Annotated in this window: 70 protein-coding genes and 2 other annotated features; of the genes, 1 reads left to right on the top strand and 69 read right to left on the bottom strand. The window is 48.0% G+C overall.

From position 1 onward, the window contains the following. Positions 1–252: 252 nt before the first annotated feature. The 3 genes from B3G15_RS06160 to B3G15_RS06170 all read right to left on the bottom strand — a co-directional run bounded on the left by B3G15_RS06160 (position 253) and on the right by B3G15_RS06170 (position 2,684). Positions 253–855: a KinB-signaling pathway activation protein gene (locus B3G15_RS06160; RefSeq protein WP_064300977.1), complete on the bottom strand. Its 603-nt coding sequence runs from the start codon at positions 853–855 to the stop codon at positions 253–255. Positions 856–857: 2 nt separating this feature from the next. Beyond that, a complete protein-coding gene (locus B3G15_RS06165) occupies positions 858–1,889 on the bottom strand; it encodes an Mrp/NBP35 family ATP-binding protein (protein ID WP_023466657.1) in 1,032 nt (343 codons plus the stop codon). A gap of 144 nt (positions 1,890–2,033) precedes the next feature. Next, complete coding sequence (locus tag B3G15_RS06170) at positions 2,034–2,684, bottom strand: M15 family metallopeptidase (protein ID WP_290717157.1); 651 nt, start codon at positions 2,682–2,684, stop codon at positions 2,034–2,036. Positions 2,685–2,780: 96 nt separating this feature from the next. Between B3G15_RS06170 and B3G15_RS06175 the strand changes: the two genes are divergently transcribed. Beyond that, positions 2,781–3,068, top strand: coding sequence for a hypothetical protein (locus B3G15_RS06175; RefSeq protein ID WP_290717159.1), 288 nt, complete (start codon positions 2,781–2,783; stop codon positions 3,066–3,068). Positions 3,069–3,161: 93 nt separating this feature from the next. Here B3G15_RS06175 and rpsI read toward each other — a convergent pair whose 3' ends face one another. From rpsI to B3G15_RS06505, 66 genes are all read right to left on the bottom strand, one after another. Continuing rightward, positions 3,162–3,554, bottom strand: a complete 393-nt coding sequence (rpsI, locus tag B3G15_RS06180; RefSeq protein ID WP_023466655.1) for a 30S ribosomal protein S9 — start codon at positions 3,552–3,554, stop codon at positions 3,162–3,164. 24 nt (positions 3,555–3,578) lie between these two features. Next, a complete protein-coding gene (gene rplM / locus B3G15_RS06185; RefSeq protein WP_023466654.1) occupies positions 3,579–4,016 on the bottom strand; it encodes a 50S ribosomal protein L13 in 438 nt (145 codons plus the stop codon). Positions 4,017–4,184: 168 nt separating this feature from the next. After that, positions 4,185–4,919, bottom strand: a complete 735-nt coding sequence (truA, locus tag B3G15_RS06190; protein WP_290717170.1) for a tRNA pseudouridine(38-40) synthase TruA — start codon at positions 4,917–4,919, stop codon at positions 4,185–4,187. Then, positions 4,919–5,710 (bottom strand): energy-coupling factor transporter transmembrane component T family protein, encoded by a 792-nt coding sequence (locus B3G15_RS06195; protein ID WP_149426607.1) that lies wholly within the window; start codon positions 5,708–5,710, stop codon positions 4,919–4,921. Before B3G15_RS06195 ends, truA begins: the two co-directional genes overlap by 1 nt. Then, positions 5,707–6,561 carry an energy-coupling factor transporter ATPase gene (locus B3G15_RS06200; protein ID WP_290717176.1) on the bottom strand — a complete coding sequence of 285 codons (855 nt, stop codon included), beginning with the start codon at positions 6,559–6,561 and terminating at the stop codon, positions 5,707–5,709. The genes B3G15_RS06195 and B3G15_RS06200 overlap by 4 nt, the downstream gene beginning before the upstream one ends. Next, a complete protein-coding gene (locus tag B3G15_RS06205) occupies positions 6,549–7,379 on the bottom strand; it encodes an energy-coupling factor ABC transporter ATP-binding protein (protein WP_290717180.1) in 831 nt (276 codons plus the stop codon). The genes B3G15_RS06200 and B3G15_RS06205 overlap by 13 nt, the downstream gene beginning before the upstream one ends. Before the next feature lie 98 nt (positions 7,380–7,477). Next, positions 7,478–7,849, bottom strand: a complete 372-nt coding sequence (gene rplQ / locus B3G15_RS06210) for a 50S ribosomal protein L17 (protein WP_023466649.1) — start codon at positions 7,847–7,849, stop codon at positions 7,478–7,480. Positions 7,850–7,882: 33 nt separating this feature from the next. Then, entirely contained in the window at positions 7,883–8,827 is a 945-nt protein-coding gene (locus B3G15_RS06215; RefSeq protein WP_023466648.1) for a DNA-directed RNA polymerase subunit alpha, read from the bottom strand. Positions 8,828–8,964: 137 nt separating this feature from the next. Beyond that, positions 8,965–9,360 (bottom strand): 30S ribosomal protein S11, encoded by a 396-nt coding sequence (gene rpsK, locus B3G15_RS06220; RefSeq protein ID WP_023466647.1) that lies wholly within the window; start codon positions 9,358–9,360, stop codon positions 8,965–8,967. Between the two features lie 16 nt (positions 9,361–9,376). Beyond that, entirely contained in the window at positions 9,377–9,742 is a 366-nt protein-coding gene (gene rpsM / locus B3G15_RS06225; RefSeq protein WP_023466646.1) for a 30S ribosomal protein S13, read from the bottom strand. Positions 9,743–9,762: 20 nt separating this feature from the next. Further along, the gene (rpmJ, locus tag B3G15_RS06230; RefSeq protein WP_003156543.1) at positions 9,763–9,876 is read right to left on the bottom strand and encodes a 50S ribosomal protein L36; all 114 of its coding nucleotides are present in this window, start codon (positions 9,874–9,876) and stop codon (positions 9,763–9,765) included. Between the two features lie 33 nt (positions 9,877–9,909). Continuing rightward, a complete protein-coding gene (gene infA, locus B3G15_RS06235; protein ID WP_012369032.1) occupies positions 9,910–10,128 on the bottom strand; it encodes a translation initiation factor IF-1 in 219 nt (72 codons plus the stop codon). Positions 10,129–10,277: 149 nt separating this feature from the next. After that, on the bottom strand, positions 10,278–11,030 hold the full coding sequence (gene map / locus B3G15_RS06240) for a type I methionyl aminopeptidase (RefSeq protein WP_023466644.1): 753 nt from the start codon (positions 11,028–11,030) through the stop codon (positions 10,278–10,280). Next, on the bottom strand, positions 11,030–11,677 hold the full coding sequence (locus B3G15_RS06245; protein ID WP_023466643.1) for an adenylate kinase: 648 nt from the start codon (positions 11,675–11,677) through the stop codon (positions 11,030–11,032). The genes map and B3G15_RS06245 overlap by 1 nt, the downstream gene beginning before the upstream one ends. A gap of 71 nt (positions 11,678–11,748) precedes the next feature. Then, entirely contained in the window at positions 11,749–13,038 is a 1,290-nt protein-coding gene (gene secY / locus B3G15_RS06250; protein ID WP_023466642.1) for a preprotein translocase subunit SecY, read from the bottom strand. Beyond that, on the bottom strand, positions 13,038–13,478 hold the full coding sequence (gene rplO / locus B3G15_RS06255) for a 50S ribosomal protein L15 (RefSeq protein WP_035399353.1): 441 nt from the start codon (positions 13,476–13,478) through the stop codon (positions 13,038–13,040). Before rplO ends, secY begins: the two co-directional genes overlap by 1 nt. Before the next feature lie 35 nt (positions 13,479–13,513). Next, a complete protein-coding gene (gene rpmD / locus B3G15_RS06260) occupies positions 13,514–13,699 on the bottom strand; it encodes a 50S ribosomal protein L30 (protein ID WP_023466640.1) in 186 nt (61 codons plus the stop codon). An 18-nt stretch (positions 13,700–13,717) separates the two neighbouring features. Then, positions 13,718–14,218 carry a 30S ribosomal protein S5 gene (gene rpsE, locus B3G15_RS06265; RefSeq protein WP_023466639.1) on the bottom strand — a complete coding sequence of 167 codons (501 nt, stop codon included), beginning with the start codon at positions 14,216–14,218 and terminating at the stop codon, positions 13,718–13,720. A 22-nt stretch (positions 14,219–14,240) separates the two neighbouring features. After that, a complete protein-coding gene (rplR, locus tag B3G15_RS06270) occupies positions 14,241–14,591 on the bottom strand; it encodes a 50S ribosomal protein L18 (RefSeq protein WP_023466638.1) in 351 nt (116 codons plus the stop codon). Positions 14,592–14,628: 37 nt separating this feature from the next. Further along, positions 14,629–15,165: a 50S ribosomal protein L6 gene (gene rplF, locus B3G15_RS06275; protein ID WP_023466637.1), complete on the bottom strand. Its 537-nt coding sequence runs from the start codon at positions 15,163–15,165 to the stop codon at positions 14,629–14,631. A gap of 31 nt (positions 15,166–15,196) precedes the next feature. Next, positions 15,197–15,595 (bottom strand): 30S ribosomal protein S8, encoded by a 399-nt coding sequence (gene rpsH, locus B3G15_RS06280; protein ID WP_012369023.1) that lies wholly within the window; start codon positions 15,593–15,595, stop codon positions 15,197–15,199. 31 nt (positions 15,596–15,626) lie between these two features. Beyond that, positions 15,627–15,896, bottom strand: a complete 270-nt coding sequence (gene rpsN, locus B3G15_RS06285; protein ID WP_023466636.1) for a 30S ribosomal protein S14 — start codon at positions 15,894–15,896, stop codon at positions 15,627–15,629. Positions 15,897–15,910: 14 nt separating this feature from the next. Next, a complete protein-coding gene (gene rplE, locus B3G15_RS06290; protein ID WP_023466635.1) occupies positions 15,911–16,450 on the bottom strand; it encodes a 50S ribosomal protein L5 in 540 nt (179 codons plus the stop codon). Positions 16,451–16,481: 31 nt separating this feature from the next. Beyond that, on the bottom strand, positions 16,482–16,793 hold the full coding sequence (gene rplX, locus B3G15_RS06295; protein WP_012369020.1) for a 50S ribosomal protein L24: 312 nt from the start codon (positions 16,791–16,793) through the stop codon (positions 16,482–16,484). 34 nt (positions 16,794–16,827) lie between these two features. Continuing rightward, positions 16,828–17,196 (bottom strand): 50S ribosomal protein L14, encoded by a 369-nt coding sequence (gene rplN / locus B3G15_RS06300; protein WP_012369019.1) that lies wholly within the window; start codon positions 17,194–17,196, stop codon positions 16,828–16,830. A 48-nt stretch (positions 17,197–17,244) separates the two neighbouring features. Then, the gene (rpsQ, locus tag B3G15_RS06305; RefSeq protein ID WP_023466634.1) at positions 17,245–17,508 is read right to left on the bottom strand and encodes a 30S ribosomal protein S17; all 264 of its coding nucleotides are present in this window, start codon (positions 17,506–17,508) and stop codon (positions 17,245–17,247) included. A 31-nt stretch (positions 17,509–17,539) separates the two neighbouring features. After that, complete coding sequence (rpmC, locus tag B3G15_RS06310; RefSeq protein WP_012369017.1) at positions 17,540–17,743, bottom strand: 50S ribosomal protein L29; 204 nt, start codon at positions 17,741–17,743, stop codon at positions 17,540–17,542. Beyond that, positions 17,730–18,167: a 50S ribosomal protein L16 gene (rplP, locus tag B3G15_RS06315; protein WP_012369016.1), complete on the bottom strand. Its 438-nt coding sequence runs from the start codon at positions 18,165–18,167 to the stop codon at positions 17,730–17,732. Before rplP ends, rpmC begins: the two co-directional genes overlap by 14 nt. A gap of 33 nt (positions 18,168–18,200) precedes the next feature. Next, the gene (gene rpsC / locus B3G15_RS06320) at positions 18,201–18,857 is read right to left on the bottom strand and encodes a 30S ribosomal protein S3 (protein ID WP_023466633.1); all 657 of its coding nucleotides are present in this window, start codon (positions 18,855–18,857) and stop codon (positions 18,201–18,203) included. A gap of 12 nt (positions 18,858–18,869) precedes the next feature. After that, positions 18,870–19,202: a 50S ribosomal protein L22 gene (gene rplV, locus B3G15_RS06325; RefSeq protein WP_012369014.1), complete on the bottom strand. Its 333-nt coding sequence runs from the start codon at positions 19,200–19,202 to the stop codon at positions 18,870–18,872. 20 nt (positions 19,203–19,222) lie between these two features. Beyond that, positions 19,223–19,501: a 30S ribosomal protein S19 gene (rpsS, locus tag B3G15_RS06330; RefSeq protein ID WP_012369013.1), complete on the bottom strand. Its 279-nt coding sequence runs from the start codon at positions 19,499–19,501 to the stop codon at positions 19,223–19,225. Positions 19,502–19,564: 63 nt separating this feature from the next. Continuing rightward, a complete protein-coding gene (gene rplB / locus B3G15_RS06335) occupies positions 19,565–20,395 on the bottom strand; it encodes a 50S ribosomal protein L2 (RefSeq protein WP_023466632.1) in 831 nt (276 codons plus the stop codon). A gap of 32 nt (positions 20,396–20,427) precedes the next feature. Next, positions 20,428–20,712 (bottom strand): 50S ribosomal protein L23, encoded by a 285-nt coding sequence (gene rplW, locus B3G15_RS06340; protein ID WP_023466631.1) that lies wholly within the window; start codon positions 20,710–20,712, stop codon positions 20,428–20,430. Next, positions 20,712–21,335, bottom strand: a complete 624-nt coding sequence (gene rplD, locus B3G15_RS06345; protein WP_023466630.1) for a 50S ribosomal protein L4 — start codon at positions 21,333–21,335, stop codon at positions 20,712–20,714. Before rplD ends, rplW begins: the two co-directional genes overlap by 1 nt. Before the next feature lie 29 nt (positions 21,336–21,364). Continuing rightward, a complete protein-coding gene (gene rplC, locus B3G15_RS06350) occupies positions 21,365–21,991 on the bottom strand; it encodes a 50S ribosomal protein L3 (RefSeq protein ID WP_023466629.1) in 627 nt (208 codons plus the stop codon). Between the two features lie 68 nt (positions 21,992–22,059). After that, positions 22,060–22,368 (bottom strand): 30S ribosomal protein S10, encoded by a 309-nt coding sequence (gene rpsJ / locus B3G15_RS06355; RefSeq protein ID WP_029343090.1) that lies wholly within the window; start codon positions 22,366–22,368, stop codon positions 22,060–22,062. A 316-nt stretch (positions 22,369–22,684) separates the two neighbouring features. Next, positions 22,685–23,872: an elongation factor Tu gene (gene tuf / locus B3G15_RS06360; RefSeq protein WP_195866122.1), complete on the bottom strand. Its 1,188-nt coding sequence runs from the start codon at positions 23,870–23,872 to the stop codon at positions 22,685–22,687. A gap of 117 nt (positions 23,873–23,989) precedes the next feature. Continuing rightward, on the bottom strand, positions 23,990–26,068 hold the full coding sequence (gene fusA, locus B3G15_RS06365; RefSeq protein WP_195866121.1) for an elongation factor G: 2,079 nt from the start codon (positions 26,066–26,068) through the stop codon (positions 23,990–23,992). A gap of 124 nt (positions 26,069–26,192) precedes the next feature. Further along, entirely contained in the window at positions 26,193–26,663 is a 471-nt protein-coding gene (rpsG, locus tag B3G15_RS06370; protein ID WP_023466623.1) for a 30S ribosomal protein S7, read from the bottom strand. A 49-nt stretch (positions 26,664–26,712) separates the two neighbouring features. Then, positions 26,713–27,132, bottom strand: a complete 420-nt coding sequence (gene rpsL, locus B3G15_RS06375; RefSeq protein WP_023466621.1) for a 30S ribosomal protein S12 — start codon at positions 27,130–27,132, stop codon at positions 26,713–26,715. 125 nt (positions 27,133–27,257) lie between these two features. Further along, positions 27,258–27,509 carry a ribosomal L7Ae/L30e/S12e/Gadd45 family protein gene (locus tag B3G15_RS06380; protein ID WP_023466620.1) on the bottom strand — a complete coding sequence of 84 codons (252 nt, stop codon included), beginning with the start codon at positions 27,507–27,509 and terminating at the stop codon, positions 27,258–27,260. A gap of 80 nt (positions 27,510–27,589) precedes the next feature. Beyond that, positions 27,590–31,189 carry a DNA-directed RNA polymerase subunit beta' gene (gene rpoC / locus B3G15_RS06385; RefSeq protein ID WP_035413153.1) on the bottom strand — a complete coding sequence of 1,200 codons (3,600 nt, stop codon included), beginning with the start codon at positions 31,187–31,189 and terminating at the stop codon, positions 27,590–27,592. 20 nt (positions 31,190–31,209) lie between these two features. Beyond that, positions 31,210–34,767 carry a DNA-directed RNA polymerase subunit beta gene (gene rpoB, locus B3G15_RS06390; RefSeq protein WP_064300988.1) on the bottom strand — a complete coding sequence of 1,186 codons (3,558 nt, stop codon included), beginning with the start codon at positions 34,765–34,767 and terminating at the stop codon, positions 31,210–31,212. 231 nt (positions 34,768–34,998) lie between these two features. After that, entirely contained in the window at positions 34,999–35,595 is a 597-nt protein-coding gene (locus tag B3G15_RS06395; protein WP_290719243.1) for a class I SAM-dependent methyltransferase, read from the bottom strand. 82 nt (positions 35,596–35,677) lie between these two features. Continuing rightward, on the bottom strand, positions 35,678–36,046 hold the full coding sequence (gene rplL, locus B3G15_RS06400; RefSeq protein ID WP_023466613.1) for a 50S ribosomal protein L7/L12: 369 nt from the start codon (positions 36,044–36,046) through the stop codon (positions 35,678–35,680). 76 nt (positions 36,047–36,122) lie between these two features. After that, entirely contained in the window at positions 36,123–36,629 is a 507-nt protein-coding gene (gene rplJ, locus B3G15_RS06405) for a 50S ribosomal protein L10 (RefSeq protein WP_023466611.1), read from the bottom strand. 50 nt (positions 36,630–36,679) lie between these two features. Continuing rightward, positions 36,680–36,831 (bottom strand) — a sequence feature (ribosomal protein L10 leader region). Between the two features lie 55 nt (positions 36,832–36,886). After that, positions 36,887–37,573 (bottom strand): 50S ribosomal protein L1, encoded by a 687-nt coding sequence (gene rplA / locus B3G15_RS06410; RefSeq protein WP_064300983.1) that lies wholly within the window; start codon positions 37,571–37,573, stop codon positions 36,887–36,889. 117 nt (positions 37,574–37,690) lie between these two features. Continuing rightward, a complete protein-coding gene (gene rplK / locus B3G15_RS06415; RefSeq protein WP_023466609.1) occupies positions 37,691–38,116 on the bottom strand; it encodes a 50S ribosomal protein L11 in 426 nt (141 codons plus the stop codon). Positions 38,117–38,265: 149 nt separating this feature from the next. After that, complete coding sequence (gene nusG / locus B3G15_RS06420; RefSeq protein ID WP_023466607.1) at positions 38,266–38,817, bottom strand: transcription termination/antitermination protein NusG; 552 nt, start codon at positions 38,815–38,817, stop codon at positions 38,266–38,268. 19 nt (positions 38,818–38,836) lie between these two features. Beyond that, entirely contained in the window at positions 38,837–39,007 is a 171-nt protein-coding gene (secE, locus tag B3G15_RS06425) for a preprotein translocase subunit SecE (protein WP_023466605.1), read from the bottom strand. A gap of 44 nt (positions 39,008–39,051) precedes the next feature. Then, positions 39,052–39,198: a 50S ribosomal protein L33 gene (gene rpmG / locus B3G15_RS06430; protein ID WP_023466603.1), complete on the bottom strand. Its 147-nt coding sequence runs from the start codon at positions 39,196–39,198 to the stop codon at positions 39,052–39,054. Positions 39,199–39,353: 155 nt separating this feature from the next. Further along, the gene (sigH, locus tag B3G15_RS06435; protein ID WP_029343084.1) at positions 39,354–39,995 is read right to left on the bottom strand and encodes an RNA polymerase sporulation sigma factor SigH; all 642 of its coding nucleotides are present in this window, start codon (positions 39,993–39,995) and stop codon (positions 39,354–39,356) included. A gap of 187 nt (positions 39,996–40,182) precedes the next feature. Continuing rightward, the gene (locus B3G15_RS06440; protein WP_050677145.1) at positions 40,183–40,713 is read right to left on the bottom strand and encodes an NYN domain-containing protein; all 531 of its coding nucleotides are present in this window, start codon (positions 40,711–40,713) and stop codon (positions 40,183–40,185) included. Next, the gene (rlmB, locus tag B3G15_RS06445) at positions 40,710–41,474 is read right to left on the bottom strand and encodes a 23S rRNA (guanosine(2251)-2'-O)-methyltransferase RlmB (RefSeq protein WP_035399377.1); all 765 of its coding nucleotides are present in this window, start codon (positions 41,472–41,474) and stop codon (positions 40,710–40,712) included. Before rlmB ends, B3G15_RS06440 begins: the two co-directional genes overlap by 4 nt. An 85-nt stretch (positions 41,475–41,559) precedes the next feature. Next, on the bottom strand, positions 41,560–41,964 hold the full coding sequence (locus tag B3G15_RS06450; RefSeq protein WP_047390584.1) for a Mini-ribonuclease 3: 405 nt from the start codon (positions 41,962–41,964) through the stop codon (positions 41,560–41,562). Beyond that, positions 41,961–43,358 carry a cysteine--tRNA ligase gene (gene cysS, locus B3G15_RS06455; RefSeq protein ID WP_058705176.1) on the bottom strand — a complete coding sequence of 466 codons (1,398 nt, stop codon included), beginning with the start codon at positions 43,356–43,358 and terminating at the stop codon, positions 41,961–41,963. Before cysS ends, B3G15_RS06450 begins: the two co-directional genes overlap by 4 nt. Beyond that, positions 43,312–44,031, bottom strand: a complete 720-nt coding sequence (gene epsC / locus B3G15_RS06460; RefSeq protein ID WP_255343794.1) for a serine O-acetyltransferase EpsC — start codon at positions 44,029–44,031, stop codon at positions 43,312–43,314. Before epsC ends, cysS begins: the two co-directional genes overlap by 47 nt. Before the next feature lie 9 nt (positions 44,032–44,040). Then, positions 44,041–44,259: a binding site (T-box leader), on the bottom strand. Further along, positions 44,259–45,707, bottom strand: a complete 1,449-nt coding sequence (gene gltX, locus B3G15_RS06465; RefSeq protein WP_290719252.1) for a glutamate--tRNA ligase — start codon at positions 45,705–45,707, stop codon at positions 44,259–44,261. It overlaps the preceding feature by 1 nt. A 43-nt stretch (positions 45,708–45,750) precedes the next feature. After that, the gene (gene ispF, locus B3G15_RS06470) at positions 45,751–46,233 is read right to left on the bottom strand and encodes a 2-C-methyl-D-erythritol 2,4-cyclodiphosphate synthase (protein WP_029343079.1); all 483 of its coding nucleotides are present in this window, start codon (positions 46,231–46,233) and stop codon (positions 45,751–45,753) included. Positions 46,234–46,235: 2 nt separating this feature from the next. Beyond that, the gene (gene ispD / locus B3G15_RS06475) at positions 46,236–46,919 is read right to left on the bottom strand and encodes a 2-C-methyl-D-erythritol 4-phosphate cytidylyltransferase (protein WP_290719255.1); all 684 of its coding nucleotides are present in this window, start codon (positions 46,917–46,919) and stop codon (positions 46,236–46,238) included. A gap of 132 nt (positions 46,920–47,051) precedes the next feature. After that, complete coding sequence (locus B3G15_RS06480) at positions 47,052–48,137, bottom strand: PIN/TRAM domain-containing protein (protein ID WP_214806293.1); 1,086 nt, start codon at positions 48,135–48,137, stop codon at positions 47,052–47,054. A 127-nt stretch (positions 48,138–48,264) separates the two neighbouring features. Then, positions 48,265–49,641, bottom strand: coding sequence for a DNA repair protein RadA (gene radA, locus B3G15_RS06485; protein ID WP_029343076.1), 1,377 nt, complete (start codon positions 49,639–49,641; stop codon positions 48,265–48,267). A 76-nt stretch (positions 49,642–49,717) separates the two neighbouring features. Beyond that, a complete protein-coding gene (gene clpC / locus B3G15_RS06490) occupies positions 49,718–52,165 on the bottom strand; it encodes an ATP-dependent protease ATP-binding subunit ClpC (RefSeq protein ID WP_023466588.1) in 2,448 nt (815 codons plus the stop codon). Further along, positions 52,165–53,238 (bottom strand): protein arginine kinase, encoded by a 1,074-nt coding sequence (locus tag B3G15_RS06495; RefSeq protein ID WP_290719259.1) that lies wholly within the window; start codon positions 53,236–53,238, stop codon positions 52,165–52,167. The genes clpC and B3G15_RS06495 overlap by 1 nt, the downstream gene beginning before the upstream one ends. Next, on the bottom strand, positions 53,231–53,659 hold the full coding sequence (locus B3G15_RS06500; protein WP_029343073.1) for a hypothetical protein: 429 nt from the start codon (positions 53,657–53,659) through the stop codon (positions 53,231–53,233). The genes B3G15_RS06495 and B3G15_RS06500 overlap by 8 nt, the downstream gene beginning before the upstream one ends. Before the next feature lie 25 nt (positions 53,660–53,684). Next, positions 53,685–54,140, bottom strand: a complete 456-nt coding sequence (locus B3G15_RS06505; RefSeq protein WP_023466578.1) for a CtsR family transcriptional regulator — start codon at positions 54,138–54,140, stop codon at positions 53,685–53,687. Positions 54,141–54,252: the final 112 nt, after the last annotated feature.

Consider the following 54,252-nt stretch of genomic DNA (forward strand, 5'->3'; position numbering starts at 1 on the left):
CTCATCGTTCAGTTTTCAAAGTCCAATATGTCATTTGACGACTTTTAAATCTTACAGTAAAGTAATAAGTGATGTCAATTACTTTTTTGAAGTTTTTTCGTCTGTGACGCTCGCGTTTGGCGTGTGCCTCAGCGACATGTATTAATATATCAACTCTTGTTTTTTTCGTCAACTGTTTTTCTAAAAAAACTTTAGAAAAAAGATAGACCCGCTTGAACCGGTAAAACACTACCCGTTCGCGGGTCTTTTTCGTTACGCCTGTTTTTGCGATTGTCCTTGAGAAGCTGGCTTTTCTTGCAAGCGATGCAGCATTAGAATCTGATACGCATTACAGATTAAAAGTGTCGCAAGCGCCGCCCATAACATCCGCTTATCTTGTGTTGCCTGCAAAGCAGGTACCCATTCGATCAACGTGATGACTGTCATGAGGAACAAAGTCGGAATGAACGCTGTGAAGTTCGTTTCCCGTGCTTTCGTCCGCGCGACTAAGAACGCTATTACAAGCAAGACGACCATCTCACCAATATAAAGACTCGTCTTATCAAAGCCGTATGCTAATCCGCGCAGGTATACACCATCAAATAGTGCAAATGCGATCAAGACGACCTGGACACGGTTCCAAAGCTTTGCACCGCGGAATAAATCGAGTCCGACGCGATGTAAGATCAAGTACGAGAAGAATCCCATCAAACTGATGGCTGTCCACGTACTACTGTAGGAGAGAGCCGTCACATATCCGCTAATCGATTGATTTCGGATATATCCAGGTTCTGCTACCAAGTTAAACACGAAGCCGGCGAGCGTTCCGATTAGGAGCGTCATCCAAAACAGCTTCAAAAATCCTTTAATCTTCATTTTTATCCCTCTACTTTTTCGATGACACGCGTGGCGAGTTCATTATAGTACGTCTCAAATGGATGTTCATCGCGATAGATCGATGGGGCGAAGTCCGCATCATTCGCATATGGTTGTCCAAGTGGAATCTTAGCTAGAATATCGGTTTTTAACGCTTCTGACAACCTCTCTCCGCCACCACTACCAAAGACATATTCTTTTTCGCCTGTCACTTTACTTTCAAAGTACGCCATGTTCTCGACGATTCCGAGGAGACGATGGTTCGTTTTGATTGCCATTGCTCCTGCTCGTGCTGCAACGAAAGCGGCTGTTGCGTGAGGTGTCGTGACGATGACTTCTTGACAACTCGGGAGCATCGAATGAATATCGAGTGCGACATCCCCTGTTCCCGGTGGAAGATCAAGCAACAAGTAATCGAGATCGCCCCATTCGACGTCTGCGAAGAAGTTGTTGAGCATCTTCCCGAGCATTGGTCCCCGCCAGATGACTGGTGCATTATCTTCGACGAAGAAGCCCATTGAGATGACTTTGACGCCAAAGCGTTCTGGTGGAACGATTCGGTCGTTCACGACAGTCGGACGTGTTTCGATTCCCATCATGTCTGGAACACTAAAGCCGTAGATATCGGCATCAATCAAACCGACCTTCTTCCCTGCTCGTGCGAGGGCGACTGCTAAGTTAACGGAAACCGTCGATTTCCCGACGCCCCCTTTACCGGAGGCGATCGCGATGAACGTCGTACCGGATTCTGGTTTAAGGATCGACGGTGTCGTCGCTGCTTGGATCCCGTGATCACCGAGTGCCTCAAAACGGAGTCCCACCGTCTTGAATCCTTTTTCTTTCAGTTCCTTGACGATTTGCTGTTGGAGCACGAGTTGCTCCCCAGAACCGGATTGTGCTAAAGCGATTTTCAGACTGACATAATCACCTTTAATCCGGACGTCACGAATGCCGTTCGTATCTGCAAGCGGGCGGTCAATCGTCGGATCGACGAGCGTTCCGACTACCTCGCGAATTTCTTGTTCATTCAACATAGTGCCTTCCCCCTGAAAACGTTCGATTTAATCCTTATTAGTATAACAAAAATAAGAGAGCGCTTGCACATTTCGACACCGGAAAGGATGACTTTTCCATGTCCAGTGTCAGTTTTCATCATTTTACTCGATCATTCGCTCGTTTTAGAACATTCGGTTCCATGTACGAGGACCCACGACACCATCAACGTCAAGTCCTTGACGTGTTTGATAGGCACGCACCTTCTGAGCCGTCTCTGCATCAAAGCGCCGAGTCACGGTTGCTTTGACTGCACGCTGAATTCGTTCGATATCCCGTGGATTCATATTGGCTGCCCCTTGATACAACGGACGACCTGGATACGGAACGATCGCACGAGAGCGATTCAGCGTTTCGTCAGACACTCCTAGTAATTCAAAGTGTGGATAATCCTTAAAGCTCGTCCAGTCCCCACCCCAAGAAAAGCCACGTCGTTTCATCGCAGCAACAATCTTTTGAAAGCTTTGGTCATTTCGAAATAGCGCTTGTGTACCGTCTTGGGAATATTGAAAGAGGTCGACGGCAATTCCACGGTTATGATTGGATTGTCCCCCGCGTGCATTCGTTACGATTGGTCCCGGTAGTGTCCGTCCCTGTGCGTACAACCGATTCTGTTCTGCGATCGATCGGTACCCTTGTGCGACGCCTACATAAATCCCTTGTGCATGCATCTCCCGAATGACCTCTTGCGTTCGTTTAGCGACTTCTCGTGACAGTCCCGAAGCATTCAACTTCCGATTCGCTCGCTCGAGTAACCAGCTGATCGATAATGCCATCTATGCTCACTCCCTTTGTCTCCTGTTCCCGAAAACAAAATCCGCTATACTTATGGAATGCAGAATGATTTTAACTCATATCAAAAGGAGCATCCTATGAAAAAACGCATCATTTGGACACTTGGCGTCACCTGTCTCTTACATCTTAGCTTCGTCCTGTATCTGACGCTGCAACCGACTGTCGCTACCGAGACGAAGTTACCGGACAATGCAACCGTCTTAAGTGAAGAAACCTCTTTTACGGGACATGTCGGTCAAGCGACGGTACATACACCTACCCAATTCATACAATCTCTCTTTGTTTGGAGCATCCCGCTGACGATCGTCATCCTCTACGTTCTTCTAACGATATTGCACCGATTACGCTCCACTCCGTCGTCTTGACTTGAATCGCTGTTCTGACACTTCGTCAGGAGAGCGGTTTTTTAGTGCACAAAAAAACCTCCCACCACAAGGGTGAGAGGGATTCGAAAAGAATTAACGTTTCGAGAATTGTGGTGCACGACGAGCTGCTTTAAGACCGTATTTTTTACGCTCTTTCATACGAGCATCACGAGTCAAGAAGCCTTTCGCTTTGAGTGCGCCGCGGAATTCTGGATCCGCTTGAAGAAGAGCACGTGAGATACCGTGACGGATAGCGCCTGCTTGACCAGTGAAGCCGCCGCCTTTGACCGTTACGATTACATCGTACTTGCCTTCTGTTTCTGTGATTACGAGTGGTTCTTTTGCAGTCATGATCAATGTCTCATAACCGAAGTATTCGCTGATATCGCGACCGTTAACTGTGACTTTACCGTCTCCAGCAACGAGGAAAACGCGCGCTGCCGCGTGTTTCCGGCGACCAGTGCCGTAGTAACGTACATCTGCCATCGTGTAGTTCCTCCTAAATTCGTATTAACCGCGAAGTTCGTAAACTTCTGGTTGTTGTGCTTCGTGCTTGTGTGCAGCTCCAGCGTAGACGTGGAGTTTGTTGAACATTTGACGACCGAGGCTACCTTTTGGAAGCATCCCTTTGATCGCGAGTTCAAGCATGCGCTCAGGTTTGTTAGCAAGCATATCGCGTGCAACAGTCTGCTTTAAGCCGCCTGGATGACCAGAGTGACGGTAGTAGACTTTTTTGTCGAGTTTGTTACCAGTTAAAACGATTTTCTCAACGTTGATGAGGATAACGTTATCCCCACAGTCAACGTGTGGTGTGAACGTAGGCTTGTGCTTACCACGGAGAAGTGATGAAACTTCGCTCGCAAGGCGACCGAGTGTTTTACCTTCAGCGTCGATAAGGAGCCATTTGCGTTCTACATCAGTAGCTTTCGCCATGAAAGTTGTGCGCATGTAAAATACCTCCTAAGGAATTAAAAGTTCTGTTTTTGATTTTTCATTTATTCACTAGGTGAATCTATCATAATCTTAGGTGTACGGGGCTAAGATTGTGGTTTCATAATAAATGAAATGCCAATAAACATTGTATGTTTTTTAATAGCCAATGTCAATTGCCTTTTTTCACTCCGGATAGAAAACTTCCCATAGATAGAGTCCATGGGGAGGCGCTGTCACGCCTGCGACGTTCCGGTCCTTTTCCAGCAACATTTTTTTAATGTCCTCTGGTGCAAAACGACCGCGTCCGACGTCAAGTAACGTCCCGACCATAATCCGGATTTGATTATAGAGAAACCCACTGCCCTGGAACCGAAAGACGAGTTCGTCACCGACTGTCATCAACTCTGCCTCGTAAATCGTCCGGACCCGGTTATCCGTTTCCGTCTTCGCGACACAGAACGAACTGAAATCGTGTGTGCCGACGAGATGTGCCATCCCTTGACGGATGCGCTCGAGATCGAGCGGATACGGAATATGAACCGATAGATTCCGACGAAACGCATTTTCTTCGCGGCGGACGAAATAGCGGTATTCCTTCCCTACGACATCGTAACGCGCTTCAAAGGTCGGTTCGACCTCCTCGCAGCTCCGGACACGAATATCCGCTGGTAAGAGCGTATTCAGTGCCTTGACGACGTTCTCCGGTGGAATCGCTAGTTCCGTATCAAAATGAATGACTTGTCCGTAGGCATGCACCCTCGCATCCGTCCGTCCCGACCCGATGATCTTGACGGGATGTTTGTGCATCCGCGCAAGTGTCGTTTCAATTACTTCTTGAATCGTCAATCCGTTTGGTTGCACCTGATACCCGGCGTAGCCGGTTCCGTCATACTGAATCGTACATTTTAAACGACGCATTAACCGATCCCTCGCAATCCTACTAAACTGATCGTTAGGAGGACGAGTAGGATGATCAGACCTGTATCCCGCATCGTCCACTTGGATTCCCGTAGGCGTGTCCGTCCCTCTCCTCCACGGTATCCCCGCGCTTCCATTGCTGTCGCAAGATCCTCTGCCCGCTTAAAGGCGGAGATGAACAACGGAATCAATAACGGAATGATCGCCCGTAAACGTTCCTTGATTGGTCCTGCCGATAAATCGACACCACGTGCTTGCTGTGCCTTCATGATTTTCTCCGTCTCCTCCGCTAAGGTTGGTAAGAACCGTAGCGAGATCGATAACATGAGCGCGATCTCATGCGTTGGAACACGGACGACCTTGAACGGCTTTAACAACAACTCAATCGCATCTGTCAATTCGATCGGTGAGGTCGTCAGCGTGACGAGTGTCGTGATCGAGACAAGATAGAAGAAACGTAATGAGACGATGATCGCGAGTCGCAGTCCTTCTTCATAGATCCGAAGCCAGCCGAACTCAAAGAGGACAGCCCCTTCGCGTGTGAAGAACAGCTGGATGACGAACGTAAAGACGATCAGGAAAAGAATCGGTCGCAGTCCTTTTAGAACATACCGAAGTGGTAACCGACTACTCATGAGTGCTAAGAACGTAAAGATGAGTAAAAAGATGTTCGTTGCTGCATTGTTCGCGAGAAAGACGAGCGGAATGAAGCAGAAAGCAAAGATGATCTTAGCGAGTGCTGACGAGCGATGCAAGTACGACTGACCGGGAATATGTTGTCCAACGATCATTCGCTCACCCCCTTCGTCATCAACCACTCGATCAACTCGGTCTCCGTCCGGATGTCCGGTCGTTGCAATCCACGCTGATCAGCGACTTGCCAGGCAAGCGATAAGACGTGCGGGAGATCGAGGTGGAATTGCTCGAGCAATGTCTCTTCTTTAAACAGATCAAGCGGTAACCCGTCAAACGCCACCTGGGCGTCTTCCATGACGATCACACGCTCAGCATACTCAAGCACCTGATCCATGTCGTGCGTGATCAGGAGCAACGTCATACCGGTCTCTGCATGGAGCCGGGCAAACAGACTCAGCATATGCTTGCGCCCTTTCGGATCGAGTCCTGCCGTCGGCTCATCGACGATCAACACGTCTGGTTGACTAGCGAGTACGCCGGCAATTGCAACACGCCTCATTTGCCCACCAGACAGGTCAAACGGCGAACGACTCCAAAAGACTTCATCGAGTCCGACAGTCCGTAATGCCTCTTTCGCTAATTGCTCAGCCATCGCGGCATCATGACCGAAGTTCATCGGACCGAACATGACATCCTTTAAGACCGTCTCTTCGAACAATTGATATTCCGGATATTGAAAAACAAGCCCGACGCGACGTCTTAATGGCTTGAGGTCCTGTTTTTTCTTCGGTTCGACGATGATGTCATCGACTTGTACCTTCCCCGCTGTCGGCTTGAGCAACCCATTGATGTGCTGCACGAGCGTCGATTTCCCGGATCCGGTATGCCCTACAAACGCAACAAGCGCCCCTGACGGAATCTCAAGATTCACATCACGTAGCGCGACTCGTTCGAACGGACTATTGAGTTGATACGTATAATTTAATTCCTGGATTAAGATTGGCATAAACGGTTCACCAATTCTCTTTCATCTAGTATCGTCTCCTCGAGTGAGAGACCTTGCGCCCGTAAACGTTCTTGTACCCGAACAACGAATGGAACATCGAGTCCGATGTCTTCTAAGAACGATGCATGACGAAAGACTTCCTGAGGGGATCCTTCTAATACGATTTTCCCGGCATCCATGACGATGACACGACTAGCCCGTAATACTTCGTCTAATTCGTGTGTAATCGCGATGACCGCCATTGGGTGAGTCGCATGGAGTTCCTGAACGGTCGACATGACCTCTTGTCGTGCTAATGGATCAAGCATCGATGTAGCTTCATCGAGCACGAGAACATCAGGGCGCATCGCAAGCGCCGAAGCGATTGCGACACGCTGCTTCTGTCCGCCGGATAGTTGATGGGGTTCCCGATCAACAAAATCCGTAAGGCCAACGCGCGCTAGACTGTCGTCGATACGACGAACCATTTCCTCGCGTGGCACACCCCAGTTTTCTAGAGCAAATGCCACGTCGTCGCGCACGGTCGTGCCAACGAATTGATTATCTGGATTTTGGAAGACGACGCCGATTGCTCGGCGCATCTCCCACAGTTGCTCCGGATTCGCACTTGAAAAGCGCTCAGCAACCGTAACGGTCCCTGTCTCCGGTAACAACAATCCATTAAACAATTTCGTCAGCGTTGATTTTCCAGAGCCGTTGTGACCAACGATGGCGACCCATTCACCTGAACGAATCGTCAGAGAGACCTCGTGTAAGGCTGCTTGCTCCTGTTCCGGATACCGATAGGTGACCTGTTCCAGTTCAATCAGCTTGTCCATGATCTCTCCTCCTTCATCAAATCAATACTTTCATTTTGTAGCAAAAGGGCAGAAGCGGGATACGCACTGCCCTTTTATGGCGAATCATTTAATGAGGATTAAACGAGTTCGATGATGACCATTTCTGCGCCGTCACCACGACGTGGTCCCATTTTCATGATGCGTGTGTAACCACCTTGACGCTCAGCAAAACGTGGAGCCACATCAGCGAATAATTTTTGGATCGCGTCTTGTGCTTTGCCCTCTGCGTTTTGACCAGCAGCTTCACGGCGAACGAACGATGCAACTTGACGACGAGCGTGGAGATCACCGCGTTTACCTAAAGTGATGAGTTTCTCTACGACTGGACGAAGTTCCTTCGCTTTTTGTTCTGTAGTTTGGATACGCTCATTGATGATGAGATCAGTCGCAAGGTCACGCAAAAGTGCCTTACGTTGTGAGCTTGTACGGCCTAATTTCGAGTATGCCATGGATGGATTCCCTCCTTCGTGCAATTAATAGTATTAGTCTTCTTTGCGCAAGCCTAGTCCGAGTTCGTCGAGTTTCGCTTGAACTTCCTCGAGTGATTTACGTCCGAGGTTACGGACTTTCATCATCTCGTCTTCGCTCTTGTTCGCGAGTTCTTGAACCGTGTTGATACCAGCGCGTTTCAAACAGTTGTACGAACGAACTGAGAGATCGAGTTCTTCGATCGTCATTTCGAGTACTTTTTCTTTTTGATCTTCTTCCTTTTCGACCATGATTTCAGCATGGAGCGCTTCGTCCGTAAGACCAACAAAGATGTTTAAGTGTTCTGTCATGATTTTCGCACCGAGTGACACTGCTTCTTCAGGGCGGATTGAACCGTCCGTCCAAACATCAAGCGTCAACTTATCGAAGCTCGCATCTTGACCGACACGTGTTTTTTCAACTTGATAATTTACACGTTGAATTGGCGTGTAAATCGAGTCGATTGGGATTACACCGATTGGCATATCGTCCCGTTTGTTATCTTCAGCCTGAACATACCCACGACCACGGCGTGCTGTCAGACGCATATGAAGTGATGCACCTTCTGCAAGCGTTGCGATGTGAAGTTCTGGGTTGAGGATTTCGACGTCGCTGTCATGCGTAATGTTCGCAGCAGTGACAACACCAGCGCCTTGAATATCGATCTCAAGCGTTTTCTCTTCTTCCGAGTACACTTTGAGGGCGAGTTTCTTAAGGTTCAAGATGATTTGGGTAACGTCTTCTACAACGCCATCAATCGTCGAGAACTCATGAAGAACGCCATCGATTTGGACTGCAGTGACTGCAGCACCCGGAAGTGAAGACAATAGGATACGACGCAATGAGTTACCAAGCGTTGTACCGAATCCACGCTCAAGCGGCTCAACTACGAATTTACCAAACGTAGCGTTCTCGCTTAACTCGATCGTTTCAATCTTCGGTTTTTCGATTTCGATCATCTGAACCCCTCCTTGAATATCGTCATGTTGGCCATCGCGTTCAATCGCCAACCGCCTTGTGTACGTTTCTACTGCCTTGCTTGGTCAAACGATCAACAAAAGTCTACTCGAATCCCCGCTCTGCAGTACAAGACGGGTTACACGCGACGACGTTTTGGAGGGCGGCAACCGTTGTGTGGTACTGGAGTAACGTCACGGATTGCAGTGACTTCGAGACCGATTGCTTGAAGAGCACGGATAGCTGCTTCACGACCTGCACCAGGACCTTTAACGTTAACTTCTACAGTACGCATACCGTTATCCATTGCTGTTTTAGCAGCTGTTTCAGATGCCATTTGTGCAGCGAAAGGAGTCGATTTACGTGAGCCTTTGAAGCCCATGTTACCTGCAGTTGCCCAAGAGATTGCATTCCCTTGCATATCAGTGATCGTAACGATCGTGTTGTTGAATGTTGAACGGATATGCACGATACCAGATTCAATATTCTTTTTGACTTTACGTTTACTACGAACGTTCTGTTTGCGTTTTGCCATCTTAGTTTACCCTCCCTTACTTCTTCTTGTTCGCTACTGTACGGCGTGGGCCTTTACGAGTACGCGAGTTGTTTTTAGTGTTTTGACCACGAACTGGAAGACCACGACGGTGACGAACACCACGGTAGCAACCGATTTCGATCAAACGTTTGATGTTGAGTGAGATTTCACGACGAAGGTCACCCTCAACTTTGATTTTGTCTAAACCATCACGAAGTTGGTTCAATTGTTCCTCAGTCAAGTCGCGAGTACGAGTATCTTCAGAGATACCAGTTTCTTTCAAGACTTTTTGAGCAGTCGTTTTACCAACACCATAGATGTAAGTGAGTGAGATGACGATGCGTTTCTCACGTGGAATATCTACACCAGCAATACGTGCCATGTGTGCACCTCCTTGTTTAATTACCCTTGTTTTTGTTTATGCTTAGGGTTTTCGCAAATAACCATTACTTTGCCTTTACGGCGGATAACTTTACATTTTTCACAGATCGGTTTAACCGAAGGTCTTACTTTCATTGTGAATACCTCCTCCTGAAAAAATCGGAGTTTTTATTTGAAACGGTATGTGATCCGTCCGCGAGTCAAGTCGTATGGTGACAACTCAACCGTTACTTTATCTCCTGGCAAGATCCGAATGAAGTGCATCCGAATTTTTCCTGAGACGTGCGCGAGGACCGTGTGGCCGTTTTCTAACTCCACCTTAAACATCGCGTTTGGAAGCGGCTCGATAACCGTACCTTCCACTTCGATTACATCTTGTTTCGCCATCAATTATACCCCTTTCTCTATAAAGTTGATTGGGAGCCCAGACGATTTGTAGCGCTAGGGGCTTTCTACAAGAGCCATTGAGAGATCATCGGTCACAAACACGAGTGGATACTGGCTTATAGAAAGGTGACACCAATAACGCGCACAGCTCACTCTGCATCGACCGTTAAGATCTCGTAGCCGTCGTCTGTGATGGCGATGGTGTGCTCAAAGTGGGCGCACATGCTACCGTCCACCGTCACTACCGTCCAATTGTCGGATAGTGTGCGAACATAGCGTTTCCCGACGTTGACCATTGGCTCAATTGCCAGTGTCATGCCGGTTTTCAGGCGCGGCCCTTTCCCCGGTGGTCCATAATGTGGAATTTGCGGATCTTCATGCAAATTTTGTCCCACGCCGTGGCCCACATATTCGCGGACTACAGAAAAATTCGCTGCTTCAACATGTGACTGAATCGCATGCGAAATATCTGTCAGGTGCACGCCAGCTTTGGCGCGCTCCAATCCTTTATACAGAGATTCTTCAGTTACGTCAAGTAACCGCTTCGTCTCTTCAGAGATTGTACCTACCGGATATGTCCAGGCTGAATCTCCGTGATACCCATTGTACTCTGCTCCGATGTCAATCGAGATGATGTCACCGTCCTGAAGTACACGATCTCCCGGAATACCATGGACAAGCTCTTCGTTCACGGAAGCACAGATGCTACCCGTGAAACCATTATACCCTTTAAACGATGGTGTTGCCCCTTGACTTCGAATATAGCGTTCAGCGATCGCGTCGAGTTGCCCCGTCGTGATACCTGGGCGAATGTGAGCTTGAAGCTCCTTATGCGTCCGGGCGACGATTTGTCCTGCTTTACGCATGATGTCGATTTCACGCGGCGCTTTCGTGATGATCATTACTGATCACCAAGGAGTGCCTGAACATCGGAATATACATCGTTGATTGGACGATCACCGTCCAAATTACGAAGATACCCTTTTTCTGCGTAAAAGTCAATCAAAGGTTGCGCTTGAGCGACGTTGACTTCCAAGCGACGACGTACTGTCTCCTCTTGGTCATCTTCACGTTGTACAAGTGCTGATCCGTCGATATCACAGATCCCCTCCACTTTTGGTGGGTTGTAGAGAACATGATACGTTGCTCCACAAGTTGGGCAAATCCGGCGACCTGTCAAACGAGGGACAAGTTTCTCCGGGTCTACACCGATGTGGATGACGTGATCAATTTGTTTGCCCAGATCTTCAAGTAATGCTTCAAGAGCATCTGCTTGTTTCACTGTGCGTGGGAAACCGTCAAGGAGAAAACCATTTGCACAGTCTTCTTTGGCGAGACGCTCACGTACGATGCCGATTGTGACTTCGTCCGGAACGAGTTCCCCTTTATCCATGTATGATTTCGCTTCTTGTCCGAGTGGCGTCGAATCTTTGATCGCCGCGCGGAACATGTCGCCTGTCGAGATGTGGGGGATCGCATAGTCTTCGATGATTTTCGCAGCCTGCGTTCCTTTACCAGCACCCGGCAAACCCATCAATACTAGATTCATGTCGGTAGCCTCCACTTCTATAGCTCTATAGACACAACAGAAAGGAAAGGGATGGTCCCCTTCCTCCCGCCTTATCGGATAAAGCCTTTGTAGTGTCGTTTAACCAATTGACTTTCAATCTGTTTCATCGTCTCTAGTCCTACACCGATGACGATCAACAAGCTCGTACCACCAATCTGCACCGAGTTCGGTAAGCCAGCAAACTTAATGAAGAATGTCGGCGTCACCGCGATGACAGCGAGGAAGAGTGAACCGAAGAATGTCAGACGGTATAGAATCTTCGTGATGTACTGCTCCGTTTGCTTACCAGGACGAATACCAGGAATGTATCCGCCTTGTTTTTGAAGGTTCTCTGCCATTTGTTCCGGGTTAACCTGAACGAATGTGTAGAAGTACGAGAACGCGATGATCAGTGCCACATAGATCGACATACCGATTGGACTCGTGTAGTCGAAGATGTCACGGATCTTCGTTGCCGTCTCCGGACTTGCAAAGAAACTCGCAATCGTTGGTGGCGTCACCATGAACGACACCGCGAAGATGACTGGAATAACACCGGCAGCGTTCAATTTGATCGGCAAGTGTGCCGATTGACCGCCAACTGGTGTCCGGTTCACCGTACGCTTAGCGTACTGAATCGGAATCTTACGTGCAGCTTGCTGAACATAGATGACTCCGACGATGACCGCGATGATGATTAAAAGCAAGAGTACGATATAAAGCACGTTTACAAACAAAGCATCCCCTGCATTTTGGAGCTTCGTTTCGTAAATCTGGCGGAATGCATTCGGGAAGCCCGCGACGATCCCAGCGAAGATGATCATTGATATCCCGTTACCAATGCCCTTCTCCGTGATGAGTTCACCGATGAACATCAAGAATGCTGTTCCCGCTGTCAATACGAGTGCAATCATAACGTATGTCCAGGTGCCGAACTGTTCGTCGACAAGACCTGGGTAGATACGGTTAAATCCAAGCGCGATTCCAAACGCTTGGACTAAGCCGAGTACGATCGTTCCATAGCGCGTTACCGTTGCTAACTTCTTACGGCCCGCCTCTCCTTGTTTTGCCCATTCGGCAAACTTTGGAACAACGTCCATCTGTAAGAGTTGGACAACGATCGAGGCCGTGATATACGGCATGATTCCCATCGCAAAGAGTGAGAAATTCTGCAAAGCATTCCCGCCGAACGAGTTCAAGAAACCAAGAATACCATTCTGGTCAATCTTGAACACTTCCGTGTTTACCATCGGCACCGGGATATGTGCTCCGATCCGGAACACGATAACCAATGCCAAGGTAAAGAGAATGCGCCGACGAATGTCAGCTACGCGCCACATATTGGAGATCGCTTGAAACATTAGATCACCTCAACCGTACCGCCGGCAGCTTCGATTGCTTGCTTCGCAGCGTCGGAGAACTTATGAGCTTTGACTGTTAGTTTCTTTTCGATCTTACCGTTAGAAAGAATTTTCACGCCGTCTTTCATGCCTTTGACTGCACGAGTCTCGACAAGAAGTTCTGGAGTGACTTCAGTTCCTTCTTCAAAACGGTTGAGTGTGTCAAGGTTAATGACCGCGAACTCTTTACGAGTTGGGTTGTTGAAGCCGCGTTTTGGTAAACGACGGTAAAGTGGGTTTTGTCCACCTTCGAAACCTGGACGAACACCACCGCCTGAACGAGCTTTTTGACCTTTGTGACCACGGCCAGAAGTCTTACCGTTACCAGAAGACATACCGCGACCTACACGGTTGCGTTCTGAACGTGAACCAGCAGCTGGTTTCAATTCATGGAGTTTCATAGTGGGGCACCTCCTCATAAAATTATATCGAACTATTACTCTTGAATTTCTTTTACTGTCACTAAGTGTGACACGTGGTTAATCATCCCACGCATAGCAGCGTTGTCAGGTACGACAACAGTCTGGTGCATCTTACGGAGACCAAGCGTACGAGTAGTAACGCGTTGGTTCTCCGGACGACCGATCATGCTGCGTGTGAGGGTAACTGCGAGTTTCGCCATCTGTTTTCCCTCCCTTTCTTAACCGCGAAGTTCTTCGACGGTTTTACCGCGGAGTTTCGCAACTTCTTCAGCACGTTTGAGTGATGTGAGACCTTCGACAGTCGCACGAACCATGTTGATTGGAGTGCTTGATCCAAGTGATTTTGAAAGAATGTCGTTGATTCCCGCTAATTCGAGAACCGCACGAACTGGACCACCAGCGATGACTCCAGTACCTTCAGAAGCAGGCTTCAAGAAGACGTGACCTGCACCGAATACACCGTTGACTTCGTGTGGAATTGTTGTGTTAACGATTGGAACGTTAACCATGTTTTTCTTAGCATCTTCGATTGCTTTACGGATCGCTTCAGGCACTTCCTGAGCTTTACCCGTACCGAAACCTACGTGACCATTCTTGTCACCAACGACGACGAGGGCAGCAAAACGGAAGCGACGGCCACCTTTTACTACTTTCGCGACGCGGTTTACGGTAACAACGCGTTCTTCGAGTTGATCCATGTTAATTTCTAACTGGCGCATGTAGAGGTTCCCTCCTTTTCTATTAGAATTTGAGACCAGCTTCACGAGCTGCTTCAGCTACAGCTTTGATACGTCCATGATAGAGATATCCTCCACGGTCGAAAACGACTGTTTCGATACCTTTTTCAAGAGCGCGCTCAGCTGCGAGCTTACCAACTGCTGCCGCAGCGTCAGTCGTGTTGCCTTTTTCAAGGTCGAGTGATGATGCAGATGCGAGTGTTGCATGTGTTGCATCGTCAATGACTTGTACGTAAATGTTCTTGTTCGAACGGAATACGTTCATACGTGGACGTGTTGCAGTCCCGATGATTGTACGACGGACACGACCATGACGTTTTTTACGCGTAGCGTTTTTATCTGCCTTTGAGATCATTTATGCCACTCCTTTCCGGTCAATTCGCATTCGCGAATTACTTACCTGTTTTACCTTCTTTACGACGAACGACTTCATCACTGTAGCGAATACCTTTACCTTTGTACGGCTCAGGCTGACGGTACGAACGGATCAATGCAGCGACGTGACCAACACGTTCTTTGCTGATTCCGCGAACGATGAGTTGCGTATTCGTAGGAACTTCGACTTCGATGCCTTGTTCCGGAGTGTACTCGATTGGGTGTGAGTAACCGAGGTTGAGTACGATTTTGTTACCTTGCTTTTGTGCACGGTAACCAACACCTTGGATATCGAGTGTCTTAGCGAAACCGTTGCTTACACCTTCGACCATGTTCGCGATAAGCGCACGAGTCGTTCCGTGGATCGTACGGCTTGCTTTCTCGTCGTTCGGACGAGTGACAGTCAATTCATTACCTTCTACGTTGATCGCCATAGCTGGGCTGAACTCGCGTGAGAGTTCCCCTTTAGGACCTTTTACCGTAACCGTGTTGTTTTCAACTGTTACTGTAACGCCTGCTGGGATGACGACTGGCTTTTTACCAATACGTGACATTTAAGACACCTCCGTTCTTTTTATGCGTGTATTACCAGATGTATGCGATCACTTCGCCGCCGACTTTTTGTTGGCGAGCTTCTTTATCAGTCATTACACCTTTAGATGTTGAAACGATAGCGATTCCGAGACCACCGAGTACTTTCGGGATTTCATCAGCTTTCGCGTAAACGCGAAGACCTGGTTTCGAGATACGTTTGAGTCCAGTGATGACGCGCTCGTTGCTTGCGCCGTATTTAAGGAATACGCGGAGCGTACCTTGTTTGCTGTCCTCGAGATATTCAACATCGCGGATGAAACCTTCACGTTTGAGGATTTCAGCGACTTCACGTTTGATTGTAGAAGCTGGCATTTCCAACTTCTCATGGCGAACCATGTTTGCATTACGAATGCGTGTAAGCATATCTGCAATCGGATCTGTCATAACCATGCGATGTACCTCCTTTCACAACTTTAATGAATTACCAGCTTGCTTTTTTAACACCAGGGATTTGACCTTTATGAGCAAGATCACGGAACTTAATACGGCTGATACCGAATTTACCAATGTAACCGTGTGGACGGCCAGTGATACTACAACGGTTGTGTAAACGAACCGCTGAAGAGTTACGTGGGAGTTTGCTCAAGCCGATGTAGTCGCCTTGTGCTTTCAATTCTGCGCGTTTTTCAGCGTAGCGCTCAACGAGTGCTTGACGTTTTACTTCACGTGCGATCATTGATTTCTTAGCCATGTTGTCGACCTCCCTTATTTTTGGAATGGCATGCCGAGTGCAGTGAGAAGCTCACGTGACTCTTCATCCGTGTTAGCAGTAGTTACGATAACGATGTCCATACCACGGACTTTCGATACGCGATCGTAGTCGATCTCTGGGAAGATCAATTGTTCCTTCACGCCTAGCGTGTAGTTACCACGGCCATCGAAAGATTTTTTCGATACGCCACGGAAGTCACGTACACGTGGAAGTGACACGTTGATCAACTTGTCGAGGAATTCGTACATGCGCTCGCCACGAAGTGTAACCTTCGCACCGATTGGCATACCTTCACGAAGTTTGAAACCAGCGATTGATTTCTTAGCTTTCGTGATGAGTGGTTTCTGACCAGTGAGGAGCTGAAGCTCTTCAACTGCCATGTCAAGTGCCTTAGAGTTCGTAACAGCGTCACCAACACCCATGTTGATTACGATTTTATCGACTTTCGGCGCTTGCATTACAGAACTGTAATTGAATTTCTCCATCATTACTTTGACGATTTCGTCTTGGTATTTAGCTTTTAAACGGTTCATCAGAAAGTGGACCTCCTTTCTTTAAATCTTCTTATTTATCTAAAGCTTCGCCCGATTTTTTAGCGATACGTACTTTCTTGCCGTCAACCACAGTGAAACCAACGCGTGTTGGGTTACCTGTCTTAGGGTCGATGAGCATAACGTTCGATACGTGAATCGGTGCTTCTTTCTCGACAATTCCGCCTTGCGGGTTGAGTTGAGAAGGTTTTGAGTGTTTTTTGATCATGTTAACGCCTTCGACGATTACGCGATCTTTTTTAGGCATAGCTGTAAGGACAACGCCTTGTTTGCCTTTGTCTTTACCAGTCATAACCTGAACTTTATCACCTTTTTTGACATGCATCGTTAGAGCACCTCCTTGTAGGAATTCTTTGGAATTAAAGTACTTCCGGTGCCAACGAGACGATCTTCATGAAGTCTTTTTCACGAAGTTCGCGTGCGACTGGTCCGAAGATACGTGTGCCACGTGGGCTTTTGTCATCTTTGATGATGACTGCTGCGTTTTCGTCAAAACGGATGTACGAACCGTCTTTACGACGAACGCCACGTTTAGTACGAACGACTACTGCGCGTACAACTTCACCTTTTTTGACAACGCCACCTGGTGTTGCTTGTTTTACTGTACAAACAATAACGTCACCGATGTTAGCAGTTTTACGACCAGAACCACCGAGGACTTTGATCGTCAAGACTTCACGAGCTCCTGAGTTGTCTGCTACTTTTAAGCGAGATTCTTGTTGAATCATACGATTGTACCTCCCTCCGGATGTTTATTCACCCGAACTAATTAGAGTTTAGATGATTACTGCTTCTTCAATGACTTCTACGAGACGGAAACGTTTGTCCTTAGATAATGGACGTGTTTCTTGAATGCGTACAACATCACCGATTTTAGCTGTGTTGTTTTCATCATGCGCTTTGTACTTTTTAGAGTAGTTTACGCGTTTGCCGTAAAGCTTGTGCTTTACTTTTGTTTCAACTGTAACTACGATCGTTTTGTCCATTTTGTCAGAAACGACGCGTCCAGTTAACACTTTGCGGTTGTTAGTGCGTTCCATTGAGTGTTCCTCCTCTCAGAATCCGAGTGAATTATGCGTTGTTGATGCCGAGTTCGCGTTCACGAAGAACGGTTTTCGCGCGTGCAATCGACTTGCGCACTTCACGGATACGAGCAGGGTTCTCAAGCTGACCAGTCGCGAGTTGGAAACGAAGGTTGAACAACTCTTCTTTCCACGAACCGACTTTACCGTTAAGCTCTTCAGTTGTTTGCTGACGGAGATCAGTTGCTTTCATTCGTATCACCACCATTTTCTTCACGTTTTACGAACTTACATTTTACTGGAAGTTTGTGTGATGCAAGACGGAGAGCTTCGCGTGCGATCTCTTCCGATACTCCTGCGATTTCGAACATTACTTTACCCGGTTTGACGACTGCTACCCAGCCCTCCGGAGCACCTTTACCTGAACCCATTCGGACTTCAAGAGGTTTTTTAGTGTATGGCTTGTGTGGGAAGATCTTGATCCACACTTTACCACCACGTTTCATATAACGAGTCATCGCGATACGCGCTGATTCGATTTGACGGCTAGTGATCCAGCTAGCTTCTTGAGCTTGGATACCGAACTCGCCGAAGTGTACTGTAGTACCACGTTTCGCTTTACCACGCATGTTGCCGCGGTGAACACGACGATATTTTACACGTTTTGGTAACAACATGTTGTGTTGCCTCCTTCCCTAGACGGATGTGGATTATTCTTCGTTTGCTGCTGCTTTTTTCGTAGGAAGCACTTCACCGTGGTGGAGCCATACTTTTACGCCAATTTTGCCGTAAGTTGTATCAGCTTCTGCAGTACCGTAATCGATGTCTGCACGGAGTGTATGAAGTGGAACTGTTCCTTCCGAATACTTCTCAGAACGAGCGATATCAGCGCCACCAAGACGACCAGAAACTTCAGTCTTGATTCCTTTGATACCAGAACGCATTGAGCGTTGGATTGATTGCTTCATAGCACGACGGAACGATACGCGACCTTCAAGTTGGCGAGCGATGTTCTCAGCGACGAGCTTAGCAACTGCATCCGGGTTTTTCACTTCAACGACGTTAACGTGAACGCGTTTGCCTTTTGCAAGGTTAGTGATGTCTTTACGAAGTGTTTCGATTTCAGAACCGCCTTTACCGATAACCATACCAGGCTTAGCAGTGTGAAGTGAGATGTTCAAGCGGTTAGCTGCGCGCTCGATTTCTACTTTAGAGACACTAGCGTCTTTAAGACGTTTTTCGATATATTCACGAACTACGTAGTCTTCATGAAGGAGATCAGCATAGTCTTTATCTGCGAACCAACGTGATTCCCAGTCTTTGATGATACCTACGCGAAGACCAGTTGGGTTAATCTTCTGACCCACGGTAATCCCTCCTTATTTTTCAGATACCACGATGTGAACGTGGCTCGTACGTTTGTTGATGCGGCTTGCGCGACCCATTGCACGTGGGCGGAAACGTTTGAGCGTTGGACCTTCGTTTACGTAAGCCTCAGTGACTACGAGGTTTTCGATGTTCATGTCGAAGTTGTGCTCAGCGTTCGCGATTGCCGATTTCAATACTTTCTCAACGATTGGCGTTGCTGCCTTGTTCGTGTAAGCAAGAATCGAAAGTGCTTCGCCGATTTGCTTCCCGCGGATTAAGTCTACTACGAGACGTGCCTTACGAGGAGCAATGCGAACCATATTAGCCGATGCTTTTGATTGCATAATGAGTACCTCCCCTCAGATTAACGTTTCGTTTTCTTATCGTTTCCAGCATGTCCTTTGTAAGAACGTGTTGGAGCGAATTCACCAAGTTTGTGACCGACCATATCTTCTGTCACGTAAACCGGTACGTGTTTACGACCATCGTAGACAGCGATCGTGTGACCGATGAACTCTGGGAAGATTGTCGAGCGGCGTGACCAAGTTTTGATGACATGTTTGTCACCAGCTTCGTTGGCTTTATCAACCTTAGCGAGCAGATGGTGATCTGCGAATGGACCTTTTTTCAAGCTGCGACCCATAGTTGTACCTCCCTTTGGCATGATTCAGGAACGGTTCCTACGAACCGTCCAGAAATCATGTAATTATTTTTTAGAACGACGGACGATATATTTATCGCTCGCTTTGTTTTTCTTACGAGTTTTGTATCCGAGTGCCGGTTTACCCCAAGGAGTAAGTGGGCCCGAACGACCGATTGGAGCACGTCCTTCACCACCACCGTGTGGGTGATCGACTGGGTTCATGACAGAACCACGAACTGTAGGACGTTTTCCGAGCCAGCGTGAACGACCAGCTTTACCGATATTGACGAGCTCGTGCTCTTCATTACCGACAGCGCCGACTGTTGCACGGCAAGTAGCAAGGATCATACGAGTTTCGCCTGATTGAAGACGAACGATTGCGTATTTACCATCTTTACCGAGAAGCTGAGCAGAAGTACCAGCTGCGCGAACGAGCTGACCACCTTTACCTGGCTTAAGTTCGATGTTGTGGATCAACGTACCGACTGGGATGTTTGAAAGTGGAAGAGCATTACCGACTTTAATGTCAGCTTCTGGTCCAGCCATGACTTGCATGTCTACTTTCAAGCCTTTCGGTGCGAGGATGTAGCGTTTTTCACCATCGATGTAGTGGATCAATGCGATGTTAGCAGAGCGGTTTGGATCGTACTCAATTGTAGCGACACGACCAGCGATGCCATCCTTGTTCCGTTTGAAGTCGATGATACGATATTTACGTTTGTGTCCGCCACCTTGGTGACGTACTGTCAAGCGACCTTGGTTGTTACGTCCGCCCTTTTTCGAAAGCTTTTCAGTTAACGATTTTTCAGGACGTGAAGCCGTAATCTCAGCAAAGTCAAGTGCAGTCATATTACGACGACCGTTAGTGGTCGGTTTAAACTTTTTAATTCCCATCGAGAGTTCCCTCCTTTTCTACAGAGTTCCGATTAACCGAGGTAATCGAGTTCTTTGCTATCTGCAGTAAGCGTGACGACCGCTTTTTTGCGGCGTGCTGTGTAACCAGCGTGACGACCTACGCGTTTTGCTTTTGGTTTTGAGATCAATGTGTTGACTTTGTCAACTTTCACTCCGAAGATCGCTTCAACTGCATCTTTGATTTGAGTCTTAGATGCCTTCACGTCTACTTCGAATGTGTACTTTTTCTCAGCCATTTGGTTTACTGAACGTTCAGTAATGACAGGACGTTTGATAATGTCGTGTGTGTGTGCCATTATGCAAGCACCTCCTCTACTCTCGCAACAGCGTCCTTCGTAATGATGACTTTGTCATGAGCGACAAGATCAAGGACGTTTACACCTGCAGCGTCAACGACTGTGACACCTGGGATGTTGCGTGTTGAAAGAACGACTGACTCGTTGTAATCAGCAGTAACGACGAGAACTTTACGTTCGATTGAAAGAGCAGCGAATACTGCGATCATGTCCTTAGTTTTAGGAGCATCGATTGTCAATCCTTCAAGAACGATGAACTCGTTGTTAGCGACTTTCGAAGAAAGTGCTGAACGAAGTGCGAGACGACGAACCTTTTTAGGAAGTTTGTAAGCGTACGAACGTGGTGTTGGACCGAAGACTGTTCCACCGCCAACCCATTGTGGCGAACGGATCGAACCTTGGCGTGCACGACCAGTACCTTTTTGTTTCCATGGTTTACGGCCGCCACCGCGAACTTCCGAGCGACCTTTTGTATCATGTGTACCTTGGCGACGTGAAGCTTGTTGCATGACGATTGCATCGTATACGACTGCTTCATTTGGCTCGATTCCGAAAACGGCATCTGCGAGCTCGATGTCTCCAACTTGTGTACCTGTTTGGTTAAGCAAAGCTACTTTAGGCATTCGTTATTCCTCCTTTCCTTGCAAACGGATTAGTTGCCTTTAACCGCAGTTTTGATGACAACTTGGCTCTTACGTGCGCCTGGGATAGCACCCTTGACGAGGAGTAAGCCGCGTTCTGCATCAACTTTTACGATTTCAAGGTTTTGAACAGTGATTTGCTCTCCACCCATGCGTCCAGGGAGCAATTTCCCTTTGAATACACGGTTAGGAGCAACAGGACCCATTGAACCTGGGCGACGGTGGTAACGCGAACCGTGAGCCATTGGACCACGTGATTGGTTGTGACGCTTGATTGCACCAGCGAAACCTTTACCTTTCGACGTACCTGTTACATCAACCATTTCGCCTGCAGCGAAAGTATCTGCTTTAATCTCTTGACCGATTTCGAAATCTGCTACTGATGTACGGATTTCTTTAATGAAGCGCTTAGGTGTCGCGTTTGCTTTCGCAGCGTGACCTTTTTGCGGTTTGTTTTGACGACCTTCTTTGATATCACCAAAGCCGAGTTGAACTGCTTCGTAACCGTCAACTTCCGTTGTTTTCAATTGAAGAACAACGTTACCTTCGACTGAAACGACAGTAACAGGGACGACTTCGCCTGACTCGTTGAAGATTTGTGTCATACCGAGTTTAGTTCCTAAGATTCCTTTAGCCATGAGATACACCTCCTAATATTGAATGATTTTGATCTTCTGGCTAGTATCAACTATCTATAGAAGAAAAATTAAAGTTTGATTTCGATGTCAACGCCCGATGGAAGTTCGAGACGCATAAGCGCATCAACAGTTTTCGGTGTTGGGTTAACGATGTCGATCAAACGTTTGTGTGTACGCATTTCGAACTGCTCACGAGCATCTTTGTACTTGTGAACGGCACGAAGTACTGTGTAGACCGCTTTCTCCGTTGGGAGTGGGATCGGACCAGATACAGTAGCACCTGAACGTTTTGCTGTGTCGACAATCTTCTCAGCCGATTGATCAAGCACGCGGTGATCGTATGCTTTCAAACGGATCCGAATTTTTTCATTTGCCATGTTATTTCCCTCCTTTTCGCCTATTTCGTAAATAGACATTCTCCGCGGAAATTTCCACACTAGCCATGGCAATGCCGCCTGGTGTGTCATAACCTCCCGCTTCATCGCGTTGTGTTTGTGACCAACATATTCTATCATACTGAATCACCAGCAAGAATGCAAGCACTAATAAAATAGAATATGTATTCAAGTCTCTCACCACTCGCACAAACACTTTCCTCAGTATATAAGATGTCAGACCATGTTGCAAGACTGTTTTCAAAGAAATGAAAAAAGGTCTTCCGCCACGGGAGACGGAAGACCTTTGTCTTAAAAATTACTCAACGATTTCTGTAACTGATCCAGCGCCTACTGTACGGCCACCTTCACGGATTGAGAAACGAGTTTCTTTTTCAAGAGCGATTGGTGCGATGAGTTCAACAGTCATTTCGATGTTGTCCCCAGGCATAACCATTTCAGTACCTTCTGGAAGTTGAACCATACCAGTTACGTCAGTTGTACGGAAGTAGAACTGCGGGCGGTAGTTCGCGAAGAATGGCGTGTGACGGCCACCCTCTTCTTTAGAAAGAACGTAAACTTGCGCTTTGAACTTTTTGTGTGGTGTGATTGTGTTTGGTTTCGCGAGAACTTGTCCACGCTCGATGTCGTCACGTGATACACCACGGAGAAGAGCACCGATGTTGTCGCCAGCTTCAGCATAGTCAAGAAGCTTACGGAACATCTCTACACCAGTACATACTGATTTTTTAGTTTCTTCGTGAAGACCAACGATTTCGATCTCGTCGTTGACTTTAAGAACTCCACGCTCAACGCGGCCAGTAGCAACTGTACCACGACCAGTGATTGAGAAGACATCCTCAACTGGCATCATGAAGTCTTTTTCAGTGTCACGAGTTGGTTCTGGGATGTACTCATCGACAGCTGCCATGAGTTCAAGAATTTTTTCTTCCCATTTAGCTTCGCCGTTAAGCGCGCCAAGAGCAGAACCTTGGATAACTGGGAGGTCATCACCTGGGAAGTCGTACTCAGAAAGAAGCTCACGGATTTCCATTTCGACGAGCTCAAGAAGCTCTTCGTCGTCAACCATGTCAACTTTGTTCATGAATACTACGATGAAAGGAACACCTACTTGACGTGAAAGCAAGATGTGCTCACGTGTTTGTGGCATTGGACCATCTGTTGCAGAAACAACGAGGATCGCGCCGTCCATTTGTGCAGCACCAGTGATCATGTTTTTAACATAGTCAGCGTGACCTGGGCAGTCAACGTGTGCATAGTGGCGTTTTTCTGTTTCGTACTCGATGTGAGCTGTTGCGATTGTGATACCGCGCTCGCGCTCTTCTGGAGCACCATCGATTTGGTCAAACTTAGTTGCAGCTTTACCTTGTGCTTTTGCAAGTACAGCTGAGATAGCTGCTGTTAAAGTTGTTTTACCGTGGTCGACGTGGCCGATTGTACCAACGTTAACGTGCGGTTTAGAACGGTCGAATTTTTCCTTACCCATTCTGAATTCCTCCTCTATGTGTCTAATAATTTTTTATAACTAGGAAGGTGAGTCGTAAGATAACGTACACCTTCCTTAGCTTACACTAATCATAAAAGCGTGACAACCTGTGAAGGATTAGCCGTTCGCTTTTTTGATGATTTCTTCCGCAACTGATTTCGGTACTTCTTCGTAGTGATCGAAGTGCATCGAGTACGTTCCGCGACCTTGTGTGCGTGAACGAAGACCAGTAGCGTATCCGAACATTTCAGAAAGTGGAATCATTGAACGGACAACTTGAGCGTTACCGCGTGCTTCCATACCTTCTACGCGACCACGGCGTGATGTAACATCACCCATGATGTCTCCCATGTATTCGTCTGGGATGACGATTTCAACTTTCATCATTGGCTCAAGGATAACAGCGCCGCTCTTATCTTTAAGTTGTTTGACTGCCATTGAAGCCGCAACTTTAAATGCCATCTCGTTTGAGTCGACATCGTGGTACGATCCGAAGACGAGTGAAGCTTTTACGTCAACGACCGGGTAACCAGCAAGGATACCGTTTTGAAGTGCTTCTTCGATTCCGTTCTCAACCGCTGGGATGTATTCACGTGGAACGACACCACCGACGATTTTGTTGTTGAACTCGAAGCCAGCGCCTTCTTCGTTCGGCTCGAATTCTACGACGACGTGACCATACTGACCACGACCACCAGATTGACGAGCGAACTTCGAATCGATCTTCGCCGCTTGGCGGATCGTTTCACGGTAAGCTACTTGTGGAGCACCAACGTTTGCTTCGACTTTGAACTCGCGACGCATACGGTCAACGATGATGTCGAGGTGAAGCTCACCCATACCTGAGATGATCGTTTGACCAGTCTCTGGGTTTGTTTCAGTGCGGAACGTTGGATCCTCTTCAGCAAGCTTAGCGAGGGCTTGACCCATTTTATCTTGGTCAGCTTTCGTTTTTGGTTCGATAGCGACCGAGATAACTGGTTCTGGGAATGTCATTGATTCGAGAACGACGTTGTCTTTCTCTGCACAAAGCGTATCTCCAGTAGTTGTATCTTTCAAACCTACAGCTGCAGCGATGTCACCCGCGTATACCATCGGGATCTCTTCACGGCTGTTTGCGTGCATTTGAAGGATACGTCCAAGACGCTCACGTTTGCCTTTTGTTGAGTTTTTAACGTACGATCCTGCCGAAGCTGTACCAGAGTACACACGGAAGAATGTAAGTTTACCGACGTAAGGGTCAGTCATGACTTTGAACGCGAGTGCAGAGAATGGTGCGTCGTCCGAAGACTCACGTACGATTTCTTCATCCGTATCCATGTCGATACCTGAGATCGCTTTTACGTCGATTGGTGATGGGAGGTAATCGAGAACTGCGTCAAGCATAAGCTGAACACCTTTGTTCTTGAATGCCGAACCTACGAGTACAGGATAGAAGTCAACTGTCAGAGTTGCTTTACGGATAGCCGCTTTCAACTCGTCGATTGTGATTTCTTCACCCTCGAGGTATTTCATCATCAATTCTTCTTCATAATCCGCAACTGCTTCGATCAATGATCCACGGAGTTCTTCAGCTTGATCAGCAAGATCAGCTGGGAAACCGTCAGTCACTTCGATGTCAGTTCCGAGATCGTTACCGTACATATATGTTTTCTGTTCGACGAGGTCGATGATTCCTTTGAATTCATCTTCCGCACCGATTGGAAGTTGGATCGCGTGTGCGTTCGCTTGGAGGCGTTCGCGAAGCGTTCCGACCGAGTACAAGAAGTCTGCACCGATTTTATCCATTTTGTTAACGAAAACGATACGTGGTACGCCGTAAGTTGTAGCTTGGCGCCATACTGTCTCAGTTTGTGGCTCGACACCAGACTGAGCGTCAAGTACTGCTACCGCACCATCAAGTACGCGAAGTGAACGTTCAACCTCAACTGTGAAGTCTACGTGTCCAGGTGTATCGATGATGTTTACGCGGTTACCTTTCCATTGAGCAGTTGTTGCTGCCGATGTAATCGTGATCCCACGCTCTTGCTCTTGCTCCATCCAGTCCATTTGTGAAGCACCTTCGTGCGTTTCACCAATCTTGTGGATACGACCCGTGTAATACAGGATACGCTCAGTCGTTGTTGTTTTACCAGCATCGATGTGAGCCATGATCCCGATGTTACGAGTGTTCTTAAGGGAGAATTCTCTTGCCATCTTTAAACATTCTCCTTTCGCATTTTAGTTTAGTGGTCGTGTGTTGCCACACGTCATGACTATACCCGAAAGCCACCTCATAATTCCATTAAAAATGGCATGCATGAGGTGGTGATTTTCGGAATTACCAGCGGTAGTGAGCAAACGCTTTGTTCGCTTCCGCCATTTTGTGCATATCTTCGCGCTTCTTAACAGAAGCACCAGTGTTGTTTGCAGCGTCCATGATTTCGTTAGCAAGGCGCGCATCCATAGTTTTTTCGTTACGGAGACGTGAGTAGTTCACGAGGTAACGAAGTGCAAGTGTCGTACGACGCTCTGGGCGAACTTCGACAGGAACTTGATAGTTAGCTCCACCTACACGGCGTGCTTTAACTTCAAGAACTGGCATGATGTTGTTCATCGCTTCTTCAAAGACTTCCATTGCATCGCGACCTGAACGTTCAGCGATAGTTTCGAAAGCTTTGTATAAGATTTGTTGAGCAGTACCTTTTTTACCATCTAACATAAGACGGTTGATAAGGCGGGTAACGAGTTTAGAGTTGTAGATCGGATCAGCCATTACATCACGACGTTCTGCTTGACCTTTACGTGGCATTCCGAGTCCCTCCTTTCATATAGTGAGGTGATATCTTAAGATATCTAGATTATTTTTTAACTTTAGGACGTTTAGTACCGTATTTCGAACGACCTTGCATACGGCCGTCAACACCAGCTGTATCAAGCGCACCACGAACGATGTGGTAACGTACCCCTGGTAAGTCTTTTACACGGCCGCCGCGGATAAGAACAACACTGTGCTCTTGAAGGTTGTGGCCGATACCTGGGATGTAAGCTGTTACTTCCATTGTGTTCGTCAAACGTACACGTGCGTATTTACGAAGAGCCGAGTTCGGTTTCTTCGGAGTCATTGTACCTACACGAGTACAAACACCACGTTTTTGTGGTGAGCTGATGTCAGTACGAGCTTTAATGAAGCTGTTGTACCCTTTGTTCAGCGCTGGCGAATCTGATTTCACAACTTTTGATTGACGTCCTTTACGGACTAATTGGTTGATAGTAGGCATCTTTGAGATCCTCCCTTCCTGAATTCATGACAAATTTCAAAACCACCGAGCCGGGTGGTTCATCGAAAGTCATAATGAAACGTTTTGCGTGGCTCAGGCATTCCATCGCCACACAAAACGCATTATCAAACTTTCTTAATGGCAACAGCTGTTGCTGCGACATCGATTCCACAAGCTTTTCCAAGCTCTTGCTTAGAAGGAACATTCACGACTGGAACGTTAGCTTGTTTCGCCGCATCGAGCAATGCTTGTTTTACGTGTTCATCTGCGTCATCCGCAATGATCACTTCCGACGCCTTGCCAGATCGCAATGCTTTGAGCGTTTGCTTTTGACCGACAAACTTCAAATCTGCGCCGACTACTTTTTTGTAAGACATGAAGATATCCTCCAAAATAACACAGCCGGTTGGCAACACTATATCATAGTAGCACCGCCATACCGGCGTGTCAAGGCGTTTTATTCTACCGGAGAATCGGCTTCTACAGGTGCTTCGCCAGCTACTTCGAGATCGATCTGACGGTAACGTGACATCCCAGTACCAGCTGGAACCAACTTACCGATGATGACGTTCTCTTTCAAGCCGCGAAGGTAGTCGCTCTTCCCTTTAATCGCTGCATCCGTAAGGACACGAGTCGTTTCTTGGAACGACGCAGCCGATAGGAATGAATCTGTTTCGAGTGACGCTTTCGTGATACCGAGAAGAACTGGTTTCGCCGAAGCGAGAGCTTTCCCGTTACGGAGCGCTTCTTTACAAGCTTCCTTGAACGTGCTGATATCGACGAGCGAACCTGGTAAGAGTGAAGTCTCACCAGACTCGATGACACGTACGCGACGGATCATTTGGCGAACCATGACCTCGACGTGTTTGTCACCGATCTCAACCCCTTGCATCCGGTATACTTTTTGAACTTCTTGAAGCAAGTAGTTCTGAACGCCGGATACACCTTTAACGTTCAAGAGTTCTTTCGGATCGATCGAACCTTCCGTGAAGACTTGACCGGCTTTGACCTCGTCCCCAAGCTGAACACGTAGACGCGAACCGAATGGGATCGTGTATGTGCGTGTTTCGCTGAGTCCTTGGACCGTCAATTCACGTTTGTCACGCGATTCCGTGAAATCGATGACTTGACCATCGATTTCCGAGATGACCGCTTGACCTTTCGGGTTACGCGCTTCGAACAACTCTTGGATACGCGGAAGACCTTGTGTGATATCGTCCCCGGCAACACCACCTGTGTGGAAGGTACGCATCGTAAGCTGCGTTCCTGGCTCACCGATTGATTGTGCCGCGATGATACCGACAGCTTCGCCGACTTCGACGTCGTTGCCTGTTGCCAAGTTGCGTCCGTAACATTTCTTACAGACACCATGGCTTGTGTTACAAGTGAAGGCAGTACGGATCTCAACGTTGTCGACACCTGCGTCAGTGATGACACGCGCGATGTCTTCATCGATGAGTTCGTTCGTTGAAACGAGGACTTCTCCTGTTTCAGGGTGAACGACGTTTTCGAATGCAGTACGGCCGACGAGGCGGTCGTAAAGGCTTTCGATCTCTTCCGTTCCTTCACGGAGTGCTGTGACGCGGATACCACGATCCGTTCCACAATCATCTTCACGGATGATGACGTCTTGAGCGACGTCAACGAGACGACGAGTCAGGTAACCTGAGTCAGCCGTTTTCAAGGCTGTATCGGCAAGACCTTTACGCGCACCGTGTGTCGAGATGAAGTATTCCTGTACCGTTAGACCCTCACGGAACGATGATTTGATCGGGAGCTCGATGATCCGTCCACTTGGAGCGGCCATGAGTCCACGCATACCAGCGAGCTGCGTGAAGTTCGACGCGTTACCACGGGCACCGGAGTCACTCATCATGAAGATCGGGTTGAGACGGTTGAGGGATTTCATCAGACGAGACTGAATTTCATCCTTCGCATCATTCCACGATTTAACGACGCGCTCATAGCGCTCGTCTTCTGTGATGAGACCACGACGGTACGATTTCATGACGCGGTCGACATTGTCCTGGGCTTCAACAAGAATCTCTTGTTTATCCGGAAGAACGATGATGTCCGCGATCCCTACCGTGATACCGGCACGAGTCGAGTGTTTGAATCCGAGGTTTTTCATGCGGTCGAGCATGCGGCTTGTTTCTGTCGTCTCAAACCGTTTGAAGACTTCCGCGATGACATTTCCAAGGAATCCTTTTTTGAACGGGTCGATGATCGGACGGTTCTTCAGTTCTGCCGCGACATCTGTCCCTTTTTCAAGGAAGTACTTGTCTGGCGTCGCTTCTTGAAGGTTCGTCATCGTTGGTTCGTTCAAGTAAGGGAACGTCGTTGGGAGGATCTCGTTGAAGATCAACTTACCGACTGTTGTAATCAATAATTTCTCGTTTTGCTCTTCCGTGAATGTCGGGTTTTTCAGAACGCCGGCTGGAATCGCAACACGTGTATGGAAGTGCGCATAACCATTTTGGTAAGCGATGAGCGCTTCGTTCACTGTCGAGAAGATTTTACCTTCGCCGATCGCGTTTTCGCGCTCGAGCGTGAGGTAGTAGTTACCGAGGACCATATCCTGCGATGGTGTAACAACAGGTTTACCGTCTTTCGGGTTCAAGATGTTTTGTGCAGCGAGCATGAGAAGACGCGCTTCTGCTTGTGCTTCTGCCGAAAGTGGTACGTGAACCGCCATTTGGTCACCATCGAAATCGGCGTTGTACGCCGTACATACGAGTGGGTGAAGGCGAATCGCGCGTCCTTCGACGAGCGTTGGTTCGAATGCCTGGATACCGAGACGGTGAAGTGTCGGTGCACGGTTCAAGAGAACCGGATGCTCACGGATGACTTCTTCGAGGACATCCCAGATTTCAGGTTGAACGCGCTCGATTTTCCGTTTCGCACTCTTAATGTTCGGTGCGATGCCACGAGAGACGAGTTCTTTCATGACGAACGGTTTGAAGAGCTCAAGGGCCATTTCTTTTGGAAGACCACATTGATACATCTTCAGGTTTGGACCAACGACGATAACCGAACGACCAGAGTAGTCGACACGTTTACCGAGCAAGTTTTGACGGAAACGTCCTTGTTTCCCTTTCAACATGTGTGAAAGTGATTTAAGTGGACGGTTACCTGGTCCAGTGACTGGACGACCACGACGACCGTTATCGATCAAAGCATCGACTGCTTCTTGAAGCATCCGTTTTTCATTCTGAACGATGATGTTCGGAGCGCCAAGGTCAAGAAGACGCTTGAGACGGTTGTTACGGTTGATGACGCGGCGGTACAAGTCGTTCAAGTCAGACGTTGCGAAACGTCCACCATCGAGTTGAACCATCGGACGAAGTTCCGGTGGGATGACTGGAAGTACTTCAAGCACCATCCATTCTGGATTGTTGCCTGAGTTACGGAACGCATCGAGGACTTCAAGGCGTTTGATCGCACGCGTACGACGTTGTCCTTGAATCATACGAAGCTCTTCACGTAATGCAGCGACTTCTTTATCGAGTTCCACGTCACGGAGCAATTTACGAACTGCTTCCGCACCCATTTCAGCAGTGAACGAACGACCGAACTTCTCACGATATGCACGGTATTCTTTCTCTGAAAGGAGTTGTTTCTTCTCAAGTGTCGATTCGCCTGGATCTGTGACGACGTACGACGCGAAGTAGATGATCTCTTCTAACGCACGCGGTGACATGTCGAGGACGAGTCCCATACGGCTAGGAATTCCTTTGAAGTACCAGATGTGCGAAACCGGTGCTGCGAGCTCGATGTGACCCATGCGCTCACGACGGACTTTCGACTTCGTGACTTCAACGCCACAGCGGTCACAAATGATTCCTTTATAGCGGATCCGTTTGTATTTACCACAGTAACATTCCCAGTCTTTTGTTGGACCAAAGATACGTTCACAGAACAAACCGTCTTTCTCCGGTTTGAGTGTACGATAGTTGATCGTCTCCGGCTTTTTCACTTCCCCGAAAGACCATGAACGGATCTTTTCGGGGGAAGCGAGGCCGATTTGCATATATTCAAATCTATTAACATCTACCAAGGGGTGGACCTCCCTTTCGCTTATTCCTCTTCAGTAACAACTGGTGCGACAGGCGCTTGAACTTCTTCGAGTGCTGGAGTCGCGTTCGGGATATTGTCCTCGTCTTCGTCGCGCATTTCGATTTCTTCATCATCAGCAGACATCATCTTGACGTCCATACCGAGAGATTGAAGCTCTTTAATGAGGACTCGGAACGATTCCGGTACGCCCGGTTGTGGTACATTCTCACCTTTGACGATTGCTTCGTACGCTTTAACACGACCGATCGTGTCATCCGACTTGATTGTAAGGATCTCTTGGAGCGTGTAGGCTGCGCCGTATGCTTCAAGTGCCCATACTTCCATCTCACCGAAACGCTGACCACCGAACTGGGCTTTACCACCGAGCGGTTGTTGTGTGACGAGTGAGTATGGTCCTGTCGAACGTGCGTGAAGTTTATCATCGACCATGTGAGCAAGTTTAATCATATACATAACACCGACAGAGATGCGGTTATCGAATGCTTCACCCGAACGACCATCATAAAGGACAGTCTTCGCGTCGCGATCCATACCTGCTTCTTCAATCGTTGCCCAAACATCTTCCTCACGCGCACCATCGAATACCGGTGATGCGACTTTGATGCCGAGTTGACGTGCTGCCATCCCGAGGTGAAGCTCGAGCAACTGCCCGATGTTCATCCGTGATGGAACCCCCAGTGGGTTCAACATGATGTCAATTGGCGTACCGTCTGGCATGTACGGCATGTCTTCTTCTGGAAGGATACGCGAGATAACACCTTTGTTACCGTGACGACCCGCCATTTTGTCACCCTCGTGAATCTTACGCTTCTGAACGATGTAAGCACGGATCAACTGGTTGACACCAGGTGAGAGCTCGTCCCCATTATCGCGGTCGAAGATTTTGACGTCGAGGATGATTCCATCACCACCGTGTGGTACACGGAGAGATGTATCACGGACTTCACGTGCTTTTTCACCGAAGATTGCATGAAGAAGACGTTCTTCCGCTGTCAATTCCGTTACACCCTTCGGCGTAACTTTACCGACGAGGATATCGCCGTCCTTGACTTCCGCACCGACGCGGATGATTCCGCGATCGTCGAGGTTTTTCAAGGCATCATCACCGACGTTCGGAATATCACGTGTGATTTCTTCCGGTCCGAGTTTCGTATCACGCGACTCACATTCGTATTCTTCGATGTGAATCGATGTGTAGACGTCGTCTTTGACAAGACGCTCACTCATGATGACAGCATCCTCATAGTTGTAACCATCCCATGTCATGAAACCGACGAGTACGTTGCGACCAAGCGCAAGTTCCCCACCGTCCATCGATGGACCATCTGCAAGGATCTCGCCTTTATCGACTGGGTCGCCTGCTTTGATGATTGGTTTTTGGTTATAACACGTTCCTTGGTTAGAACGGATGAATTTTTGAATCTTGTAACGGTCGAGTTCCCCTTCAACGATGTTGCCATCGACTTCCGTCGTACGACGGACAAGGATTTCACGCGCCGTGACACGCTCAGCGATCCCTGCGTGCTTCGCAACGACAGCGGCTCCTGAGTCTTTCGCAGACACGTACTCCATTCCTGTACCGACAATCGGAGATTCCGGGTTCAGAAGTGGGACGGCCTGACGTTGCATGTTCGCTCCCATGAGGGCACGGTTCGAGTCATCGTTCTCAAGGAACGGGATACAAGCCGTTGCGGCAGATACAACCTGCTTCGGTGAAACGTCCATGTAATCGACACGTGCTGGTTCGACAGACAAGTTTTGTCCACGGAAACGTGAAAGGACGTGTGAATCTTTAAACGTCTTCTCTTCCGTCAACAACATGTTTGCCTGTGCGACGACGTAGAGATCCTCTTCGTCAGCAGTCATGTAGTGGATTTCATCCGTGACAACGCCCGTTTCCGGATCGACACGACGATATGGCGCTTCGATGAAGCCGTACTCATTGACCTTCGCGTACGAAGACAACGAGTTGATCAAACCGATGTTTGGTCCCTCTGGCGTTTCGATCGGACACATACGGGAATAGTGCGAGTAGTGTACGTCACGAACTTCGAAACCAGCGCGCTCACGTGTCAAACCACCAGGTCCGAGTGCTGAAAGACGACGTTTGTGCGTCAATTCCGCAAGCGGGTTCGTTTGGTCCATGAACTGAGACAACTGCGAGCTACCGAAGAACTCTTTAATCGATGCGATAACTGGACGAATGTTGATCAATGCCTGTGGCGTGATCGCATTCTGATCCTGAATCGACATCCGTTCCTTAACGACACGTTCCATCCGTGAGAGACCGATCCGGAATTGGTTCTGGAGCAGCTCACCGACTGAACGAAGACGACGGTTACCGAGGTGGTCGATATCGTCTGTCGTACCGACTTCATGCAACAAGTTGAAGAAGTAGTTGATGGAAGCAATCATGTCAGCAGGCGTGATGTGCTTGATGTCACGATCGATGTTACCGTTACCGATGATATTGATGATGCGTTCACCTTCAGCATCGTCCGGTGCGAACACCTTGATTGACTGTAAGTTGAAAGCCTCACCCTGCGTCACGCCGCCTGTAGGCGTCGCTTCGATGTAACCAACGGATCCTTCGAGGAATGGAAGGACTTTATCGAGCATACGACGATCAAGGACCGTTCCTGCTTCCGCGATGACTTCACCTGTCTCAGGATCAACAAGCGTTTCCGCGAGTTTTTGACCGAAGAGACGGTTCTTAAGATGAAGCTTTTTATTGATTTTATAACGACCAACGTTTGCCAAATCATAACGTTTCGGGTCAAAGAAGCGCGACACGAGCAACGCTTTTGCGTTTTCGACTGTCGGCGGCTCTCCCGGACGTAGACGCTCATAAATCTCGATGAGGGCTTTTTCCGTTGATTCCGTATTATCTTTTTCAAGTGAATTCCGGAGGTACTCATCATCACCGAGAAGATCGATGATTTCCTGATCCGTACCGAAACCAAGAGCACGTAAAAGAACCGTTACTGGAATCTTACGCGTGCGATCAATGCGAACATAAACGATGTCTTTCGCGTCTGTCTCGAGCTCGAGCCATGCACCACGGTTTGGGATGACTGTCGCGGAGAATCCACGCTTACCGTTCTTATCTAACTTATTGTTGTAATAAACACTTGGCGAACGAACAAGCTGCGAAACGATTACGCGCTCCGCTCCATTGATGATGAATGTTCCCGACTCCGTCATAAGCGGGAAGTCACCCATGAAGACTTCTTGTTCTTTCAATTCACCCGTCTCTTTATTTTGAAGACGGACTTTAACGCGTAGTGGTGCCGAATAGGTCACGTCGCGCTCTTTCGATTCATCGATCGAATACTTCGGCTCTCCGAGCGAGTAGTCGATGAATTCTAATACGAGATTCCCTGTGAAATCGGAAATCGGCGAAATGTCATGAAACATCTCACGAAGACCTTCCCGCAGGAACCACTCATACGAATTCGTTTGAATCTCGATTAAGTTTGGAAGTTCCAATACTTCGCTGATACGTGCATAGCTTCTTCTCTGACGGTGACGACCGTACTGAACAAGTTGACCAGTCAACTGATTCACCTCTCAGACCCACTTCTTCTTATAGAGAAGGACGGGTGTAATATCGAACATTGAAGCCATTTTTTGATTGATAAGCGCAAAAAAGCGACGTCTTGTCTACTTAATCATCTGTAGTCGAGAACGCCAGCTGCTTTCAAACATCTTATCCAAAAATCACTCCAATGGCATTTTATAATACTATCATAGACACAACATGCGGTCAACGACAAATCCTTCGATTTGTCAAGACCGAATTGATTTAAATATCGAGTACCCTTTATCGCGGGTAACTGTCTCACACATACCGAATACGTCTTCCATCAATTTCTTCGCTGATGGTCCACCTTGTTTCTTTTGAATGACGACCCAAAGCTCGCCGCCGACGACAAGGTGATCATACGCTTCCCGGAGAATACGATGAACGACCGTTTTTCCCGCCCGAATCGGTGGATTCGTCACGATCGCTGCGAATGTCGATTCGCCTACCCCATCATACCCGTCACTCACACCGGTCGTCACGGAAACACCGTTCGCGCGCGCATTGTCTGCCGCTAGTTCGAGCGCCCGTTCATTGACATCGATCAAGTGCGCCGGACGACCCGTCGACTTCGAAAGCGCGATGCCCATCGGTCCGTATCCGCAACCGACATCCAAAATGTCTCCCGCTACAGGCGGTTCCGTGAATGCCTCAATCAACAGACGGGAACCAAAATCGATTCCGTTCTTCGAAAAGACACCATGGTCCGATGTAAAGCGGAGCGTCTGACCACGCAGGACATATTCCCACGTCTTCGGATCTCGTTTCGATGAAGGGTCATTCGTATAATAATGATCCGCCATGTTTCCTTCCCCTCTCATGTAAAAGATGAAAACAAAAGAAGCTCGCAATGCGAGCTTCTCTTGTTTCTACGGAAGAAGAAAATTACTTAACTTCTACAGTAGCGCCAGCTTCTTCAAGCTTAGCTTTCATTGCTTCAGCGTCTTCTTTCGAAACGCCTTCTTTAACTGGTGCTGGAGTTCCGTCTACGAGAGCTTTCGCTTCTTTAAGACCGAGACCAGTCAATTCGCGAACTGCTTTGATGACGTTGATTTTACCAGATCCAGCGTTAGTAAGGATAACGTCGAATTCAGTTTGCTCTTCAGCTGCTGCGCCTGCGCCAGCACCTGCAACTGCTACTGGAGCTGCTGCTGATACGCCGAATTCTTCTTCGATTGTTTTTACGAGTTCGTTAAGTTCAAGAACAGTCATGCCCTTGAGGTCTTCGATAAATTGCTCTTTGTTGAAAGCCATTATGGTTTTCCTCCTTTGATTTAGCCCACGTTGGGGTGTGAAAATTGTGTTGGTTGCCTATCCCGCTAAGCAGCAATTAAGCAGATTGTTCTTCTTTTTGCTCTGCGATTGCGTTCGTTGCCACCGCGAGTCCACGGATTGGCGCTTGAAGCACGCTGAGGAGCATCGAAAGGAGACCTTCGCGTGATGGAAGTTCCGCAAGGGCTTTGACATCTTCTACTGAAGTGACTTTGCCTTCGATGATACCACCTTTAAGTTCGAGAGCCTTGTGCGTTTTAGCGAAGTCGTTCAAGATCTTAGCTGGCGCGATAACGTCTTCATTGCTGAAGGCGATCGCACTAGGACCTGTGAAGACTTCATCAAGACCTTCGAGGTTGCTTTGAACTGCCGCGCGGCGGAGGAGACCGTTTTTGTAAACTTTGAATTCAACGCCCGCTTCGCGGAGTTGTTTACGAAGTTCAGTGACTTCTTCTACTGTGAGACCACGGTAGTCGACGACAACTGTTCCTGCGCTCGCTTGGAGTTTCTCAGCGATCTCAGATACGAGATCCGCTTTGACAGCGATAACTTTTTCGTTTGCCATTTCTGTTGCACCTCCTGGTAGATGAAATGTACCGGTGCGAGGGGCTGCTCGATTTCAAATAAAAAGCCTCCGTCTGCAGAGCAGAGGAGGCGTAATCGTCAAAAAGGATACCTGAACAAACAGGCTCTCTGAGCAAGAACACCTCGGAAGGATTTATGCCCATGTGAGCACCTTCTGTCTACGGTATGTCGAAATATATCAACGTTTTATACTGTAACAGCGTTCTTAGAACGTTGTCAAGTTCGTTTTAGACGAAATTATTTCGCGAAGTCAGCTGAAGATACTTTTACACCAGGACCCATTGTAGAAGCGATCGCGATGTTCTTAAGGTATACACCTTTAGCAGTAGCAGGCTTAACTTTTACGAGAGTTTCGATAACTGTGTTGATGTTATCAACGAGTTTCTCGTTATCGAATGATTTTTTACCGACAGGAACGTGGATGTTACCTGATTTGTCGACACGGTACTCAACTTTACCAGCTTTGATATCGTTGATTGCTTTTGTGACGTCAAATGTAACTGTACCTGTTTTCGGGTTTGGCATGAGACCTTTTGGTCCGAGAACGCGACCAAGTTTACCAACTTCACCCATCATGTCTGGTGTCGCGACGATAACGTCGAAGTCGAACCATCCTTGTTGGATTTTGTTGATGTACTCAGCATCACCAGCGTAATCTGCTCCAGCAGCTTCCGCTTCTTTTAATTTCTCACCTTTCGCGAAGACGAGAACTTTTTGTGTTTTACCAGTACCGTGTGGCAATACGACTGCTCCACGGATTTGTTGGTCTGCTTTCTTCGGATCTACTCCGAGACGAACAGCCAATTCGATAGTCTCATCGAATTTCGCAGTTGCAGATTTTTTAGTCAAATCTACAGCTTCTGCGAGTTCGTATGAAACCGTACGATCGATAAGCTTAGCAGCTTCTTTGTACTTCTTACCCATTTTAGGTTCCTCCTTTGTGGTTGTGCGGAAAATCCTCCCACATAATGAAAGGGTAGCAGGCTTCAAGAAACTATCCGCCTGCGACCCTCATCGTTGTTCATGGTAATCAAAAAGACATTAGTCTTCGATTACGATACCCATAGAACGTGCAGTACCTTCAACCATCAACATTGCTGTTTCAACAGATGATGCGTTAAGGTCTGGCATTTTTGTTTCAGCGATTTCACGAACTTTGTCACGTTTGACAGTCGCTACTTTCTTACGGTTCGGTTCACCTGAACCACTCTCAATTCCAGCTGCTTTCTTCAAGAGAACTGCTGCTGGAGGAGTTTTAGTGATGAATGTGAATGAACGATCTTCAAAAACCGTGATGACTACAGGGATAATCAAGCCGGCTTGGTCTTGTGTACGAGCGTTGAACTCTTTACAGAAGCCCATGATGTTCACACCTGCTTGACCGAGTGCCGGTCCAACTGGTGGAGCTGGGTTTGCTTTGCCCGCAGGAATTTGAAGTTTTACGAGTTTCATAACCTTCTTCGCCACGAGACACACCTCCTTAATTCTTTAATGTGGTTTAATTGGACGTTGCGCGTCCTCCCACTCATTCTATTCGACGAGTTATTTATCGAAATAAGCACAACATCAAACACGAAAAATTGTATCATTAAAACAAAACATTCGCAATAGGAAACTTAATCGATTTTATCGACCTGTGCGAAATCAAGCTCGACCTTCGTTTCGCGACCGAACATATCAACAGAGACTTTCATTTTCTCAGCATCTGTATCAAGCTCCTCGATCGTACCTTCGAGATTTTCGAAAGCTCCTTCTTTGATTCGGACGATTTGTCCGAGTGAGAAGTCGTAACGGCTCTTCAGATCGACGAGACCCATTGATCCAAGGATGTTTTCTGCTTCTTCCGGAAGGAGCGGTGTCGGTTTTGAACCGCCGCCGACTGATCCGAGGAAGCCCGTGACGTTCGGAGTATTCCGGACGACATACCAAGAATCATCCGTCATGACCATCTCGACGAGGACATACCCCGGGAAGATCTTGACTTCACGTTCCTTGATTTTCGTTTCTCCCTTTTTGTTCGTTACTTCTTCTTGTACCGTTTCAATCGGAACGAGTACACGGAAGATTTTTTCGTCCATGTTCATGGATTCAATCCGACGTTCAAGGTTCGCCTTGACGTTGTTTTCGAATCCGGAATACGTTTGGACGACAAACCATTGTTTCTCCATGGTAGGCCACCTCTTCTTTTTACTTAATCAACCAGCTCATCAATGCGCTAAGCCCTGAATCGACGCCGAAGATGAAGACACCCATGAAGATCACCATACCGATGACCGTCAATGTGTATTTCGTCAGCTCTTTCCGTTTTGGCCAGCTCGTCTTTTTCAATTCATTCCATACGTCACGCAAAAATTTCATCGTACTTTCCCTCCAGGATGTAATAAATCGGGACAGATGAAGCCTTATTTCGCTTCTTTATGAATCGTATGCGCGTTACAACGACGGCAGAATTTCTTCAATTCCAAGCGGACAGTGACGTCCTCTTTTTTCATCGTCGTATAGTCGCGGGCACCGCAATTATCACAAGCAAGGCCTACTTTCTTCGCCATCTCAAAGTCCTCCTTCTTTGCCACTCTTCTCTTCTGTTAAGGTACTTTCCTTCCGAAAAAGAGCGTAAAAAAAAACGCCTATGAGCGGCGTCTCGCTAGTAAGGCGCTAGTTATACAGTAGCATAGGAAGGGATTACGGTCAATCTACCTCTCTGTTAGACCGTCATCTTTCGTGCTTCGAGATAACGCTCAAGCTTGCGCTTGACGCGTTGCAAGGCATTGTCGATCGATTTGACGTGACGATCGAGGTCGTCAGAGATTTCCTGATACGTCCGTCCGTCGAGATAGAGCGCGAGGACCTTGCGTTCGAGGTCGCTCAGAATCTCATCCATCTTCGATTCGATGTCTGCGTATTCTTCCCGGTTGATGATCAGGATTTGTGGATCAGAAGGTGCTGTCGACGTGATGATATCAAGTAACGTCCGCTCCGATTCATCGTCATAGATCGGTTTATCGAGCGAGATGTACGAGTTCAACGGGATATGTTTCTGACGTGTCGCCGTCTTGATCGCAGTGATCATCTGTCGCGTGATGCATAATTCGGCAAATCCTTTAAACGAGGCGAGCTTATCCGTTCGGTAATCCCGTACCGCCTTATAGAGACCGATCATTCCTTCTTGAATGATGTCTTCCCGGTCTGCCCCGATCAAAAAGTAAGAACGGGCTTTGGCACGTACGAAATTTCGATACCGCTCGATCAAAAATTCGAGCGCATCGCTGTTATCGAACTCTTTCGCTTGTTCTACAAGCGCTTCATCGGTCATGCACTCAAACTGGTCGAACGAAACCAAACTCATCCTGTATCCCTCCAAGCATCATTGACGAATAGTTCAATTGTTTTTAATTATACAATAATTACCTGTCGCACGACAATGAAAATTGGCATGACCTCTTTTGTTGTATCCAAAATGTATCTTTTCTACAAAAAAATCCACCGCTCTCGAATGAAGGAGAACGGCGGATTGCTCATACGAATGGTTCATATCATGTATCTGAATTCTTTCGTCGACGAATCGCTTCGAGGCGCGCGACGACATCTTCCGGTAAATCAATCTTCGAGCGCGGTTGAGCCGTCGTCTTCGCAGACGTCGTTTGTTGCTTGATGACGGCAACTGCTGCTTTCCACTCACGCCGGAGTTCCTGCGCTGATATACGGAGTGCTCCAAGCGTGAAGATGACCCATTGCTCCGTGTAGTCGTTCGTCGCTACCGTCAGCTTGACCCGGATATCCTGCAGCCAGTCAGCGGCGGTTTTCTCAATCCACTCGTCCGCCGTCTCGTTTTCTCGTGTATAGACGATATCGATTCCGCTTTTTAGCATCCGAGACTCACGCCCTGGTTGCAGATAGGCATCAAAGACGATCGTAACGCTGATCCCTGTGACGGCTTGGTACTCCGCCATCGCATGAATCAACCGTTCCCGTGCTAATTCAAAGTCTTGCTCACGCAACGTCCGAAATTCTGGCCATGCGCCAATGATATTGTAGCCATCTACGATGAGGCGATCATATTTCATCGCGCATACGGCTTTCTAGTCCGGTAGACTTCATATAATAATAGCGAAGCCGCGACCGATGCGTTGAGCGACGTGACATGTCCTGCCATCGGGAGGTGGACGAGGAAGTCACATTTCTCACGGACGAGCCGGCTCATTCCTTTTCCTTCACTTCCAATGACGATTCCGAGCGGCATCGTACCATCGAGTGTCCGGTAGTCGTCACTTTCACGTGCATCCGTTCCGACGAACCAGATGCCTTGTTTCTTTAAATCCTCCATCGTCCGAGCGAGGTTCGTCACACGAACGACCGGGATATGTTCGATCGCGCCCGTTGATGCCTTGGCGACGACTTGCGTCAACCCGACTGAGCGACGCTTCGGAATGATGATTCCGTGTGCTCCGACAGCATCTGCTGTCCGCAAGATTGATCCGAGGTTATGTGGATCCTCGAGCTCATCAAGCATGATCAAGAGCGGTGTTTCATCCTTTTGACGTGCAAGCTCGAAGATGTCTTCCATCTCGGCGTATTCATACGCAGCAACCGCTGCGACGACACCTTGGTGATTTTCCGTTCCAGCTAAACCGGTTAACCGCGAACGCGGGACGAGCTGGATTTGAATGCCCGCTTCCTGCGCCATCGCATGGATGACGGCGAGCGGTCCTTTTTGTTGTCCTTCCTGCAAGAACAGCTTGTTCATCTCTCGTCCACTCCGCAATGCCTCTAGGACCGGATTACGACCTGACAAGAAATCTTGTCCTTCTTCGAGTGGTTCGATCACGACGGGCTGTTCCTTGACTGGAGCGGCTTTTCGTTTCTCTTGTACTGGGCGCTGTGCCTTCGTTTTCGGCTTCGCACCGGTAGCCTTAGGATTCGTCTGTTTTTTCGGCTTCGAGTAGTTCGAACGCTTGTCCGATGAGTTCTTCAAGGCGATCCCCTCCTTCTGAAAGATAAATATAACCGAGCAATGCTTCAAATGCTGTCGCGTAGCGATACGTGTGGACGTCCGTGCTCTTCGGGACAGAACCGGATTTTGCGTTCTTTCCGCGCCGAACGACCGCTGCCTCTTCCTCCGTCAACACATCCGTGTTCAACCAGTGCGTCACGACCGTTGCTTGTGCTTGTGCCCGAACGTACCGGACAGCTGCTTTATGCAACTCGCCCGGCTTCACATAACCTTGTTCGAGCAATCGCTCTCGCACACGAATCTCATAGACGACATCGCCCATGTACGCTAACGCGAGTGCATTCAGTTGTTTGTAGTTCTTCATCCGCGCTTCCACCGCATCCCTTGTGCTGTGTCTTCGAGCAGGATCCCTTGATCACGTAGCTGATCGCGGATTGCGTCCGCTCGTGCGAAGTCACGATTTTGACGGGCTGTGTTCCGCTCCTCAATCAACTGTTCGACTTCTTCATCGAGTAAGCCTTTGTCGACTGTCAACGTAACACCGAGAACATCTGATAATTCCGAGAAGAGTGCGAGGAACTGTTCGAGCACCTGTTTCGACACATGTGCTTCTCCAAGGTACAAGTTGGCTTCTTTCGAGAGATCGAATAAATCCGTCACAGCGTTCGCTGTATTGAAATCATCATCCATCGATGTGATGAAGTGTTCCTTGATCGCCGCTAGACGATTCAACCACTTCTCGTCACCTGTTCCGAGATCGGCTGTCATTTCAAGGCGGTGTTCGATGTTTGCGACCGATTCCCGAATCCGTGCGAGACCATTCGCTGCTTGATCGATCAGTTCACGACTGTAGTTGATCGGGTGACGATACTGAACCGATAACATGAAGAATCGTAACACCATCGGATCGACCGCTTGGATTGCTTCATGAACCGTCAAGAAGTTACCGAGCGACTTCGACATCTTCTCGTTTTCGATGTTCAAGAACCCGTTATGCATCCAGTAGTTTGCGAATTTCTGTGAGTTGCATGCTTCAGACTGGGCGATCTCATTCTCATGGTGCGGGAACTTCAAATCTTGTCCACCAGCATGGATATCAATCGTCTCCCCGAGGTATTTCTTCGCCATCGCCGAGCACTCGATGTGCCAGCCTGGTCGTCCTTCGCCCCATGGACTTGTCCATGCCGGCTCACCTGGTTTTGCTGCTTTCCAGAGCACGAAATCAAGCGGATCTTCTTTTTTCTCTCCGACTTCGATTCGTGCGCCTGCGCGCAATTCATCGATCGACTGTTGGCTCAATTGACCATAATCCTTGAAACTACGCGTCCGGAAGTAGACATCCCCGCTTGATGCGTAGGCATTGCCTTTTTCGACGAGGACTTCGATGAAGGCGATGATATCGTCCATCGTTTCCGTGACGAGTGGATGGATATCCGCTTTTTGGACATTCAAGGCGCCTGTATCCGCGTGATACGCCTCGATGAAACGTTTCGTCAACGCATGATAGTCTTCTCCGAGTTCGTTTGCTGTCCGGATGATCTTATCGTCGACGTCCGTGAAGTTCGAGACATATTTAACTTCGTATCCGCGGTATGTGAAGTAGCGACGGACCGTATCGAAGACGATGGCTGGACGCGCGTTCCCGATATGAATGTAGTTGTAAACCGTCGGGCCACAGACATACATCTTGACCTTTCCTTCTTCTAATGGTTTAAATGGTTCCTTTTTTCCGGTCATGCTGTTGTACAGTTGAATCATGACGTCGCCCTCCTTTAATCCGTTCAATTTCTTGTTTTAATACTTCTAGTTCCATTTCAATCCGCTCTTGGCATTCGCTGACCGGATCCGGGAAACGATGATCAAGTGGTGCTTCGACCTTCATGCCGTCTTGAATGACGACACGTCCCGGAATGCCGACGACGGTCGCATTAGGAGGAACGTGTTTTAAGACGACGGAACTGGCACCGATTTTTGAGTATGCTCCGATCGTGATATCACCTAGGACACGGGCACCCGCTGAAACAAGTACGCCGTCTTCAATCGTCGGATGACGCTTTCCTGTTTCTTTCCCCGTTCCGCCGAGTGTCACGCCTTGAAACAACGTGACATCATCACCAATGATCGTCGTCTCACCAATGACGACACCCATCCCGTGGTCGATAAAGAATCGGCGTCCGATCGTCGCTCCTGGATGAATCTCGATACCTGTCAAAAAGCGACTGAACTGCGAAATCAATCGACCGAGTAAGCGAAATTTTGCGTTCCAGAGTCGATGGGCCAAGCGATGCATCCAAATCGCATGTAAGCCCGGGTATGTCAAAATGACTTCTAACGTGCTGCGGGCAGCTGGATCTTGCTCAAACACATTGCGGATATCTTCTCGTATCCGTGTCATATACGTTCTCCTCTCCATAAGAAAAAGCGCCTCTATGCATTGCTGCACAGAGACGCTAACGAAGCGCGGTCCCACTCTGTTTGGACGATTGACTCATCCCTCTCGACGTCCGTTAACGCCGGAGATACGTCTGCGCCTACTCTCACGGATTTCGGGCAGCACTCAGAGGGGCATTTCATGATTCGCTTCTTCAAGCCCTCGCACCATTCGAGCTTGTCTCTGGAGAAGAAGACGCATCGTTACTTTCCTCGTCTACGCTTTCGTTATTCTGCTTCAAGCCGTGCAAGCACACGGTCTTTTCCTAGTAATTGAATCGTGTTCGGGAGTTCTGGACCATGTGTCTGTCCTGTCGTCGCGACACGAATTGGCATGAACAAGTTTTTACCTTTTTGACCAGTCGCTTTTTGCGTCGCTTTGATCGATGCTTTAATCGCTTCTGGTGTCCACTCTTCGAGAGCGCGTAACTGGTTCGCGAATTCTGCAAGTACAGTCGGAACCGTCTCGCCACTCAAGACAGTGTTTGCCTCTTCATCATACACCACTTCGTCCTCAAAGAACATCTCTGAAAGCTTGACGATTTCCGCGCCATGCGTCATCTGTTCGCGGTATAACGCGACAAGATCACGTGCCCAAGCGAGCTCTTCTTCTGAAGGTGACGCTTCGACGCGACCTGCTTTTTGTAAGAACGGAAGACTGGCTTCGAATACTTCTTCGAACGATTGATGTTTCATGTACTGGCTGTTGATCCAAGCCAATTTGTTTTGGTCAAAGACAGCTGGACTCTTCGAGAGACGATCCGCGTCAAAGATTTCGATGAACTCTTCTTTCGTGAAGATTTCTTGTTCGCCGACTGGTGACCAACCGAGAAGCGTGATGAAGTTGAGCAATGCTTCCGGGAGATAACCGAGCTCTTTATACTGCTCGATATACTGAATGATCGAGTGATCACGTTTCGAAAGTTTCTTGTGTGATTCGTTGACGATCAATGTCATGTGACCGAACGTCGGGTATTCCCAACCGAACGCATCATAGATCATCATTTGTTTCGGTGTGTTCGAAATATGATCATCCCCACGAAGAACATGGCTGATCGCCATCAAGTGATCGTCGATGACGACGGCAAAGTTGTACGTCGGAATGCCGTCTTTTTTGACGATGACCCAGTCACCGAAGTCTTTTGATTCGAATGAGACGTCGTCTTTGACGATATCATTCCATGTATACGTGACATCTTCCGGTACACGAATCCGAATCGACGGCGTGCGACCTTCTGCGCGGAACGCTTCTTCTTGTTCTGCTGTCAGGTTACGGTGTGCTCCTGAATAACGCGGTGCTTCTCCACGTGCGATTTGTGCTTCGCGTTCTGCTTCGAGCTCTTCCGATGTCATATAGCAACGGTAAGCAAGTCCTTTTTCAAGTAACTCATCCGTGTACTTTTGATAGATATCGAGACGCTCCATTTGTGAATAAGGACCGTACTCGCCACCGCGACCTGGACCTTCGTCCCAATCGACACCGAGCCACTCGAGGTTCTTCATTTGACTCTCGACACCACCTGCGATGTTCCGCTTTTGGTCCGTATCCTCGATTCGTAATACCATCTTACCGCCTAAGTGGCGCGCAAAGAGATAGTTAAATAATGCAGTCCGGGCATTCCCGATATGCAAGTGTCCTGTTGGACTTGGGGCATAACGTACTCGTACTTCTGCCATTGCCAATCACTCCTTCGACTAAAATTCGCTTATCTAGTATACCTTATTCTTCGATTCGTTTCAGTAGAATCACTGCTTGACAAGCGATTCCCTCTTCTCGTCCCGTAAAACCTAACCATTCCGTCGTCGTTGCCTTGACATTGATCTGTTCAATGTCCGCTTCGAGTAATTCCGCGATTCGCGCACGCATCGTGTCGATGTACGGACGAAGCTTTGGTGCCTGTGCGATGACTGTCGCATCTAGGTTGCCAAGCTCATACCCTTGTTGTTTAACGAGCGCGTAAACATGCTGCAGCAATTTTGCTGAATCGGCATCCTTGAATTCCGGATCCGTATCCGGAAAATGTTTTCCGATATCCCCTGCTGCGATTGCACCAAGTGCCGCGTCGGCAATCGTATGTAACAAGACGTCTGCATCCGAGTGACCGAGCAATCCTTTCGTGTGCGGAATCTCGATGCCGCCTAAAATCAATTTCCGATCCTCTGCAAAGGCATGTACATCAAAACCTTGTCCAATTCGAATCATCGTCATTTCCCTCGTTTCATTAGAATCGCTTCACCGAACCATAGATCGTCCGGTGTCGTCATCTTGATATTTTCGTAGTGACCGTGAACGATCGTTACTTTTCCTCCGTCCCATTCTATCAAACTTGCATCATCGGTTCCTAGGTATTTCGTTGCCGCTTTTTCGTGAACCGTGCGAATCGTCGCAAGATCAAACGCTTGTGGTGTCTGCGCTGCCATCAAGTGTTCCCGCGGGACGGTCTCGCTGATATGGTTCGCTTCAACCCGTTTGACCGTGTCTTTAATCGGCACGGCAAGAATCGCTGCTTGATCCAAAGCTGCCGCCTGGACGACTGCATGAATCGCTGCTTGTGAAATAAACGGTCGGGCCCCATCATGGATCAGAACGATTCCTTCGCCTTTTAACGCTTCAAGACCACGGAGCACACTTTCCTGACGTTCGGTACCACCCGCGACAAGTCTAATCGATGTCTTATAAGACGCGATAATACTTGTAAACCATTCCTGTTCTAGTGGATTGATCGCAAGGATGATTTCCGTACATGCCGGATCTGCCTCGAAGACATCCAGTGTCCAAGCGATGATTGGACGTTCTCTTAGTTCAAGCATTAATTTATTACAATCTGCGCCCATCCGCTTACCGGCACCGGCAGCGGGGATGACGACGCGATATGTGGCTGTAGACATCCCATTCCCTCTTTTCTCTCTCACTGATCATCGTGATCCATTCCATCACACCGAAAACGGACTCGATCATGAAATCGAATCCGTTGCGGGGTCTATCCGAATGCCTCTCGATGTCTCTCTAGGCATAGTGTCTCATTTTTCTTGTGGTTTCGCAAAAATCATTCGTCCAGCTGACGTCTGCAAGACACTCGTGACGACAACGCCAATTGTTTTAGAAATGAGGTGTTTGCCTCCTTCAACAACGACCATCGTCCCATCTTCGAGATAAGCGATACCCTGTTTTTGTTCTTTTCCTTCCTTGATGACAAGGACGGTCATCTCTTCTCCTGGAATGACGACTTGTTTGACGGCATTCGCCAGATCATTGATGTTAAGAACAGGAACATGTCGGACTTCACAGACTTTGTTCAAGTTATAGTCGTTCGTGACGACGATCCCTTTGACGAGTTCCGCGAGTTTGATTAATTTAATATCGACTTCCGGTACATCCTCGAAATCGCCATCATAAATTTCGACCTCGACTCCAGGGATCTCTTGTAACTCTTTTAAGACATCGAGTCCACGACGTCCACGATTTCGTTTCAACGTATCCGAAGAATCGGCGATGTACTGCAACTCACCGATGACGAATTGCGGGACGATCAGTTTTCCTTCGACGAAACCGGTCTTCGTGATATCCGTGATCCGCCCGTCGATGATGACGCTCGTATCGAGTACCTTACTGTTTGATTTAACTGGGACGACGACGTCTGGCGTCGCCTTTTTCTCACTTTGGTTGCTACGTAAGAAGATTTTCGTCAATTCATGACGTTTACGATACCCGACCGTAAAGCCAAGATATCCGAACAACGCGGTCACGAAGATTGTTAAGACGTTACTGAGGACAGGAATACCTACTAAATCAATCAATGTACTGACGAGGAAGGCCAGTACCAACCCAATCAACAAACCAAATGTTCCAAAAAAGAGATCTGCTACTGGGGCTTTGACGAGTCGTTCTTCTAAAAATCGGAGAAGTCGAATTACCGAATCCGTAATGAATAATCCAATTAATAAGAATATGAGTGCACCAATCGTTCCAGTTACGTATTCGCTCATCAACCATGCAGGGAATGTCGTATTCGTTGCCGTTTCAATTAATTGGAAGAACTGAGGAAGCAACAAAATCCCGAGGGCAAGTCCGAGTAATGCAAAAAATACCCGAATGACGATTTTCAATCTTCTCACCTCCTTTGCTTATTTTAAGTTCATTGTAACATGTACTGATTTGAACTACCTACGCCGGAAGGAGGGGAAACTGTTTACATATCCATTACAGTTCCCCCATTTTTTGCGTCATTCCAGCTTAAAACGGAATCGTTTCACGTAATGCTTCGTCCACACTCTCGACACCGACGACCGTAATTCCGTCCGGATACGTCCAACCACCCAAGTTGTTTTTCGGAATGATCGCCCGTGTAAAACCGAGTTTAGCTGCTTCTGCTACACGTTGTTCAATCCGCGATACACGGCGAACCTCACCTGTCAATCCGACTTCACCAATCACGACATCCGTCGGACGCGTCGGCTTGTCACGGAAACTAGAAGCAATCGCGACACAAACCGCCAAGTCAATCGCCGGTTCATCCAGCTTCACACCACCGGCTGCCTTGAGGTACGCATCTTGTGTCTGAAGGAGAAGACCCGACCGTTTCTCAAGCACAGCCATCAATAAGGCTACCTTGTTTTGATCGATTCCGGTCGCCATCCGTCTTGGATTTCCGAATGACGTCGGTGAAATCAGTGCTTGCAGTTCGACAAGAACGGTCCGTGTCCCCTCCATGGAAGCGACAATCGTCGAACCGGATACACCGGACGTCCGCTCCTCGAGGAAAATTTCTGACGGATTCAAGACCTCTTCAAGACCAGACTCCCGCATCTCAAAAATTCCGATCTCATTCGTTGAACCAAATCGGTTTTTGACGGCACGCAGAATCCGGAACGTATGATGACGTTCGCCTTCGAAATACAAGACGGCATCCACCATGTGCTCCAGTAAACGTGGTCCAGCAATCGAACCCTGTTTCGTGACGTGACCGACGATGAAGATCGCAATCCCGCGACTCTTCGCAATTTTCATCAGCATCGCCGTACATTCACGTACCTGTGTCACACTCCCGGGTGCAGACTGGATTTCATCAATGTAGACGGTTTGAATCGAGTCGATGATTAAAAAACGTGGCTGTTCTTCATCGACGACACGTTCAATCATGTTCATATCCGTCTCACTAAGGACGAACAAATCCTGTGTCGGTAAGCCAAGCCGTTCCGCGCGCAATTTAGTTTGTTTGAGCGATTCTTCTCCTGAGATGTAGAGCACTTTTTCGCCGCGCTGGGCAAGACGTGCGCTCGTCTGCAGTAAGATCGTCGACTTCCCGATCCCCGGATCTCCTCCAACAAGCACCATCGAACCTGGAACGATACCGCCTCCGAGAACACGGTCGAATTCACCACTTCCGGTAAAGACGCGACTCTCTTCTTGCGAGACGATGTTCGCGAGGCGCTCTGGCTTCAATTGTTTTGTTGTCGTATGAACGAAAGCTGCACCGCGCCGCCCTTTTTTCTCTTCGACGACTTCTTCGACCATCGTGTTCCATTCTCCGCACCCGGAACAACGTCCCATCCATTTCGGTGATTCGGTTCCACAGCTTTGACAAACGAATTTTGTTTTTAACTTAGCCAATCGATTCATCCTTTCTGTTTCAAAAAAAGAACCAGCTTCGCTCAGAAAGTGCGAAAGCTGGCCCTGTGCTCAGTGCTTATTCCGTTGCGGCAGAACTCACGTGATTCCGGCGAACGATGAATTCGTTCTCTTCGACATCAAGCGCAACACGTTCTCCTTTTTGGATATCGCCTGCGAGCAATGCTTCTGACAACCGGTCTTCCGCTTCCCGTTGAAGGGCACGACGGATTGGACGTGCGCCGTACTCTGGATCGTATCCGATATCGGCAATCTTCGAGAGGGCAGCTGGTGTCAATTCGAAATGAATTTCCTGTTCAGCCAAACGTTTTTCAAGGGTTTTCGCCATCAACTTCACGATCTCTTCGATGTGTTGTTTCTCGAGTGAGTGGAAGACGATCGTTTCATCAATCCGGTTCAAGAACTCTGGACGGAACGCCCGTTTGAGTTCTTCCATGACTTTATCTTTCATGTCTTTGTATTCGCGATCCGTATCTTCAGAAACAGCGAATCCGACATATTTATTACGTTTAAGGGCACTTGCACCGACGTTCGATGTCATGACGATGATCGTGTTACGGAAATCAACCGTCCGACCTTTCGAGTCTGTTAAGCGTCCATCATCAAGTACTTGCAAGAGAATGTTGAAGACTTCCGGGTGCGCCTTCTCGATTTCATCAAGTAAGATGACCGAGTATGGTTTCCGACGAACTTTTTCCGTCAATTGACCGCCTTCTTCGTAACCGACATATCCTGGAGGTGAACCGACGAGACGGCTCGTTGCATGTTTCTCCATGTACTCTGACATGTCGATCCGGATAATCGCATCCTCATCTCCGAACATCGCTTCGGCAACCGCACGGGCGAGTTCTGTTTTACCAACCCCAGTAGGACCGAGGAAGATGAACGAACCAATCGGACGTTTTGGATCTTTGAGTCCAGCACGTGCGCGACGGATGGCTTTTGAAATTGATTTAACGGCTTCATTTTGTCCGATGACACGATCGTGAAGGATTTCTTCGAGGCGAAGGAGACGATCCGTCTCTTCTTCCGCGATCTTCGTGACCGGTACACCTGTCCAGTTGGCAACAACTTGGGCGATGTCATCTTTTGTGACTTCAAGTTTTTCGTTGCCTTGTTTATTCTGCCATTCCTCTTTCAAACGCTCAAGCTCATCGCGTAATTTTTGTTCCGTATCGCGGAGGCTTGCTGCTTTTTCGAACTCTTGGCTTTGGACCGCTTCGTCCTTGTCCTTGCGGATGCCTTCGAGTTTCGCTTCGACTTCTTTTAAGTTCGGTGGTGCTGTGTATGAACGCAACCGAACTTTCGATGCTGCTTCATCAATCAAATCGATCGCTTTATCCGGAAGGAAACGATCCGAAATGTATCGATCTGACAATGTGACGGCTTCTTGAATCGCTTCGTCTGTAATCGTCACACGGTGGTGTGCTTCATAACGATCGCGAAGACCAAATAGGATTTGTGTTGCTTCATCCGTTGTTGGCTCTGCGACTTGGATCGGTTGGAAACGACGTTCGAGTGCCGCATCTTTCTCGATGTATTTCCGGTACTCATCAAGAGTCGTTGCTCCGATACACTGGAGTTCGCCTCGTGCGAGCGATGGTTTAAGGATGTTCGATGCATCGATCGCACCTTCTGCTCCACCCGCTCCGATCAATGTATGCAACTCATCAATGAAGAGAATGATGTTCCCCGCTTGACGAATCTCATCCATGACCTTTTTCAAACGATCTTCGAATTCACCACGGTATTTCGTACCAGCGACAAGTGTCCCCATGTCGAGTACCATAACACGTTTATTGCGTAACGTCTCCGGTACTTCATTGTTGATGATTTGTTGAGCGAGACCTTCGACGACAGCCGTTTTACCGACCCCTGGTTCCCCGATCAAGACCGGGTTATTTTTCGTCCGGCGGCTCAAGACTTCGATGACACGTTGAATTTCTTTCGCACGACCGATAACTGGATCAAGACGTGTTTCGCGCGCTTGTTGTGTCAAATCACGAGCAAGACCATCAAGTGTTGGTGTTGCGACACCTGAACCTGCTTGCGACGCGTTTGCTGTCGTTTCGCTGTTCCCGAGCAACTGGAGTACTTGCTGACGGGCTTTTGAAAGACTGATACCCAAGTTATTCAAGACACGAGCAGCAACGCCCTCTCCTTCTCGAATCAATCCGAGCAAGAGGTGTTCTGTTCCAACGTAAGAGTGACCTAGTTTACGTGCCTCATCCATTGATAACTCAATGACTTTTTTCGCACGTGGTGTATAGTGAATCGTCGTTGCACCATCTTGTCCGCGACCGATTAATGCTTCGACTTCCATCTGAATTTTATCTGAACTGAGACCGAGTGCTGTTAAGGCTTTCGCAGCGATTCCGTCTCCTTCACGTACAAGTCCGAGTAAAATGTGTTCTGTTCCGATATTGTGGTGCCCCAACCGTACTGCCTCTTCTTGAGCAAGTGCCAATACACGTTGTGCACGTTCTGTGAATCGTCCAAACATCATTATGCAAAACCTCCTTGTGTGTGATCCCTGTTTGTCTGTTCGGTTAACATCGTCCGGATTCGTTTCGCCCGTTCGATGTCCCGTTCTCTAGATGTTAATTGTTTCCCGAAATGCTTTTGTAGAAAACCTGTTTGTAATGAAACGAGCAGTTGATGAAAAAGATTTGGAGGAAGATTGACCTCTAGTCCCAGACTGTCTGCTAAACGAACATCCGATAGTCGTTCCGTTGCTTCCCGCGCTGTAATCAGTCGAGCTGATGTCAGGATACCGTAGGAACGATATAGTCTGTCCTCTAGTTCTTCTTGATACATCTCCAATAATCCTTTTCGTGCTGCCTGTTCTGCTTCAATTAATGCTTCGACGGCAAATTGATAGTCCGTGATCAGCATATCCTCACTTGCCCCAAGCGTCCGTTGGTTCGAAAGTTGGAACATGCGACCAGAGGCATCGCTTCCCTCGCCGTAACGCCCACGAATCGCGAATCCGAGCTGTCGTAAGTGTTTGATATAGCCTTGAATCTGATTCGTCAGGACCAGTCCCGGTAAGTGCAACATCACGGAAGCACGAAGACCTGTTCCGACGTTACTCGGACATGTCGTTAAATAACCAAGCGTATCATCAAAAGCAATTTTAAATCGTTCACTGATCAAACGATCGACTTGTTTTGCGATCCGAAACGCTTCTTCAAGTTGAAGTCCCGGTAATAACGTCTGAATTCGGAAATGATCCTCTTCGTTTACCATGACACTGATCTGTTCATCCTCACTAATGAAGAGTCCTGTCCGTGGATGACTGGCTAACGCTGGACTGATCAGATGCTTTTCTACTAAAGCGGTTCGCGTCAGAACATCTGCTTGATCGACGCGACCAAACCGGAACCCTTTCATCCCGTTTAGTTGGCGTTCTGTCTCTTCAATGAGCGCATTCGCTTGTGCTTCTGACAACATCGTTGAGAACGCATAACGTGTCGTATTACGCGCCAACCGGATCCGTGTCGAAACGACGATGTCGTCAAAGGGAGAAGATTGATTCATCGATTCGCTTAAAGGGTGTTGGAGCAACTCTTCAAACATGACGCAAATCCTCCTCGACACTCTCAATCTGTTGTTTTATGATTTCTGCTTCTTCATAATCTTCTGCTAAGATTTTGCGGTTAAGTTGTTCTTTCAATCGACTGAGCTGCTGGTTCAATCGTTTTTCAACGGATTCCTCATCAGGCCGTGAGCCATAATGTTGCGTATGACCGTGTTGGAACTGACGAACCATGCCGTCGACTTCGTCTTTAAAAAATGAATAACAAGTCGGGCAACCGACTTTACGAAGATGAAGCAATTGTTGACGGGTCATACCACAAGACGGACACGCCGTCCCTTGATATTCACGTGCTAACTCCCGCACACAAACCGAGCATAAGAACTTCTCATCGGTTTCCGATTCTTGTGGAAGTTTGACACGGACGATTGCTTCTCGTTCGCCACATCGTTGACAACGCATCATGCATTCCTCCAATGTCCGACGACTAGAGTCGCTTCATGGTTTGAAGAAGCGTCCGCATCAAGTGGGCACGCATCCGGTGTTGATCTTCGACCGCCATTGGCAAACTCTCTTTTTGCAACAGCGATTGAATCAAAATAGCTTCCCGCCGCGTCAGTAATTGTTCGTTCATCAAACGAATCAAATAATCTTCTGCAGCTTGTTCCGTCAAATGATCACCAATCCATGAACTGACTTCGTCTAATAGATCGTGACTATCGAGCACAACGATTTTTTGAATCCGAATGTATCCACCACCACCCCGTTTACTTTCAACAAAATAACCCTTTTCGACCGTAAAACGAGTATTAATGACGTAGTTGATTTGTGATGGAACACAGTCAAAACGTTGTGCAATTTCTTGACGTTTGATTTCAATCGTCTTTTCGTCGTGTAAAATTTGCTTTAAATAGGCTTCGATGATATCTGTGATGTTTTGCATTGGCACCACCTCTCTGACCATCTTTGACTATTGTTTGATTTAATAGTAATCATCTAAAAAAAGAAATGCAACTGATAAGGCTTTTTAGAAAACACAAAAAGACCGACCTGCA

Source organism: Exiguobacterium sp. UBA1053 (genome assembly GCF_002316465.1).
Lineage (GTDB): Bacteria > Bacillota > Bacilli > Exiguobacteriales > Exiguobacteriaceae > Exiguobacterium_A > Exiguobacterium_A abrahamii.

Bases quoted from the DNA above. Each gene is read 5' to 3' on its own strand.
- rpsN (WP_023466636.1), bottom strand. From the start codon at position 15,896: ATGGCTAAGAAATCAATGATCGCACGTGAAGTAAAACGTCAAGCACTC.
- B3G15_RS06195 (WP_149426607.1), bottom strand. From the start codon at position 5,710: ATGATCGTTGGACAACATATTCCCGGTCAGTCGTACTTGCATCGCTCG.
- rpsG (WP_023466623.1), bottom strand. From the start codon at position 26,663: ATGCCACGTAAAGGTCAAGCAGAACGTCGTGATGTAATGGCTGATCCG.
- rpsS (WP_012369013.1), bottom strand. From the start codon at position 19,501: ATGGGTCGCAGCTTGAAAAAAGGTCCATTCGCAGATCACCATCTGCTC.
- B3G15_RS06500 (WP_029343073.1), bottom strand. From the start codon at position 53,659: ATGCGTTGTCAACGATGTGGCGAACGAGAAGCAATCGTCCGTGTCAAA.
- rplE (WP_023466635.1), bottom strand. From the start codon at position 16,450: ATGAACCGTTTAAAAGCTAAATACCAAGACGAAATCGTCAAAGTAATG.
- rplB (WP_023466632.1), bottom strand. From the start codon at position 20,395: ATGGGAATTAAAAAGTTTAAACCGACCACTAACGGTCGTCGTAATATG.
- B3G15_RS06160 (WP_064300977.1), bottom strand. From the start codon at position 855: ATGAAGATTAAAGGATTTTTGAAGCTGTTTTGGATGACGCTCCTAATC.
- rpsH (WP_012369023.1), bottom strand. From the start codon at position 15,595: ATGGTTATGACAGATCCGATTGCAGATATGCTTACACGCATTCGTAAT.
- B3G15_RS06215 (WP_023466648.1), bottom strand. From the start codon at position 8,827: ATGATCGAAATCGAAAAACCGAAGATTGAAACGATCGAGTTAAGCGAG.
- rplM (WP_023466654.1), bottom strand. From the start codon at position 4,016: ATGCGCACAACTTTCATGGCGAAAGCTACTGATGTAGAACGCAAATGG.
- rplF (WP_023466637.1), bottom strand. From the start codon at position 15,165: ATGTCACGTATTGGTAAAAAGCCAGTCGTCATCCCAGCAGGCGTTACA.
- B3G15_RS06440 (WP_050677145.1), bottom strand. From the start codon at position 40,713: ATGAAATATGATCGCCTCATCGTAGATGGCTACAATATCATTGGCGCA.
- B3G15_RS06205 (WP_290717180.1), bottom strand. From the start codon at position 7,379: ATGGACAAGCTGATTGAACTGGAACAGGTCACCTATCGGTATCCGGAA.
- clpC (WP_023466588.1), bottom strand. From the start codon at position 52,165: ATGATGTTTGGACGATTCACAGAACGTGCACAACGTGTATTGGCACTT.
- secY (WP_023466642.1), bottom strand. From the start codon at position 13,038: ATGTTTCAAGCGATCTCCAATATGTGGCGCGTAGCTGACATTCGTCGG.
- B3G15_RS06380 (WP_023466620.1), bottom strand. From the start codon at position 27,509: ATGTCTTACAAAAAAGTAGTCGGCGCAGATTTGAAGTTTGTCGGTCAA.
- rplD (WP_023466630.1), bottom strand. From the start codon at position 21,335: ATGCCTAAAGTAGCTTTGCTTAACCAAACAGGTACACAAGTTGGAGAC.
- rpsK (WP_023466647.1), bottom strand. From the start codon at position 9,360: ATGGCAAAACGCAAACAGAACGTTCGTAGTAAACGTAAAGTCAAAAAG.
- B3G15_RS06245 (WP_023466643.1), bottom strand. From the start codon at position 11,677: ATGAATCTAGTATTGATGGGTTTGCCGGGTGCTGGTAAAGGAACGCAG.
- rplN (WP_012369019.1), bottom strand. From the start codon at position 17,196: ATGATTCAACAAGAATCTCGCTTAAAAGTAGCAGACAACTCAGGAGCT.
- sigH (WP_029343084.1), bottom strand. From the start codon at position 39,995: ATGAGTTTGGTTTCGTTCGACCAGTTTGAGTGCATGACCGATGAAGCG.
- B3G15_RS06450 (WP_047390584.1), bottom strand. From the start codon at position 41,964: ATGAAGAACTACAAACAACTGAATGCACTCGCGTTAGCGTACATGGGC.
- cysS (WP_058705176.1), bottom strand. From the start codon at position 43,358: ATGATTCAACTGTACAACAGCATGACCGGAAAAAAGGAACCATTTAAA.
- gltX (WP_290719252.1), bottom strand. From the start codon at position 45,707: ATGGCAGAAGTACGAGTACGTTATGCCCCAAGTCCAACAGGACACTTG.
- rplP (WP_012369016.1), bottom strand. From the start codon at position 18,167: ATGTTGTTACCAAAACGTGTAAAATATCGTCGTGTTCACCGCGGCAAC.
- truA (WP_290717170.1), bottom strand. From the start codon at position 4,919: ATGCGTCGTTTAAAATGTACGATTCAGTATGACGGAACCGGCTACGCC.
- rpmC (WP_012369017.1), bottom strand. From the start codon at position 17,743: ATGAAAGCAACTGATCTCCGTCAGCAAACAACTGAAGAGCTTAACGGT.
- B3G15_RS06165 (WP_023466657.1), bottom strand. From the start codon at position 1,889: ATGTTGAATGAACAAGAAATTCGCGAGGTAGTCGGAACGCTCGTCGAT.
- rpsM (WP_023466646.1), bottom strand. From the start codon at position 9,742: ATGGCACGTATTGCTGGTGTAGATATTCCACGTGAGAAACGCATCGTC.
- rpsL (WP_023466621.1), bottom strand. From the start codon at position 27,132: ATGCCTACTATCAACCAATTAGTCCGTAAAGGACGTCAATCAAAAGTT.
- rpsI (WP_023466655.1), bottom strand. From the start codon at position 3,554: ATGGCAGATGTACGTTACTACGGCACTGGTCGCCGGAAACACGCGGCA.
- rplQ (WP_023466649.1), bottom strand. From the start codon at position 7,849: ATGGCATACTCGAAATTAGGCCGTACAAGCTCACAACGTAAGGCACTT.
- B3G15_RS06495 (WP_290719259.1), bottom strand. From the start codon at position 53,238: ATGTTTGAAGAGTTGCTCCAACACCCTTTAAGCGAATCGATGAATCAA.
- nusG (WP_023466607.1), bottom strand. From the start codon at position 38,817: ATGGAGAAACAATGGTTTGTCGTCCAAACGTATTCCGGATTCGAAAAC.
- rplC (WP_023466629.1), bottom strand. From the start codon at position 21,991: ATGGCTAAAGGAATCTTAGGAACTAAACTCGGTATGACACAAATCTTC.
- infA (WP_012369032.1), bottom strand. From the start codon at position 10,128: ATGGCGAAACAAGATGTAATCGAAGTGGAAGGTACGGTTATCGAGCCG.
- map (WP_023466644.1), bottom strand. From the start codon at position 11,030: ATGATCATCACGAAAGCGCCGCGTGAAATCGACATCATGCGTAAAGCA.
- ispF (WP_029343079.1), bottom strand. From the start codon at position 46,233: ATGATTCGAATTGGACAAGGTTTTGATGTACATGCCTTTGCAGAGGAT.
- rplJ (WP_023466611.1), bottom strand. From the start codon at position 36,629: ATGGCAAACGAAAAAGTTATCGCTGTCAAAGCGGATCTCGTATCTGAG.
- rplO (WP_035399353.1), bottom strand. From the start codon at position 13,478: ATGAAACTCCATGAATTGAAACCAGCTGCTGGTTCACGTTCAGAACGC.
- rplR (WP_023466638.1), bottom strand. From the start codon at position 14,591: ATGATCTCAAAGGCAGATAAAAACGCTACGCGTAAAAAACGTCATGGT.
- rplX (WP_012369020.1), bottom strand. From the start codon at position 16,793: ATGCATGTCAAAAAAGGTGATAAAGTTCAGGTTATGACTGGTAAAGAC.
- tuf (WP_195866122.1), bottom strand. From the start codon at position 23,872: ATGGGTAAGGAAAAATTCGACCGTTCTAAACCGCACGTTAACGTTGGT.
- rpmJ (WP_003156543.1), bottom strand. From the start codon at position 9,876: ATGAAAGTAAGACCTTCGGTTAAACCGATCTGTGAAAAATGTAAAGTT.
- rpmG (WP_023466603.1), bottom strand. From the start codon at position 39,198: ATGGCGAAGAAAGTAGGCCTTGCTTGTGATAATTGCGGTGCCCGCGAC.
- B3G15_RS06395 (WP_290719243.1), bottom strand. From the start codon at position 35,595: ATGGCGGATCATTATTATACGAATGACCCTTCATCGAAACGAGATCCG.
- rpsE (WP_023466639.1), bottom strand. From the start codon at position 14,218: ATGCGCCAGTTAGAAATTAACATGGATCAACTCGAAGAACGCGTTGTT.
- ispD (WP_290719255.1), bottom strand. From the start codon at position 46,919: ATGTCTACAGCCACATATCGCGTCGTCATCCCCGCTGCCGGTGCCGGT.
- rplV (WP_012369014.1), bottom strand. From the start codon at position 19,202: ATGCAATCAAAAGCATCGGCTAATATGGTTCGCATTGCTCCTCGTAAG.
- rpsJ (WP_029343090.1), bottom strand. From the start codon at position 22,368: ATGGCAAATGAAAAAATTCGGATCCGTTTGAAAGCATACGATCACCGC.
- rpsQ (WP_023466634.1), bottom strand. From the start codon at position 17,508: ATGGAACGCACTAACAACCGCAAAGTGTTAACTGGACGCGTCGTTTCT.
- B3G15_RS06200 (WP_290717176.1), bottom strand. From the start codon at position 6,561: ATGCCAATCTTAATCCAGGAATTAAATTATACGTATCAACTCAATAGT.
- rplL (WP_023466613.1), bottom strand. From the start codon at position 36,046: ATGGCTTTCAACAAAGAGCAATTTATCGAAGACCTCAAGGGCATGACT.
- B3G15_RS06175 (WP_290717159.1), top strand. From the start codon at position 2,781: ATGAAAAAACGCATCATTTGGACACTTGGCGTCACCTGTCTCTTACAT.
- fusA (WP_195866121.1), bottom strand. From the start codon at position 26,068: ATGGCAAGAGAATTCTCCCTTAAGAACACTCGTAACATCGGGATCATG.
- rplA (WP_064300983.1), bottom strand. From the start codon at position 37,573: ATGGGTAAGAAGTACAAAGAAGCTGCTAAGCTTATCGATCGTACGGTT.
- rpmD (WP_023466640.1), bottom strand. From the start codon at position 13,699: ATGGCGAAACTCGCAGTTACCCTCACACGCAGCATGATCGGTCGTCCG.
- secE (WP_023466605.1), bottom strand. From the start codon at position 39,007: ATGAAATTTTTGCGTGACGTATGGAATGAATTGAAAAAGACGAGCTGG.
- rplW (WP_023466631.1), bottom strand. From the start codon at position 20,712: ATGGCACACACACACGACATTATCAAACGTCCTGTCATTACTGAACGT.
- B3G15_RS06170 (WP_290717157.1), bottom strand. From the start codon at position 2,684: ATGGCATTATCGATCAGCTGGTTACTCGAGCGAGCGAATCGGAAGTTG.
- B3G15_RS06505 (WP_023466578.1), bottom strand. From the start codon at position 54,140: ATGCAAAACATCACAGATATCATCGAAGCCTATTTAAAGCAAATTTTA.